The 57671-nt window shown below is 41.3% G+C and carries 47 protein-coding genes, 1 other RNA gene and 1 pseudogene (1 of these 49 running past the window's edge); 29 read left to right on the top strand and 20 right to left on the bottom strand.

Going from position 1 to position 57671, the window contains the following annotated elements:
- The 3 genes in view from EGN73_RS00245 to EGN73_RS00235 are tightly spaced (at most 3 nt apart) and all read left to right on the top strand, a layout consistent with a single transcriptional unit that may run on beyond the window.
- Positions 1 to 1268, top strand: partial view of a cryptochrome/photolyase family protein gene (locus EGN73_RS00245; protein WP_219286037.1) — the 3' portion only. It extends 31 nt beyond the left edge of the window; the window shows 1268 of its 1299 coding nt (coding positions 32-1299); its start codon lies off the left edge, out of view; its stop codon occupies positions 1266 to 1268.
- Positions 1268 to 2221, top strand: a complete 954-nt coding sequence (locus tag EGN73_RS00240) for a Smr/MutS family protein (RefSeq protein ID WP_219286036.1) — start codon at positions 1268 to 1270, stop codon at positions 2219 to 2221. The genes EGN73_RS00245 and EGN73_RS00240 overlap by 1 nt, the downstream gene beginning before the upstream one ends.
- A gap of 3 nt (positions 2222 to 2224) precedes the next feature.
- A complete protein-coding gene (locus tag EGN73_RS00235; RefSeq protein ID WP_219286035.1) occupies positions 2225 to 3058 on the top strand; it encodes a hypothetical protein in 834 nt (277 codons plus the stop codon).
- Between the two features lie 2 nt (positions 3059 to 3060).
- On the opposite strand, the gene EGN73_RS00230 is transcribed toward EGN73_RS00235, so the two are convergent.
- From EGN73_RS00230 to EGN73_RS00200, 7 genes are all read right to left on the bottom strand, one after another.
- Complete coding sequence (locus tag EGN73_RS00230) at positions 3061 to 4527, bottom strand: cellulose synthase family protein (protein WP_219286034.1); 1467 nt, start codon at positions 4525 to 4527, stop codon at positions 3061 to 3063.
- Complete coding sequence (locus EGN73_RS00225) at positions 4527 to 6071, bottom strand: 4Fe-4S binding protein (RefSeq protein WP_219286033.1); 1545 nt, start codon at positions 6069 to 6071, stop codon at positions 4527 to 4529. The genes EGN73_RS00230 and EGN73_RS00225 overlap by 1 nt, the downstream gene beginning before the upstream one ends.
- Positions 6068 to 7423 carry an NAD(P)/FAD-dependent oxidoreductase gene (locus EGN73_RS00220; RefSeq protein WP_219286032.1) on the bottom strand — a complete coding sequence of 452 codons (1356 nt, stop codon included), beginning with the start codon at positions 7421 to 7423 and terminating at the stop codon, positions 6068 to 6070. The genes EGN73_RS00225 and EGN73_RS00220 overlap by 4 nt, the downstream gene beginning before the upstream one ends.
- Entirely contained in the window at positions 7420 to 8178 is a 759-nt protein-coding gene (locus EGN73_RS00215; RefSeq protein WP_219286031.1) for a DUF547 domain-containing protein, read from the bottom strand. Before EGN73_RS00215 ends, EGN73_RS00220 begins: the two co-directional genes overlap by 4 nt.
- A gap of 151 nt (positions 8179 to 8329) precedes the next feature.
- Complete coding sequence (locus EGN73_RS00210; protein ID WP_246611397.1) at positions 8330 to 8815, bottom strand: rhodanese-like domain-containing protein; 486 nt, start codon at positions 8813 to 8815, stop codon at positions 8330 to 8332.
- 91 nt (positions 8816 to 8906) lie between these two features.
- The gene (locus EGN73_RS00205) at positions 8907 to 9620 is read right to left on the bottom strand and encodes a Crp/Fnr family transcriptional regulator (protein WP_219286030.1); all 714 of its coding nucleotides are present in this window, start codon (positions 9618 to 9620) and stop codon (positions 8907 to 8909) included.
- Between the two features lie 71 nt (positions 9621 to 9691).
- Positions 9692 to 10201 carry a type I restriction enzyme HsdR N-terminal domain-containing protein gene (locus tag EGN73_RS00200; RefSeq protein WP_425515005.1) on the bottom strand — a complete coding sequence of 170 codons (510 nt, stop codon included), beginning with the start codon at positions 10199 to 10201 and terminating at the stop codon, positions 9692 to 9694.
- A 17-nt stretch (positions 10202 to 10218) separates the two neighbouring features.
- On the opposite strand from EGN73_RS00200, the gene EGN73_RS00195 reads away from it, so the two are divergent.
- A complete protein-coding gene (locus EGN73_RS00195) occupies positions 10219 to 11868 on the top strand; it encodes an amidohydrolase (protein ID WP_219286029.1) in 1650 nt (549 codons plus the stop codon).
- A 9-nt stretch (positions 11869 to 11877) separates the two neighbouring features.
- Here EGN73_RS00195 and EGN73_RS00190 read toward each other — a convergent pair whose 3' ends face one another.
- Positions 11878 to 12576, bottom strand: a complete 699-nt coding sequence (locus tag EGN73_RS00190) for a ComEA family DNA-binding protein (RefSeq protein ID WP_219286028.1) — start codon at positions 12574 to 12576, stop codon at positions 11878 to 11880.
- Between the two features lie 224 nt (positions 12577 to 12800).
- On the opposite strand from EGN73_RS00190, the gene hemA reads away from it, so the two are divergent.
- The 3 genes from hemA (at position 12801) to EGN73_RS00175 (ending at position 16191) form a co-directional block, all read left to right on the top strand.
- The gene (gene hemA, locus EGN73_RS00185; protein WP_219286944.1) at positions 12801 to 14072 is read left to right on the top strand and encodes a glutamyl-tRNA reductase; all 1272 of its coding nucleotides are present in this window, start codon (positions 12801 to 12803) and stop codon (positions 14070 to 14072) included.
- A gap of 67 nt (positions 14073 to 14139) precedes the next feature.
- Positions 14140 to 15720, top strand: a complete 1581-nt coding sequence (locus tag EGN73_RS00180) for a WG repeat-containing protein (RefSeq protein ID WP_219286027.1) — start codon at positions 14140 to 14142, stop codon at positions 15718 to 15720.
- Between the two features lie 12 nt (positions 15721 to 15732).
- The gene (locus EGN73_RS00175) at positions 15733 to 16191 is read left to right on the top strand and encodes a YciI family protein (RefSeq protein WP_219286026.1); all 459 of its coding nucleotides are present in this window, start codon (positions 15733 to 15735) and stop codon (positions 16189 to 16191) included.
- A 557-nt stretch (positions 16192 to 16748) separates the two neighbouring features.
- On the opposite strand, the gene EGN73_RS00170 is transcribed toward EGN73_RS00175, so the two are convergent.
- From EGN73_RS00170 to EGN73_RS00160, 3 genes are all read right to left on the bottom strand, one after another.
- Positions 16749 to 19586, bottom strand: coding sequence for a PD-(D/E)XK nuclease family protein (locus EGN73_RS00170; RefSeq protein ID WP_219286025.1), 2838 nt, complete (start codon positions 19584 to 19586; stop codon positions 16749 to 16751).
- Positions 19579 to 22827 (bottom strand): UvrD-helicase domain-containing protein, encoded by a 3249-nt coding sequence (locus EGN73_RS00165; RefSeq protein ID WP_219286024.1) that lies wholly within the window; start codon positions 22825 to 22827, stop codon positions 19579 to 19581. The genes EGN73_RS00170 and EGN73_RS00165 overlap by 8 nt, the downstream gene beginning before the upstream one ends.
- A gap of 84 nt (positions 22828 to 22911) precedes the next feature.
- Positions 22912 to 23514 (bottom strand): DUF6992 family protein, encoded by a 603-nt coding sequence (locus tag EGN73_RS00160; RefSeq protein ID WP_219286023.1) that lies wholly within the window; start codon positions 23512 to 23514, stop codon positions 22912 to 22914.
- A gap of 390 nt (positions 23515 to 23904) precedes the next feature.
- On the opposite strand from EGN73_RS00160, the gene EGN73_RS00155 reads away from it, so the two are divergent.
- The 4 genes from EGN73_RS00155 (at position 23905) to EGN73_RS00140 (ending at position 27043) form a co-directional block, all read left to right on the top strand.
- Positions 23905 to 25005, top strand: coding sequence for a GmrSD restriction endonuclease domain-containing protein (locus tag EGN73_RS00155; RefSeq protein ID WP_219286022.1), 1101 nt, complete (start codon positions 23905 to 23907; stop codon positions 25003 to 25005).
- Positions 24995 to 25678, top strand: a complete 684-nt coding sequence (locus EGN73_RS00150; protein WP_219286021.1) for an MAE_28990/MAE_18760 family HEPN-like nuclease — start codon at positions 24995 to 24997, stop codon at positions 25676 to 25678. Before EGN73_RS00155 ends, EGN73_RS00150 begins: the two co-directional genes overlap by 11 nt.
- An 815-nt stretch (positions 25679 to 26493) precedes the next feature.
- The gene (locus tag EGN73_RS00145; protein WP_246611396.1) at positions 26494 to 26754 is read left to right on the top strand and encodes a type II toxin-antitoxin system RelE/ParE family toxin; all 261 of its coding nucleotides are present in this window, start codon (positions 26494 to 26496) and stop codon (positions 26752 to 26754) included.
- 4 nt (positions 26755 to 26758) lie between these two features.
- Positions 26759 to 27043: an addiction module antidote protein gene (locus EGN73_RS00140; protein WP_219286020.1), complete on the top strand. Its 285-nt coding sequence runs from the start codon at positions 26759 to 26761 to the stop codon at positions 27041 to 27043.
- A 274-nt stretch (positions 27044 to 27317) separates the two neighbouring features.
- On the opposite strand, the gene EGN73_RS00135 is transcribed toward EGN73_RS00140, so the two are convergent.
- Entirely contained in the window at positions 27318 to 27773 is a 456-nt protein-coding gene (locus EGN73_RS00135; protein WP_219286019.1) for a hypothetical protein, read from the bottom strand.
- Between the two features lie 118 nt (positions 27774 to 27891).
- Here EGN73_RS00135 and EGN73_RS00130 point away from each other — a divergent pair.
- The 12 genes and pseudogenes from EGN73_RS00130 to EGN73_RS00075 all read left to right on the top strand — a co-directional run bounded on the left by EGN73_RS00130 (position 27892) and on the right by EGN73_RS00075 (position 40399).
- A pseudogene (locus tag EGN73_RS00130) lies at positions 27892 to 28244 on the top strand (type II toxin-antitoxin system RelE/ParE family toxin).
- A complete protein-coding gene (locus EGN73_RS00125; protein WP_009033879.1) occupies positions 28231 to 28530 on the top strand; it encodes a helix-turn-helix domain-containing protein in 300 nt (99 codons plus the stop codon). The pseudogene EGN73_RS00130 and the gene EGN73_RS00125 overlap by 14 nt, the downstream one beginning before the upstream one ends.
- Before the next feature lie 352 nt (positions 28531 to 28882).
- The gene (locus EGN73_RS00120) at positions 28883 to 29455 is read left to right on the top strand and encodes a YceD family protein (protein WP_219286018.1); all 573 of its coding nucleotides are present in this window, start codon (positions 28883 to 28885) and stop codon (positions 29453 to 29455) included.
- A gap of 18 nt (positions 29456 to 29473) precedes the next feature.
- Entirely contained in the window at positions 29474 to 29665 is a 192-nt protein-coding gene (rpmF, locus tag EGN73_RS00115) for a 50S ribosomal protein L32 (protein WP_106133478.1), read from the top strand.
- Between the two features lie 273 nt (positions 29666 to 29938).
- Positions 29939 to 30937 carry a beta-ketoacyl-ACP synthase III gene (locus EGN73_RS00110; RefSeq protein ID WP_219286017.1) on the top strand — a complete coding sequence of 333 codons (999 nt, stop codon included), beginning with the start codon at positions 29939 to 29941 and terminating at the stop codon, positions 30935 to 30937.
- Positions 30938 to 30958: 21 nt separating this feature from the next.
- Positions 30959 to 31522, top strand: coding sequence for an elongation factor P (gene efp, locus EGN73_RS00105; protein WP_219286016.1), 564 nt, complete (start codon positions 30959 to 30961; stop codon positions 31520 to 31522).
- 104 nt (positions 31523 to 31626) lie between these two features.
- The gene (gene accB / locus EGN73_RS00100) at positions 31627 to 32106 is read left to right on the top strand and encodes an acetyl-CoA carboxylase biotin carboxyl carrier protein (RefSeq protein WP_219286015.1); all 480 of its coding nucleotides are present in this window, start codon (positions 31627 to 31629) and stop codon (positions 32104 to 32106) included.
- Between the two features lie 27 nt (positions 32107 to 32133).
- Positions 32134 to 33480, top strand: coding sequence for an acetyl-CoA carboxylase biotin carboxylase subunit (gene accC, locus EGN73_RS00095; protein ID WP_219286014.1), 1347 nt, complete (start codon positions 32134 to 32136; stop codon positions 33478 to 33480).
- A gap of 272 nt (positions 33481 to 33752) precedes the next feature.
- The gene (locus EGN73_RS00090; RefSeq protein ID WP_281422199.1) at positions 33753 to 36068 is read left to right on the top strand and encodes a PSD1 and planctomycete cytochrome C domain-containing protein; all 2316 of its coding nucleotides are present in this window, start codon (positions 33753 to 33755) and stop codon (positions 36066 to 36068) included.
- Between the two features lies 1 nt (position 36069).
- Complete coding sequence (locus tag EGN73_RS00085) at positions 36070 to 37521, top strand: DUF1501 domain-containing protein (protein ID WP_219286013.1); 1452 nt, start codon at positions 36070 to 36072, stop codon at positions 37519 to 37521.
- An 8-nt stretch (positions 37522 to 37529) separates the two neighbouring features.
- Positions 37530 to 39659 (top strand): c-type cytochrome domain-containing protein, encoded by a 2130-nt coding sequence (locus EGN73_RS00080; RefSeq protein ID WP_219286012.1) that lies wholly within the window; start codon positions 37530 to 37532, stop codon positions 39657 to 39659.
- Positions 39660 to 39661: 2 nt separating this feature from the next.
- Positions 39662 to 40399, top strand: a complete 738-nt coding sequence (locus tag EGN73_RS00075) for a sugar isomerase domain-containing protein (protein WP_219286011.1) — start codon at positions 39662 to 39664, stop codon at positions 40397 to 40399.
- 1 nt (position 40400) lies between these two features.
- On the opposite strand, the gene EGN73_RS00070 is transcribed toward EGN73_RS00075, so the two are convergent.
- Entirely contained in the window at positions 40401 to 41147 is a 747-nt protein-coding gene (locus EGN73_RS00070; protein ID WP_219286010.1) for a hypothetical protein, read from the bottom strand.
- 71 nt (positions 41148 to 41218) lie between these two features.
- On the opposite strand from EGN73_RS00070, the gene EGN73_RS00065 reads away from it, so the two are divergent.
- Entirely contained in the window at positions 41219 to 41776 is a 558-nt protein-coding gene (locus tag EGN73_RS00065; RefSeq protein ID WP_219286009.1) for a hypothetical protein, read from the top strand.
- On the opposite strand, the gene EGN73_RS00060 is transcribed toward EGN73_RS00065, so the two are convergent.
- Positions 41771 to 44362 (bottom strand): family 20 glycosylhydrolase, encoded by a 2592-nt coding sequence (locus EGN73_RS00060; protein WP_219286008.1) that lies wholly within the window; start codon positions 44360 to 44362, stop codon positions 41771 to 41773. The genes EGN73_RS00065 and EGN73_RS00060 overlap by 6 nt on opposite strands.
- A 244-nt stretch (positions 44363 to 44606) precedes the next feature.
- Between EGN73_RS00060 and EGN73_RS00055 the strand changes: the two genes are divergently transcribed.
- Positions 44607 to 46850, top strand: a complete 2244-nt coding sequence (locus EGN73_RS00055) for a tetratricopeptide repeat protein (RefSeq protein ID WP_219286007.1) — start codon at positions 44607 to 44609, stop codon at positions 46848 to 46850.
- A gap of 9 nt (positions 46851 to 46859) precedes the next feature.
- Here EGN73_RS00055 and EGN73_RS00050 read toward each other — a convergent pair whose 3' ends face one another.
- Complete coding sequence (locus EGN73_RS00050) at positions 46860 to 48197, bottom strand: S8 family peptidase (RefSeq protein WP_219286006.1); 1338 nt, start codon at positions 48195 to 48197, stop codon at positions 46860 to 46862.
- Between the two features lie 368 nt (positions 48198 to 48565).
- On the opposite strand from EGN73_RS00050, the gene EGN73_RS00045 reads away from it, so the two are divergent.
- Positions 48566 to 49711: an acyltransferase family protein gene (locus tag EGN73_RS00045; RefSeq protein ID WP_219286005.1), complete on the top strand. Its 1146-nt coding sequence runs from the start codon at positions 48566 to 48568 to the stop codon at positions 49709 to 49711.
- 202 nt (positions 49712 to 49913) lie between these two features.
- Here EGN73_RS00045 and EGN73_RS00040 read toward each other — a convergent pair whose 3' ends face one another.
- The 3 genes from EGN73_RS00040 to EGN73_RS00030 all read right to left on the bottom strand — a co-directional run bounded on the left by EGN73_RS00040 (position 49914) and on the right by EGN73_RS00030 (position 53590).
- Positions 49914 to 50477, bottom strand: coding sequence for a DUF3109 family protein (locus EGN73_RS00040; RefSeq protein WP_219286004.1), 564 nt, complete (start codon positions 50475 to 50477; stop codon positions 49914 to 49916).
- A gap of 55 nt (positions 50478 to 50532) precedes the next feature.
- Complete coding sequence (locus EGN73_RS00035) at positions 50533 to 51006, bottom strand: DUF4442 domain-containing protein (protein WP_219286003.1); 474 nt, start codon at positions 51004 to 51006, stop codon at positions 50533 to 50535.
- 154 nt (positions 51007 to 51160) lie between these two features.
- Complete coding sequence (locus EGN73_RS00030) at positions 51161 to 53590, bottom strand: TonB-dependent receptor (RefSeq protein WP_219286002.1); 2430 nt, start codon at positions 53588 to 53590, stop codon at positions 51161 to 51163.
- 219 nt (positions 53591 to 53809) lie between these two features.
- Here EGN73_RS00030 and rnpB point away from each other — a divergent pair.
- Both rnpB and EGN73_RS00020 read left to right on the top strand, forming a co-directional pair.
- Positions 53810 to 54220: RNase P RNA component class A (gene rnpB / locus EGN73_RS00025), an RNA gene on the top strand.
- Between the two features lie 20 nt (positions 54221 to 54240).
- Positions 54241 to 55398, top strand: coding sequence for a sigma-54-dependent transcriptional regulator (locus EGN73_RS00020; protein WP_219286001.1), 1158 nt, complete (start codon positions 54241 to 54243; stop codon positions 55396 to 55398).
- 314 nt (positions 55399 to 55712) lie between these two features.
- Here EGN73_RS00020 and EGN73_RS00015 read toward each other — a convergent pair whose 3' ends face one another.
- The gene (locus EGN73_RS00015) at positions 55713 to 56726 is read right to left on the bottom strand and encodes a LuxE/PaaK family acyltransferase (RefSeq protein WP_219286000.1); all 1014 of its coding nucleotides are present in this window, start codon (positions 56724 to 56726) and stop codon (positions 55713 to 55715) included.
- Positions 56727 to 56780: 54 nt separating this feature from the next.
- Between EGN73_RS00015 and EGN73_RS00010 the strand changes: the two genes are divergently transcribed.
- Complete coding sequence (locus EGN73_RS00010) at positions 56781 to 57461, top strand: hypothetical protein (protein ID WP_219285999.1); 681 nt, start codon at positions 56781 to 56783, stop codon at positions 57459 to 57461.
- Positions 57462 to 57488: 27 nt separating this feature from the next.
- Here the strand turns inward: EGN73_RS00010 and EGN73_RS00005 are convergent.
- Positions 57489 to 57671, bottom strand: a 183-nt coding sequence (locus EGN73_RS00005; RefSeq protein ID WP_219285998.1) for a hypothetical protein, incomplete at its 5' end; no start/stop codon positions are given.

The following is a 57671-nucleotide window of genomic DNA, read 5'->3' as shown; positions in this document are numbered from 1 at the left end:
GAGACCTGCGCCTAGAGGACAACACCGGACTTTACCATGCATTTGAAAACGAAAGCAATGTCCTTCCACTTTTTATTTTCGACAAAAACATCCTGGATGACCTTAAAGACAAAAAAGATGCAAGGGTGGAATTTATCCATGATCAGATCCAGAAAATCTCCAAAGGACTCAAGGATTTTGAAAGTAGTATTTTGGTCAAATACGGCAAGCCACTTGAAATATGGAAAGAGCTATTGGAGGAATATGATATCCAAAACGTATATACCAACAGGGATTACGAACCTTATGCCAAAGAAAGGGATGCAGAAGTCAAAAAACTGCTCAAAGAAAAAGATATTCAGTTTTTGGATTTCAAAGACCAAGTGATTTTTGAAAAAGATGAGATTGTGAACGGTTCAGGAGATTTTTATAAAGTATTTACCCCTTACAGCAAGGTTTGGTTGGAAAAATTCCACAAATCCAATATCGAAACAGTCTCACTGGATGGAAGGAAACGAAACTTTTTTAAAACCAAACCATTTGATATACCAAGTCTGGAGGATATGGGGTTTGAAAAAACGGATATCAAGATCCCTCCTTTGGAAATTGATAAACCTTTGATCAGAAAATACGACAAAACCCGTAATTTTCCGGCCATAAACGGCACAAGCAGACTAGGGATCCACTTGAGATTTGGGACCATTAGCATACGGAAACTGGCTTTGGAAGCGGACGAACTGAATAAAACTTACCTCAACGAACTGATATGGAGAGAGTTTTATATGATGATTTTATACCATAATCCCAAAGTGGTAGATAAAGCTTTCAAACCAAAATATGATCAGATTCCATGGCGAAATAAGAAAGATGAGTTTGAAAAATGGTGTGAAGGAAAAACAGGATATCCCATAGTAGATGCAGGGATGAGGGAACTCAATCAAACAGGGTACATGCATAATAGGGTAAGGATGATCGTGGCCAGTTTTCTTACCAAGCATTTATTAATTGACTGGAGATGGGGAGAAGCGTATTTTGCAAAGAAATTGCTGGATTTTGAGCTGTCTTCCAACAATGGGGGCTGGCAATGGGCAGCGGGAACAGGTACAGATGCACAGCCGTATTTCCGTGTTTTCAATCCCGAATCACAGACTGAAAAATTTGATAAAGAACTGAAATACATCAAAAAGTGGGTCCCTGAATATGGTACTGATAAGTACCCAAAACCCATGGTAGAACATAAATCAGCCCGCGAAAGGGCACTTGAAACATATAAAAAAGCATTGGATTGATGAACGTAGGAGACAGAGTAAGATTGCTGCACGGAAATGAAGAAGGAGTAATAACCAAAATTTCTTCCGGAGGCAGGGTGGAAATCGAGATAGAAGATGGGTTCAGAATTCCAGCCCTCAAGAATGAAGTCGTGCTGATTTCCCATACCGAAAAAACCTATTTCAATCCAGGTTCAGAAAGCAAGGAGTCTGTTTCAGAATTGAAGTCAGGAAAAAACACAGACACCAACCTGGAAGCCATTTATCTGGTTTACATCCCACTCAATGACAAGGACCACAGCATATACCTGTGCAACCATACTGCAAAGGATTTTGTAGGCATAGTAGCTGAACATCACGGAAGCAATTCCCAGACCCTTTTGGCAGAAAAAATCCCTTCGAACAGCACAAGAAAAATCACCGAAAAATCCATCCAAAACTTTGAAGAATGGCCTCCACTTTCGGTGCAGCTATTCCCCATCAACTCGAGAATAGAAAAAACCACTCAGCCATTTGAAAGAAAAATCAAATTCAAAGCCAATACTTTCTTTAAAAGTAAAGGCACTGCTCCTATTCTGGATAAAAAAGGTTACGTTTTTAGGCTTACGGAAAACAGCAGGGACATTGACATCAAAGCACTGAACAGCTCACTGAACGATGAAGCGGCCAAAGTAGCACCAAATTTCCCCCGTCCTCCAAAAGAAGTGGATTTACATATAGAAAAGTTGACCAAGGACCATGACTTGATGAGCAATTCAGAAATGCTACGCTTACAGATGGAGGTTTTCGAAAAAAATCTGAATTATGCTATTGCCTCCGGTATGGACGAAATCACCTTCATTCATGGTATCGGCAATGGAGTTTTGAAAAAAGAAATCCACAAGTATCTCAGTCAATTGGAAAATATTAAGTACTTTCAGGATACACAAAAAAGCCGGTTTGGATACGGTGCTACATTGGTAAGAATTTCCTAATCTATGCAAGGTAAGATTTCTCCTGTGTTCAGGCTGTTTGAGCAGCAATTTGAAGAAGCAAAAGCCGCCCATGCAGCTCTGAGCAAACAATTTAAGGGCAAAAAAGCCATCGAATTGGAAAGTAGATTGATTTTTTTGGAAATCTATATTGACCTCTTGGCCCATATCCACTTCGAAAAAACAGGACTAAAGTTCAAACTTTTCTCCCCTTTCAAAGACCTTTTCAGGGGACTGAAAAAAACCAAGCACCTCAAAATGGTCACCAACAAGGTCGAAGAAGTAAAGCTCCAGGACACAATTGATTTTAAGTCATACACCAAGTCTTTACTAAGTGAAAAAAACAGCCTTTATGCGGAAGTCTATGACCATGTTGTAAGAGCGCCTTTATTGATCTGGGATGAACTTTTTGAAGCTGCATACAAATACAGCAAAGGACTGAAACCTCTCATGATCAATACGGCTACCACTCAGATCATCAATGAGGAGTTGGAATATTTCAATCTGGACCACCAAAATAAGTTGGACAGCAAGGCCCTAAAAGATATCTATGAAGGGTTGAGGGTGATCATTGCTTTGGAGAATCTTCGTATAGAGTCTGGCTTCAATCCTGTTTTTATTGCAGAAGTCCATGAGAAAATGAGTCATCTACAAAAATCACTGCTCAACTGGTACGAAAACCACCTTTTCTTACAGCACCTCACTGGATTTTTGGCAGAAAAACAGCAGGTTTCAAAAAAATACCTGGACCTACTTCAAACCCTGAGAGAAAACAAAAAATGGCATAAAACCCATGTAGAAAAAGAGGTGAGAGACCTTTTTGATAAGATTCTGGCTTAGACTCAGGATTTTCGGTAACTAATAAAGGAGTGGTAACTCACCATAGAATATCCTAAAGCCAACATAATGTGAAACACCAGCATTTGGTAGCTTCCTGTAATAATTGACTTTACCACGATAATTGCAAATACAAACGCAAGTGCTCCCTCAATGTAAGTAGTTACAGGAACTTTAAAAGAATTGTAGATATTGCTGCTCCAAGAATTATTTTCTTTGGATAAGTTGTATTTGGGAGTTCTGATAAAAGCGGATTTTTTACCTGTCATCCCTTCCCATACCGCTTGGGCATTGTGAAGGGAAAGTCCCATGGAGACAGACAAAAACAAAGGGAGTTCCCATAAAAACTTACCCAAACTTCTCAGGGTATATTTTCCCAAACTCATATTGGCAGCTAAGTATACCAGAGCAATGATCAAGAAGCTGAGCAGAAATACACCTGCATAATTAAAATACTCGGAAGGTAGCAATCCGGACTGAAAACCCCACCACACGGGAATACTGCTGATACTGACAACCAAAACTGCCACAAAAATCAAGGCATTTAACAAGTGTGCAGTCGCATGGATTTTTACTTTTGTTGGAAAAGGGTTTTTCAGAACATTTTTCAGGTGCTTGACAGCACATTCGGCACCTCCCTTTGTCCAGCGAAATTGCTGGGACTTGATGGCAGACATTACGGGAGGAAGTTCTGCAGGAGACTCAATATCCGGCCTGTAAACGAATTCCCATCCCTTTTGCTGTGCCCTGTAGCTGAGGTCCAGATCTTCGGTCAGGGTATCAGACTCCCAATTGCCGGCATCCAGTATACAAGCCTTTCGCCATATTCCTCCAGTACCATTGAAATTGATAAATGCCTGCTGACTGTTTCGACCTATCTGCTCTACCATAAAATGCGCATCCAAAGCAAAAGCCTGAAGCCTGGTCAAAACAGAATAGCATTCATTGAGATGGGTCCAACGGGACTGGACCATACCTACTTTAGGGTTTACAAAATGTGGAACTGCATTTCTTAAAAAATCAGGATCCGGTAGAAAGTCCGCATCGAAAACAGCTATAAACTCTCCCTTGGCCATTTCAAGCCCCTCCTTTAAGGCTCCTGCTTTGAAACCTTGCCTGTCTTTTCTTTGAATGTGGCAAAAGTCAATTTCAGGAAATTTGCTGATCTGCTTTGCTATCAAAGCACTGGTTTCATCCGTACTGTCATCCAGCAATTGGATTTCCAATCGGTTTTTTGGATAATTGAATTTAGCGCAAGCCTCAACCAACCGCTCCACAACATATTTTTCATTGTAGACAGGCAATTGTACCGTAACAAATGGCAACTCTACGGCGTAAAATTCCTTTGTCGGAATATTTAAATCTCTGTTTTTGAAAAAATGATACAAAAGGTGCGCCTGCGCCAAGCTGTAAAACAATACAAAAACCATGGCCAGGATATAGACCGCCAAAAACACATAAATAATTTCCATCAGGATTTTACTGTAATCGATTTATTCCCGATCAAAATCGGATTTTCATTAATTCTTCCTTCTTCTTCCCCGTTTTCCAGTTTTAACACCCCTCTTGGGCAAACTGCAGCACATACTCCACAGCCCACACATGATGCTCGTACTATATTCTGTCCGCGCTGGGCATACCAACGCACATCTATGCCCATTTCACAATAAGTAGAGCAATTGCCGCAAGATATACACTGTCCGCCATTGGTCGTAATTCTGAACCTGGACTTGAAACGCTGTACGATACCGAGGTAAGCGGCCAAAGGGCAGCCAAACCTGCACCAAACCCGATTTCCCATAAAAGGGTAAAACCCGGTACCCACTACTCCAGCAAATGCCGCTCCTATGGCAAAACCATAAATACTATGCAGCTGATTGGTGGCTTCTCCTAGCAGACCGAACTCCATAAAGTAGTTCAGGATCGTGACCAAGGTCATAAGCACTGCAAAGACTAAGACACCATGAATCATGTACCTCTCCACTTTCCAAGCTTTCAGGGATTTGTCCGACAATTGTCGGTAAGGATCTCCCAAAGTCTCTGCCAACCCTCCGCATCCACATACCCAAGAGCAATACCAACGCTTGCCGTAGAAATAAGTGAACAATGGAACACCCACTATGATCAGAATAATTCCCCAGATCAACATAAACATTCCCAAAGCTCCGGAGCCGAGCATTCCATCTAACCTGTAGTCGTAGAAAAATGTATAGTCAAGGGGCCAGATATTTTTGAAATCATGCCAAGGTTTGTTTAGGAGCACCAGAATTTCCGGTATCAGAAAAGCAAAAGCCAGCTGAAAAAACATGACTGAAGCCGTACGGATGGTCTGATAGGTATTTCCCCTATATTTTCGAAACATCCTGATCCCCATCACCAAAATGGCCAGCGTATAGATCAATCCATACAAAAACCATTGGGAGGCCGGATTACCCGATAAAAGGTAACTCAAAGGGTCCACCATCAAGACCAAGTTGGTCATGTACTCCGGGAACCAATATAATATAACATAAAACAAAATCAGCCAAGTACCGGTAATGATGCCGAGCAAGCCACGGGACTTCATGGAAGAAAAGTAAATTCCGTCATTTTTTATCCCTTCAGGTTCTCCCCTATATAAAGGCAAGATATACATCAACCCACCAATTACCCCCAGTCCGACCGATATAGCCAAATACCAAAAAGGATTTTGATGCACTGGCCCCAAAGACGCTTCTTTGGTCAGCTCAAAAACATAATCGTCCCAAATAACCTTGTCCCATTCTTCCGCCTCTTTTAGGGCTTCATTGTATTCATCAAAGTATTTATTGAAATCGGAAATAAATGCAAAATTGGAGCTGTAAGTTTCTCCGTACATGGGCTCAAGCACAGGAATTAATGGCTCCAAGTGTTCTTCCTTTACTTTTCGCTCCACCATTTTCTGATCCAGCTGATAGCTCCCGATGAACGGTATCAAGCTAAAGGAAACTAAGCCAAGCAGAAAAACGATAAGACCGGTTATTTGTATTTTTCTCATGCTCTAGAACCTATTAATCTTTGTAAAAAGGAGCTTTTTTTAATTTTTAGGTTTCTGCCTTCTTGGGCATTGTATTGGGCCAGGACAGACTTATGAAACTTTTCGTAAAATTCAGTGTTGAAATCCGCTTTGTCAAGTTGAGTCAGAACCCTTTCCAGATTCCAGCCCTCATGAATGGCTTTGTCAAAAAACTCATGCCTCAGTCTCCATCCAAAGCTGTTGACACCTAGAATTTTTTCAGTTTGCTTTTCAAAAACCAGCCTGAGACAGCTCTCCCCACTATCGCTTTCCCAATAGAAAGAGTCAATACCCTCTTTCCTTTCATTTGGCACAAGCCCATAAGTTTGATACTCAATATCAAAAAACTTCGCTGAATTGAACCAAATCCCTGGTCGATAAGGGACAGCATCCTCAGAGGTGAGGTTATGAGCAAGCGTTTCTCCGTGCATTCTCCCTGTATACCAAACCTGTTCTATGTTTTTCCTGTCAGCTCCAGGCTTTTCTCTAAACTCAGCACAATCCCCAATGGCATAGACATCCTCTATATTGGTCCTAAAATATCTATCCACTAAAATACCCCTACCCATATCAAGCTCCAAGTTTTTTAAAAACTTGACATTAGGGCTTACACCAACTGCCAAGCCTACAAACTGACATTCAATTTTTTCACCCTTATTGGTCAAAACTGAATCCACTCTCCCTGAATCATCCCCACAAATTTCTTTCATCTCCGTTTCCAACCTCAGGTCTATATGATGTTCCAATATATGCCTATTGACCAACTGTGCTTCTTCCACAGGTAATACATTATCCCAAAAATTCTTTTCCCTGACCAAAAATGTCACCGAAATATCCCTGCTCGCCAGCATTTCGGCCATTTCAATTCCGATCAATCCTCCACCGACGATCACAGCATGTGATATCCCTGCCGTATTTTCCTCCATGATATCCAAATCCTGTTTGGAATAAAGTCCCTGAACTCCATTGAGACTTTGCCCTGGCCAGTCAAATTTGTTAGGGACAGAGCCAGTTGCCAAAACCAAAACATCGTATCCAACTTTTTTCCCAGAGTCTAAAAGCAAAGTTTTATTGTTGAAATCCACTAACTCCACCCAAGCCTGTAAAAGTTGAATATTATTTTTCTCCCAAAACCAATCCTCATAGGGTTTGGTATGTTCAAATTGCATGTGCCCCATATAAATATACATGAGTGCTGTGCGTGAAAAAAAGAATTCAGTCTCTCCCGAAATCACCAGGATTTCCGAATTTTCATCCTTTTTACGAATATTTCTGGCACAGGTGATTCCCGCTATACCATTGCCAATAATTATGATTTTTTTTCTTTTTATCATTCATTCAGAGACCAGTCGTATTTGATATTTGAGACTTTGGCGTTGGATTTAATCTTGACTTTAGAATATTTGTTAAGGTAATCAATTAAGCTTCCCTTTTTGGTAAAATCACCTTTGAACCATGAAAAAATCTGGGATATTTCAACCTTTTCGGCACTGATCTTATTGTACTTTGGATTGTTAATGAAGTCCTTAGCCGCCTTTTCTAATTGACTATCAAGCTTTTCAGCTGTAAAAGCTTCATTCAACAATGGAGGACAGGATTTTGAGGCACAATTGACTGCAAAATGTATCCTTGGTTCGTCAAATTCCTTTCTGATGATTTTGTGCTCAATATCATCCAGACTGGTATCTTCTCCACCTATTTTGAAGAATTTCTTGGTCCAAACGGTATTGACCATGGGCACATTTAAAGTAGGGTTAAGGTCCTTGATACTTTCCACTGGATAATTGTCCGCAATCAGCTTGATGGTAAATGCATTATAGGCATTGATCCAATAAGCCAGTTGCTCGTCTTTAGACCAGGCTTTTTTGTCGGGTGCATTATTGCTCAATAGATCCAAGTATTTCTGTAGTTTCTTTTCTTCCTTGATAAAACCCTTGTAATCTACTTTCCCGTCTTTGGACACGTATTTTTTAAGAAGTTCATCAAAAATCTCATGAGAAGGAGCTTTCTCGGCAGCATCTGAAATCTCGTATGCTCCACAGGAAAAGTTGAACAAAAAGAGTGAAATTAATATCAACAAGGTTTTCATAAATATCTTTCGTATTAGTTGAGTTAAGGTACGAAGTAAACAGGAGGATTGTATTTGAATCTAACTATTTTCCTTCTTATCCCTCCCATATCAGCTTAAAATTGACAGTTTTAAAATTCAGGAAATGTCATAAAAAAGACATTTACCACCTTCAATACACCTTATCCCCTTTATTCAGCCAAATCCCCCAAGTTTTGCTGTAGGCATGAACTCTATTGGTTTTACCATGCTCATCAAAAACCGGATGTCCCTCATTGACCCAATGAAAAATACCTCCATAGAGGTTGTAAACATTTTGATAACCGGCCTCCTTCAGCTTTTTGCCGATTTCCTGGCTCCTTGCACCAATGGAGCAATAGACTACAATATCCTTGTTTTTGGGAATTTCGCTAATAGCATTTAGTGAAAAAGTGTCGTAGCCTACCCATTTGGCATCCTTAATGTGGGAAACTTCAAACTCTGATATTTCTCTGGTATCGAGAAAAAGCACTTCTTCTGTGAGTATTTTGTCTTCTGGATAAACTAAAGGGAACTCTTTGTCATATACCCCTTTCAAAAGCGTTTTATACGCCAAACTTTGACCCCAAACCATCGCAGAACTGAACAGAATTAAAATTATCAGAAAAAACCTTTTCATATTCTTTCAACACTCATTGAGTCCAATTGGTTGCCACAAAAAAAGCAGTGATCCAAAGTATCACTGCCCATTGATATAAACTAATGTGATTTTATCCGTAGAAATCTGACAGCCTTGCAAGTCCCTTTTTGTCCAGGACAATGATCTTTTTCCCATCAAATTCTATCAGCTCATCCTTTTTGAATTCAGACAATAAACGGATAACCGTTTCAGTGGCAGTACCTACCAGTCCGGCAATTTCCTCTCTTGTAAGTACAATATCTATTTTCTGACCTTCCTGACCATCAATGCCATAATTTTCACAAAGTTTAAGCAGTGTAAATGCCAGCCGCTCTCTGATGGACTTTTGTGTCGCGTCTGTAAGTTTTTCTTCCATGACCCCGAGATCGTTGCAGATGGCCTTAGTAACCCTTTGATGAAAAGCAGTGTCATCAGAAAGAACTTTCAAAAATGACTCCCTTGGCACAAAACAGATTTTTGCATCTTCTACAATAGTAGCTGAGGAAGAATATGCTTCTTCTCCCAAGAGGGCTGTATATCCTAGAAAATCTCCCTTTTTGGCCAATCGGATGATCTGCTCCTTTCCGTTGGAAGCTGTTTTATAGACTTTTACGATTCCCTCATTGATACAAAACACCCCAAGTGGCTTAGTCCCTTCGTAAAACAAGGTCTGTCCCTTTTTGTGGCTGATAAAGTTTTTATTGTCTGAAATATGACAAAGATGTTGGTCAGACACTCCCGCAAAAAGAGAAAATTTCCTGCTGACACAGAGTTCACAAGGTATACTTTTGGGCTGGGTTTTCATTTTCCTTGATTTTGATTTTGTCTTTTTCTGATGGGTTAAATATAATTAAAAAGATGACAGATATCACCTTTTTAAACTTCAAATCGTGGAATTTGTGACAATTGGTCATAGGATTTTCCGGCACGATCAAAAGCCAAGAAAACATGCTGTAAACCATTGCTTATCCCCACAAATGGTGCCTGAATAGCTTGGTTATACACTGCTACCTGCTGTACAGTCTTTTGGGAAAGTTTGACCTCAGGCGCCTTACATTCAATCAGTAAAAACGCCCCTCCTTCTCTATCCAGCACCAAGATGTCAGATCTTTTTTGAAGCTGATTATATTTCAGCCCTTTTTCAAGGGCAATAAGATTTTTAGGGTACCCATGATAATGAATTAAATATGCTATCATGTGTTGTCTTACCCATTCTTCAGGAGTGAGAATAAGATTCTTTTTTCTAAGTGAATCGAAAATACTTATCTTACCTTCAGTTTCTTCAAGCTTGAAATCAAATTGGGGAAAATTCAATGGGGTATCCAAAAACCCATACTTCTGCGCATCCATTCCGCAAAAGTACCTGTTCTTTTGGAGAACTATCACCTGACGACACAGTAAAAATGAGAAAAATTGCTTTTTTGACCGGCTTGTTATTTTTGGGGATGTTGCTGCAATTTTGCAGCCCGGCCAAAGAGCAAGCAGACCTGATCATACACAATGCCACTGTTTACACAGTGGATGAGGGGTTTAGTATCGTCCAGGCATTTGCCATAAAAGACGGAAGATTTCTCGAAGCTGGAAGCAACAGTAGAATTTTATCCAAATACAGCAGTGAAAACACCCAAGATCTGAAGGGAAAAGCGGTTTTTCCAGGATTTATTGATGCACATGCGCATTTTTTTAGGTATGGAATGGGCTTGCAGACAGCAGATCTGCTAGGAGCAGAATCTGAAAAAGAGTTGATAGATCGCGTCATCACCCATCATGACAACAATCCCGATGTGACATGGATTCTAGGGAAAGGCTGGGACCAGAACCTTTGGGAAAGCAAAGAATTCCCAACCAAAACTGCTTTAGATTCACTTTTCCCTGATAAGCCGGTTTTACTCACCAGAATAGATGGACATGCAGCACTTGTCAACCAAAAAGCCCTGAACCTGGCCGGGATCAATGCCAACACAGAAATGATTGGTGGAAAAGTTATTGTGGAAGAAGGGAAACCTACCGGAGTTTTGATAGACAACGCCATCAAACTGGTAAGCGATAAAGTCCCTGAACCAAGTGAGGAAGAAGCCACAAATGCATTATTGGCAGCTCAGGAAAACTGTTTTGAAGTAGGGCTAACCTCTGTGGTGGATGCCGGACTGGAAAGAAAAACAATTGAATTGATCCGCAGCCTGCAAGAGGGGAACCGTCTTAAAATGAGAATTTACGCCATGGTCAACCCAAGTCCGGAGAATATGGCATTTTATTTTGAAAACGGCACATATGAAGATGACAAATTAAGCATCAAAAGCTTTAAAATTTACGGAGACGGAGCATTGGGTTCCAGAGGGGCAGCACTTTTGAAGCCGTATCATGACCACACCGATAATTACGGTTTTTTGCTTAAGACCGCAGAAGAATTTGATCACTTGGCCAGCCAAATGTACGAACACGGCTTTCAGATGAATACCCATTGCATTGGAGATTCTGCCAACCGCACCTTATTGGACATCTATGCAAAGTACCTAAAAGGCAAAAACGACCTGAGATGGAGAATAGAGCACGCACAGATTGTGAGTAAAGAAGACATGCCCAAATTCGCCCAATACAGCATCATTCCCTCGGTGCAGCCTACCCATGCAACCTCTGATATGTATTGGGCAGATCAGCGATTGGGACCTTTCCGAATCAAAACCGCGTACGCATACAAAGACCTTCTGGACCAAAATGGCATGATCGCACTGGGCAGCGATTTTCCTGTAGAGCATATCAACCCGCTCTATGGATTTCATTCGGCAGTAGTGAGAAAAGACGCTGAAAACTGGCCAGAAGGTGGATTCCAGACTGAAAACAGGATAAGCCGGCAACAAGCCCTAAAAGGCATGACAATCTGGGCTGCTTTTGCCAACTTTGAAGAGCATCTCAAAGGAAGTATAGAAAGTGGGAAATTGGCGGACTTTGTCATCTTGGAAGAGGATATCATGATAGCTGACCGTAAAGACCTGCGCAACATCAAGGTAAATAGCACCTTTCTGGGAGGTGAAAAGGTGTTTGAGAAAAATTAACAGAAACTTTCAATCAAAAGCCAGATAGGGTGCTATCCTATCCACCCAATCTTGATTGAAAATCTTGATCTGAAGAAGGTCTGAGGGCTGCCTGTATTTCCCGTGCTGCTGCCGGTAAGCTACGATCACTTTAGCAGCTCCGTAATTGATATAGGGATGCTTGGCAATCTCAGCAGCATCCCATTGATTGACCTGCAGCTTTTTATAAATCCCAGGGCTGAATTCAAAATACTCAAAAACCCTTTCTGCTACTTCATCACTCATCCCATATACTTCCAATAACTGATCTTTGTGCAACATCCCACCCAAGCCTTCTCTGAATTTCACGATCCTACCTGCCATGGTCTGACCAATCCCCGGTACCACCTGCAAAACAACAGAATCTGCTTCAAAAAAATCCAGCTTATTTAATCTTGGCTGTTCCCTTCTTAAAGTCCCAGAAGTTTTTTTTGTGGTATCAGCAGAGTTAGAAGAATCAAAATTGCTGAAATTTGGTTGTACTATATGGAAGCCAGCCAGCACCATGCTATCAATCACCCTTTGGTATTCCAACTCTTGACTTTGATGTGTTCTCTCCGACAATTTATGGTAAAGCTCAGGGAGAAAATACAACAACAAAAACACAGGGACAACCAGAACAAAGCCCTTGGACTCCCTTCTGGTAAATCCCAAATAGGTTTTGAGAAAAAAATAAATCTTAGCCTTCATAAAAATGTGATTTTGCAAACAATCCAATTGACAAAACAATGTCGTATTTGAAAGAGAAAATTATTGTAATCGGATCAATTTTCCAAAAACAGAAGCCAATAAATTAGTTTGAATCATAATCCATTCCGATTATTATTTAGACAGATTTTAAATTAAGCCGACAGAAAGCAAAATTTTCTTTTGAAAAGAAACTGAATTAAATTTGTATGCGAAAAGTATCAGAAATGCAGCACAACTTCAGAGCAATAAGTTTATCACATAAAAGCGCACCTGTAGAGATCCGTGAGGTAATTTCCTTAGATGAGGGCTCCATACACGCTTTGTTGATCAAACTTAAAGAGTTTTTTAGCCTGACAGATACCTTGATTCTTTCTACTTGCAACAGGACTGAAGTTTACTATTCCCACGAACTGGACCTTAGTACTGAAATTATCAAATTGATCGGCCTTGAAAAAGGATTGACCAACGTGGTGGATTACCTGGAATATTTCAAGGTTCTAAACAACGACAAAGAAGCCATACAGCATCTTTTCAAAGTTTCAATGGGTCTTGAAGCTCAGGTGGTAGGAGACATGCAGATTTCCAATCAGGTTAAAAGGGCCTATCAAATGTCTGCTGACCTGGATCTGGCAGGACCTTTTCTGCACCGTTTGATGCATACTGTGTTTTTTTCCAGCAAAAGAGTAGTACAGGAAACAGCTTTCAGAGATGGGGCCGCTTCAGTTTCTTATGCTGCTGTAGAACTTATCGAAGAACTTACTTCCAATACCTACCAACCTAGAGTTTTGCTCATTGGTGTTGGGGAAATAGGTGAAGATGTAGCCAAAAACATGGTTCATGTTCCTGATGCAAAAGTTACCATTACCAACAGAACTTTTGAGAAAGCGCAGGCTTTGGCCAGTGAATTGGGATATGAAGCCATTCCATTTGAGGAATGTATGCAAGCCATGAATCAGGCTGACGTGGTGGTCTCTTCTATCATGAAATCAGAACCTTTCATCACCAAAGAGTTGGTGAAGGCAATGGATATTCCTAGCTACAAGCTTTTTGTGGATCTATCTGTTCCAAGAAGTATAGAAACCACCATAGAGGATGTTCCCGGTGTGATGCTATATAATGTAGACAACATCAGGAGCAAAGCTACAGAAACATTGGAAAGAAGACTGGCGTCTATCCCTCAGGTAGAGAAAATCATTGAAGAAGCCATAGATGAATTTTTTAACTGGAAAAAGGGAATGATGGTATCACCTACCATCAATAAACTGAAAAATGCCCTTGAACAGATCCGTCAGGAAGAAATGGGGCGTTTTCTAAAGAATATCGATGAAGATCAAGCAGCAGTGATCGACAAAATCACCAAAAGCATGATGCAAAAAATCCTCAAAGTACCGGTAGTACAGCTTAGGGCTGCCTGTATGAGGGATGATGCGGACCAAATGATCAATATTATCTCGGATTTGTTTGACTTGGAGAAAGTCAGCGAAAAAAAGGATTAATATATTCTGTAAAGGATATTGAAATCCATTGCGAATCCCTTTAATTTACCTCCTCAATTGACTTGCAATGAATCACAAACTTACCTGGGGAGGTTTACTTACCGCCTGTTTTCTTCTTATTTCCTATTCTACGGCATTTTCCCAAACCTATGAGGTATATGACCAAAACCTGAAACTCAAATCCAGGGTAGAATACGATCATATCAAAATCTTAGGCGAATCTGTCAGGATAAGCAACGCCAACAACCAGGTTAAGCTTCTCAGCAGAGAATATAAGCCTTTTATCAACCTTGATGCAGAGTCTGTCTACGCTTATGATCAGCCTTGGATCATTACAGAAGGTAAAAATGGAAAAGGTGTTTTTCACGAGTATGGAGAAAAGATATTGCCAGCAGACTATGACAGGATACAGACTTTTTTCACCCGACTGCTTGCCAATAAAGGAAACCAATATTGGCTTTATGACCACTCCACCAGAGAAACCAGGCACCTTGGGTCATTCGACGATGCAAGCTTGGCACTCAATGGACAAGTGATTGCCAAAACTGCACAAGGCTATTTTTTACCACTATCCGAAGACCCTGACCATCTTTATGAAGAACTTAAGGAGGTCAACCAAAACTATCTTTTTGCAAAAGAAGCCACAGGATACGGTCTCATCAACAGGGAAGGGAACTACGTACTCCGGCCTGTAATTGACCTTTTGGTACACCTAGAGGATGATTACTTCTATGCCCATGATGGCAACCAATACATGCTGATAAAAGGTAGGGAAGGAAAAGCAGACATTAGCTACTCCTCTTACCATAAAATCACCAATGAAGACGGTGTATTGTTGGAATACATACATGGCAAATTGAGAAGGGTCATGAAAAATGACGGAATCCTCTTGGATCAGGTAGGGATGGTCAAAGTTACCGACGCAGGCGAAAAGCACTACAATGTATTCCTAAGAGACAACACAGTAGGTCTTTTGGGACCAAAAGGCTGGGAAGTAAAACCAATACCGGGTGTAGATAGAATTCTCCCTGGCAAAGAAGGCCTTTATCCCGCCTATAAGGATGGCAAATTGGGCTACATTGACGCTTTGGGGAAATGGGCCATCAAGCAGCAGTTTGAAGAAGGAAAGAAATTCAATGAAGGATTTGCCGCAGTAAAATCAGGTGGACAGTGGGGATACATCAACAGGTCGGGAGAATGGGTGAGTAGCCCCAAATTTGACCAGGCAGGGGATTTCAAAAGAGGCTTGGCATTGGTAAAATCCTCCGGCAAGAACAACCTAATAGACCGCAGCGGTAATTTGTTGCTTAATGAAGGATATAGCCGGATTTCTCTGGGTGCGGACAATTACTTCATCACCGAAGAAAATGGCAAATTTGGACTTTTGGCTCCGGACGGAAAAGAAATTGTAGAGCCCAAATTCCAGGAATTGCGCAGGGAAGAACTGAACAAGGTCCTTGTGAGGATCGGTGATAAATACGGCATCATGGATGAAAATGGGGATTATGTACTTCCTTTATATTACAAAAGCATAGTATTTGATCAAGGCACCAAGCAGATATTAGCGGAAGACTTCTATCAATTTGAGCCGGAAAATCTTGCCGATACCAAGGCAGAGTCCAATAGAAGAAAAAAACGGGGGAGTTAATAAAATAACACAATGAAACCCAAAATCTACTTCATCCTTGCCTGCATCATTTTTCTACAACACCATTCCTATGCGCAGCAAGTGGACTTTGATGCTACTCTTGCAGAAGAACTTGGAGCAGATGATTACGGAATGAAAACTTATGTCATGGCATTTTTGCTGGGTGGAGACAAGTCAGGAAATTACAGTGCAGAGGAAAGAGCTGAGATCCAAAAGGGACACATGGCCCATATCAATTTACTCAGTGAAAAGGGGAAGCTGATTCTGGCAGGTCCATTTGTAGATGGCGGCGAAAAAAGGGGAATTTTTCTCTTTAATGTAGACAGCATCGAAGAAGCCGAAAAACTGACCCAAGAAGATCCAGCTGTTGCGTCCGGAGTCTTAAAAATGGAATTGGTAAAATGGTACGGTTCAGCAGCCCTACTCCTCACACCCGAACAACATAAAAGGGTACAGAAAAAGGGGTTTTAGGCTGACTCCTCCTGACTTTGACAACGGGATCCCAGATCCAAACTTTATAAACAGAAAAGCGGATAACCGATAGCAATTAATATAAATAGGGGCTAATAAGGGCTGACAATTTTCACAATCAGGAAGTAAATAATAAACCACAAAAGGAAACAAAAGTCACAAAAGTTGACTGAAAGGAATCTTTTGTTTTCTTTTGTCACTTTTGTGGTTTCAAATAAATCTGTCAGAAGATTAGGCTGTTTAAATCAATTAAAAACTGAACATTAATTTCTGGAACTAACTCTGGAACAAACAAATCCAAAATCACCACACTAATAATTACCAAATACTTATATAGATACGGGACATAAAGCGGTCATCGTCATGAAGGGGAATTTTCCTCTTTAATGTAGACACCATTGAAGAAGCCGAAAAACTGACCCAAGAAGACCCAGCTGTAGCTGCTGGAGTCTTAAAAATGGAACTGGTAAATTGGTACGGTTCAGCAGCCCTACTCCTCACACCCGACCAACATAAAAGGGTACAGAAAAAGGGGTTTTAAGCCGATCTTTTTTTTCCTACCTCCCACAAATATCCTTATACGGACAATACCTGCACTTCTCTTCGTCATCTGTTTGTTCAAATGGCACTTCAGGATCAAAAATCTCCGCCAAAAGACGGCTTAGCCCCTCTTCAAACTCTTCCCTGAAATCGGAATAATCCTCCAGATCGCTTTTATCTACTTTCATAAATGGATTGAAATCCTTTTTGAAAATTTCTTTGACATTAAAAAGCCCAGGCTTGATCGGCTTTTGATTTGCAGGGTTGGCAAACTGGTACAAGTAGGCGTACAGCATGGTCTGAAGTCCCGCCTTGTTCCGCTTTTTATGCTCCCTATCAAACAATGAAGATATGGATTCGATGCTCCTGTTGTCCTTCCCTGTTTTGTAATCCAACAGCCTTACCGTTCCGTTCTGAATATCCATTCTGTCAATCAACCCAAAAAGGCCTATGGGCTTCACCTCTCCATCCACAGCCACCGGAATACTGGCATGATGCTCTTTTTCCAATCCTATTACCTTAAAGTCGCCCGTTTTGTAATCATAGTCCACCACTGCCTGTATATAATCCACAAAAATCTCTCTGACAATTTGCATCTGACCAGTGAGGTTGATCTTGTCTTCCTTTTTCTTGCCATAAAAATCTTTGATGGCCTCATCCACATACTCCGGGATCTGTTCTTTTATCCTCTTGATATTGTGTACAGTGATGAGTCTTTCTGTAGTGCTTTCAGGAATTCCGTACAACAGCTCAATGGCCTTGTGTAAAATGCTTCCGAAAACACCCGCATCCACATCAGAGGCTACTTCCTCACTTTCCTTTAATCCTGCCACATACCTGAAGTAAAACCTGAGCGAGCAATCCAGGTAACTGTTGATCGCAGAAGCAGAAAGTTTCTTCTTATGGTTACTGGGATCTCCCTGCACTACATATCCATTCAGGGACTGTAAAATATCAGGGGTTTTGGCCATACTGATTTCCCTGCCCGGGGTCAGGTGTGCTTCCAACAAAACAGTATTGGGTTTGGAAATTCCCATCTCAACCTGCATCTGTTGAATAAACCTTGACATTTCTCCGGCTTTGCCCTGATTGGCTGCCGTGCTATAAAGCAGATGTACTTCCTCAGCCCTGTGCAAAAGCCTGTAAAAAGTATAGGCATAAATAGCGTCATTCTGTTCCTGCACCGGCAATCCAAAAGCCCTTCGAAGATTGAAGGGTATCATGGAATTGATCCCACCTCCGGGAGGAAAACTCCCCTCATTCACATCGCAGATAATCACTCTCTTGAAGTCCAGGTTTCTCGACTCCAAGACTCCCATGACCTGTAAGCCTTCCAAAGGTTCCCCTTCAAAGGGCAACTTCACCTCCCTGAACAATTGTCTGAATAACTTGATGAAAAAATCGGTCTGAATGCCTTCCAGACTACTTTTTGCAAAATTTTCTTTCATTCTATTGAGAAGCTTGTAGGCCTGAAAAAGGTAGCTGCTCTGAATGACATCCTCTTTAAGCTGCATTGCCAAAGCTGTCATCAAGCTGGACAGATAATCAAAAATTTCTGTTGACCCCGTTTTCCTGAAAATCATTCCGAACAGTTCTCCCCCCTTAGCCAACTCTACTGCTGATATTTCCAATGCATTGGTAGAAGTAATCTGTGCTTTCATTTCCTTTACAAAAACCCTGTTGGCGTCCTGCAGGTATGGCAATGCAAGTAAGTCCAATACCTGCTTGTGGTAAAAGAAAACCTCGCCTTCCCGGACTTTTAAGTATCGCTGAAGATCCAAAATGGCATCCAAAAAAGCATAAACTGAGGCATTGCGAATGGGATACCCCATGGTAACATTCAGCTTGGTCATCTGACCGGGAAGGGTATGCAGCACCGGAAACAGCAATTGCTCATCCGGCAATATCACCACAGTCTCCTCAAGAGCTTCATCTGGCCCCAATCCTTCCAAAATCCCTCCTACAAGATTGGCCTGATTGACTTTCAATGGCAAGGCATGTGTCTGAATGACACCTGCTTTATCTTTGATTCTATCCGGTATGATTTCTGGAAAAGTCTTTCCAAACACCGGATCTTTGCGGTAATCCCTGAAGAACAAACCGGACTCCTGCCTTCTGTCTTCCAGATAATACCTATCAATATCCCAAAAAATATCTGCGCCGAACTCTTTGATATAATGCTTGATCAGTACTTCTTCGGTCTTGGTAAAGGCATTGAATCCCACAAAAACATGATGCTTGGCCGGTGGATTTAGCTCCTTGATCTTTGAAGCCACCTTTCGGTATATCCTACCGCTATAAGTGAGACCCAACACATCAAGATGGGCATTGAATTTCTGATACAAGTCCCCCAATATCTGCCAGAAGCGGAGGAATTTTTCCTTTTCCTCAGGCTTCTGCTCCCTGAATGAGCTCCAAAACTGGGAAATCAAAGCCACTTGCTCCTCCGTGAGATAGCTCAGGTCTGATTCTATGGTCTTGATTTCAGAAAGATTCCTGTACAAAGAGGCGGCATCTGCCATAAACTGGTCAATGTCATTGAAATCTTTAAGGATCAATTCTCCCCAAAAATAAAACCTGTCAAAGCTTTCCGCTTCCTCCTGCAATTGCCTGTACACTTCATACATTTCAAAAACCAGTGAAAGGTCATCTGAAGGGGTCTCCCCTGCCAATCCTGAAAAAAGCTGCTCAACCGTCCTGACTTCCGGCATCCAGGTCGGCTCCTCTATCAACTCTCCCATATAGCGAAGAAAAAACAGGCCCGCTCTCCTATTTGGCAGTACCACCACCAAATCCTTCAGCTCCCGACCTGACCCGAGGAGACTTTTTGCCGTGTCTTTCAAAAAACTATCCATAAACTTCCACTATTTCTGTAGGTTCCAAATAACAAACAAAGCCTTTTACCGGCTTTTGGGTGATCAGTCCGACCAATCTGATATATTCCCTGACCTGTATGATGTGCTCATCTTTTTTTCGGCCTGTTTTAAAATCCAGTACAATGCTCTCATTTTCACCCATCAGTATCCTGTCCGGTCTTTTCATTTCCCCTCCGGGCAAGAGAATTCCCTGCTCAGCAAATGATGAAAATACCCCGGAATACCAGTTTTGAAATTCCGGCAGATGGAAAAGCGCTTTAAGCTGCTCCTCCACTTCCCTTGCAGTCTCTTGGTCAAACCTGCCTTCAAACTCAAACTGCCTCAATACCTGCAGGGCATCCGATAAGGAATTGGACTGCTCTAAAATTTCATGGACCAATACCCCTAAACGCCTTTTTGATCGGTCCTCCAGCCCTTCTTCTCCAAAATCCCAAGCATAGTCCCTGGTCTGAAGTTTGGTTTTCCAGTCTGAGAAAAGCCACCTCAATTTACTTGGAGGCTTTGACATTCCCTGCTCCCGCTTCACCGCAAGAGGCCAGCTTCCATACTCAAAAATACTGCTCTCCTCATCCCATCTTCCCCTATCTCCAAAAGCTGAGGAGGTCATATCTCCGGAGAAAACTTCAAACAATGCCCCTCCGGTAAACTTGGTATTGGTTACCCCTTCCTTGTTGTATTTGTATTCTGCATGTGCCCAAAGAAAGTCCTCCGCCCGGGTAAAGGCGACATAGAGCATGTTCAAAGTGTCCAAAAAAGCCAGCCTGACCTCATTGGAGTAAAGCTCCGAAAAAGCTGTATTGATCAGCCCAGTAGTATGCGTTAGGGGCATGACAGTGCGAAAATCACTTTCTTCCCAAGGCGACCAAATTACAGGTGCCTGATTTCCTGTGGGCAATATACTCCAATTGAGAAATGGCATCAAAACCACCTTGAACTGAAGCCCTTTGGACTTGTGAATGGTAAGGATCCTCATGGCATTGTGGTCTTCAGGAATCTTTACGGTCAGCTTATTTTTATTCAGCTCCCACCAGTCGAGAAAACCAGCCAGGTCAGCCCGGTTATTTTTTACAAAATCAAAAACAGCCTCCTTAAAACCGGAAATATATGCCAGATCCGAATCCAGATCCGAAAGTTCCATAAAACGGACAAGTGCTTCCACCAGCTCCAAAAGTGGTTCCTTAAGCCATAAGGCCACCTCCTGCTCCAAAACCCGATGCTTCTCCTTCAGCTCATCCGGTAGGCTGTAAAGCTCAAACAAATCATGGGTATAGGGCAAGGATTTCAACAGTGAGTAGTAGTAATAAGTGGTTTTAAGCGCTACTTTATCCTCCTGATTGCGCAGGTACTTCAGTAGGGAAATCAATGCTTTTACAGCCACTGATTTTTCCAGAAAAAGTGATTCCTCAGAGATTACATCGTAGGAATACCCATTGCCCTGATTGGCTCTGGCATGATCCATCAATCTATCGGCGATAAGAGCGCCTTCGCTGTTTTTTCTGACCAAAAATGCAATGTCCCTCAAGGCATATCCCTTATCCTGAAGCTTTTCCACAAGCTCGGGAATGTATTCCAACACACCTTCGTCTTCCTCTTCTTCCTCCTCTAAGTTTTGACTGGGTCTGTTTTCCTTCCCTACAAATTCAATCTGGGCAAAGCCCTGAAAGGGCAAACTTCTTTTCTTTTCCGGAACTTTCTGTCCCACACCTTCAAAAGCACTCTCCAGAAGGTCCTCTGCTTCCACCTGATGATTTTCCATCATCAAATCCTGTAGGTATCCTGGCAAAACCGAGAAAAAACCATTGTTGAAGTCTATGATATTGGGCAAGCTTCTGTAATTGACATCGAGGTTTTTGATATCAATGTATTTTTCACCGATCTGATCCTCCACTTCCTTAAGCAATAGCTCAAGCTTACCCCCTCTCCACCTATAAATGGACTGCTTCACATCCCCTACGAGCAGGTTGGTATGTCCCGATGCGAGGGAATTGACCAAAAGCGGCTTAAAGCTGCTCCATTGAAAATCCGAGGTATCCTGAAACTCATCTATCAAAAAGTGCTTGTACTGATTGCCAATTTTCTCGAAAATAAAAGGAGCCTCGTTGTCTTTGGTTATTTCTCTAAGAAAATCATTGACATCAGAAATCAACAAAATCCCTTCTTCATCCTTTAACTCCCTGAGTTCAAGAATCAGGTTGCGGAATATGCCGTACACATTGAGGTTCTTCAACAAAGCCTGCAAAGTATCCCAACGCCTCTTGTACACAATGCTTTCCAAAATCAGGTCCCTCAATCCACCATCTGCGGCAGCTACTATTTCCGATTTTTTGCGGGATGTCTTGGTATGCCATTCTTCCGTTCCGCTGATTTTTGGCAACTGCTTATCCGTAAACTCCGGAAATGGCCTGTCCCTGTCCCCTAACCTGTCCAGCTTGGCTACAAAGTTTCCATGCCCTTTACCCCCAGAAAATTCATCCCAATACAATCCCTGACTTTCTCTGATGGAGTTGGCTTTTTCCCTCATGGATAAAGCAAGCTCGATCAATTTGTTTTTTTCCTGATAGATATAACTTTTCAGGTTTTTGATCAAATCCTCCTGATCCAGCGCCGACTGAAAAGCTTCTCTATGGGCTTTGAATTTCTCCTGAAAAATTTCCGACCCCAATCCTCTGATCCCGATCCTCACATCCCATGAATTGCCATTTTGAATCTGCTCTTTGGCATATTCCACCAGCCAGTTTTTCAACTCTGTATCCTCCGACACCTTCTCTATCACTCGGTCTGTCAGCCTGTCCAACACGGCATTCTGATCCAGCTCCACATCAAATTTGGCCTGAAGATCCATCTCCCTGGCAAATGCCCTGACCACTTTTTGAAAAAAGGAATCAATCGTACTGACAGCAAAATCCCCATAAGCATGCAGGATATTCAAGAGGCTGTCTTTTGCTCTTTTTTGCAATTCCTCCTCATCCACTTTCAGGTGCTGCATCAATTGCTCATCCAAAAACTCTTCCGCTCTCACTTCCTCACTCAGGCGCTGCAGGTATTCCAGGATTCTTGCTTTCATTTCCTGTGTGGCCTTGTTGGTAAAAGTCACCGCCAGGATCTGCTTGAAAGCGCCTGGATAAGCAAGGGCAAGCTTGAGGTATTCCAGCGTGAGGGTATAGGTCTTGCCGGATCCAGCTGAGGATTTGTAGATGATAAAAGGCTTGGGATTTTCCATAGGACAAAAATGATCTGTAACAAATCAAAGCTATTTGCCCTTCAATAAAAAATCATTGACGGAAATTGTCAGAGGAAATTTTCTTTAGAAAGTCATCCTAAAAGAAAGTCCATTTCCATGTAAGTGTACCTGCTCAAAAATTTTGGGCAATTGCTTGGCGTGCCGGTTATGGATCAGGAATTTTACCAGGTCGAAAGTCATCAGGAAGGCACCTTGGAGCATCACTGATTGCCCAAAACCTCTGAGGACCTCATCGTCCAGACGTCTCCCTCTTTCCAGCATCCAAAGTCCTCCACCGATGTAAGCCAGGTCCAGACCTGTATTGAGGAGCAAGACTTTTTCTATTTGCTGCTGGGCCCGCTGTGTTTCCCAAAAGTCCGATGAAGCCTCTTCTCTGATAGCACTGTAATAGCCAAACCCAGCTATGATGAGGTTGACCGAATTCCAGTATATGTTCATCTGATGAAAAGCACGTTCTTGTCCGGTGCTGTTTCCGGCCATTATTCCGCCCCAGGCCATATTACCTACTGCCCAGGATCCAAGAATAAGCATACCCCTTTTATTGAAATCAATTCTTTCTTCATTGAATTTTTTAAAACTCTCACTTTCAAATTGGGCAAAAGTATGTAAAGGGTTGAGCATAAAAAGCAGCAAAAAGAAAAAAAGTATAGAAGAGGTATTTTTCATATCGGTGAGTTTATCCAAACAACTTTGAAATAAGAGGGATTGTTGGGTGTTACTATTTCAATCTATGTATTTCCTCAATGGCATCAGAGATAAATTGACAGTCAAAAGTAGGTTAATTTTACTACTCACTTAATAGCGCAAGGGGCAGATCTCCGATTTACCCAGTCATTGTTAGGTCAGGAAAGCCCCAAAACCACTCAAGTATACACCAATGCAACCACTAAGGGCTTTGATCAAATTAAAAGTCCATTAGACGGTTTAGATTTATAATAATTCTTTTAGTTTTATAGTATATATTTCCCCAATATAGTAGAAAGCATACTAAAATGGAATGCTTTCCGCTATACAGAGGAAAGCAAGACGTTGGGCACAATATAATAATGATATCACATGAGTTTAGAAAAGGAAATAATTGAAAGGCGGAGCGAGATCAGAACGGATGATCTTTCAATGTCAATAGGAGAATGGCAAAGTCTCTATGAAAATAAAGAGATTGATATTCATCCAGAATTCCAAAGATTTTATAGATGGTCTCCAAATCAAAAAAGCAATTTAATAGAATCAATTTTACTAGGGATACCTATTCCGCCAATTTTTGTGAGCCAACGAAAAGATGGAATATGGGATGTAGTAGATGGCCTGCAGAGACTTTCAACGCTTTACGAGTTCTTTGGAATATTAAAGGATGAAAATGGAAGTATTAAACCTCCATTAATCTTAGAAAAAACCAAATACTTACCTTCACTTGAAGGGAAAAAATGGAATGATCCTGAAGATCTTCAAAATTCTTTTGGCCAAGAACAACGTCTACTCATTAAAAGATCAAAGCTAAGCGTCAGTATAATACTTAGAGAAAGTGATGATAAGGCAAAGTTTGAATTGTTTCAGCGGCTCAATACGGGAGGTTCAGATTTAACACCTCAAGAAGTTCGGAATTGCATTTTAGTAATGATTAATAAAGAATCATTCTTATGGCTCAAGTCTCTGGCTGATTACCAAAACTTTCAAGAAGCAATTTCCTTAAGTGATAAAAATAACAATGAACAATATGATATAGAATTAGCCCTTAGATTTTTAATCTTTTCGACTTTAGAAATGGCAGACTTTGACCGTTCAAAAGACGTTGGACAATTCATAACTGAAAGAATGATTAATTTATTTTCAGAAGGATTTGATCAACAAGCAGCAGAGAACAGATTTAAATCTACGTTCGATCACATAATTGAATCTGTAGGAGAAAACTCGTTTAGAAGATACACAAATAGTACATATAAAGGAGGGTTCTTACTTACACCGTATGAGGTTATTTCTTATGGACTTGGTTTTAATTATCCAAACTTCCCGTCTGCAGAAGAAACACGACAAAGAGCCCAAAATCTATTTACCAATGCTACTTATCAACAATGGTCTGGTTCGGGGATTAGAGCGAATTCTCGATTGCCTCATTTATTACCATTAGGAAGAGAATTGTTCGCAGGAAATGAGAATTAGAACTTTAGACGATTTAAGCAGCAGTCTTTCTGACCAATTGGCTTGGAGGAAAAAGGAACTTTCCGAAATAAAATATCTTATTGAATCAGAATCAATTCCCAAGCATAAAAAAAATGTTTTAATGCGATCCGCAATAGCAATGATTTATGCTCATTGGGAAGGCTTTTTGAAATTGGCAGGAAGGTATTACCTAGAATATATTGCTTCCCAAAGGTTGAAGAATTCAGAATTATCAAAGAGTTTCTTAACAATATCTCTTGGTTCATATTCCAAAATATTCGAGAATTCAAAAAAATATTCAACCTATGGGTCTATAATAGATTTTTTCGATAGCAATATGGAAACTAGAGCTAATATTCCGTTTAAATCTGTTATTGATACTGAATCAAACCTCTCTTCATCAGTGCTTAGAGAAATCATTTGGTGTTTAGACTTATCGTATGATGCGTTTGAAATAAAAGAGAAGCTGATTGACGAAAAAATGTTAGCAAAAAGAAATCATATTGCACATGGAGAATATTTGGAGATCGATTCTCAAGATGTAATTGACTTAAGAAATGAAATATTAGCTTTAATGATTGAATTCAAGAACCAAATTGAAAATTCAGCCTTGACAAAAAAATTCATTAAAGGAAATACTGTGCCCAATCGAGTGGATGGCCGCAGGCCATAAGCCTGCGGAGCACCCCTCACACAACCGTACGTACGGGTCTCGTATACGGCGGTTCATCAAGCATAGGATAGCCGCTCTTTTCACCGATTATCCCTTTCCGCTACTTTTAAGATAAGGCTACACGATGGCTCCTTATCGAATTTTCACTTCACCCGATGTTCAGTCCTTCACTACCTTGTAAGGCTTCCCTGTATTTCAGGGCTTGTTTCCAGTAGCTACTATGACCTCGGCTGACTTCTTGGCACATAGAAACCGAGTCTATTCCAAGATCTCCCCAGGTAAGGACATATTCCTTCCTCCGATTCCTGCGGCATCTACCAAAAAGGGGTTGTTGGCTACGGGCTTTGCAAAGATGTGCTTGCTTACCCTCCCTTTCTGGCCTCCGTATGCCGTTCCTGTTCGTCAGTACCGGATTTTGCAGTCTCGCTTCCTTTACTGTATGCCTCACGGCAACCAGCTTGCGACTTGCTAACAGGCTTCACCAACTTGGCTGTAAGGGACTTTCACCCTCTGGAATAATTTGGTATCTTCGATACCAGATGCCCATGCTGGGCACACACATCACCTTGGATACAGCGGGCGGTCCAGAGTAAATAGAAAGTTTAGTATCTTTAAAAAGTCAGGAGTAGGCTGGAAGCGAACGGCTCCGAAGGCCCGCCGTCTCCAAGCTGAATCCCGTTATGGCACATTTTAAAAGACCCTAAGTATATTCGAAGTAACTTTTTAAACCTAGAAAAAACATGTAATTTTGTATCCGAATGAAGACAGATAATTAAATGTATTTTATTGAAAAGACTGTTGAATTTGACTAATGGTTGAGAAAATTGAAGGATCTAAGAGCAAAAGCGAAAATTTTGTTCAGGATCCAGAAACTTGAAATTGACGAACATTTCGGAGATTGTAAACCGGTTGGTGAAGGTATTCATGAATTGAGAATAGATTATGCCAAAGGATATAGAATCTACTTCAAGGAAAGAGAAGGCAAAATCATTATTCTTCTTTTAGGGGGAGAAAAATCAACTCAAAAAAAGGATATTGAAAAAGCAAAGGAAATTTGGAATAGGATAAAAAAGTAGAAATATGGAAACATCAAAATTTGATATTGCAGATTATTTGGACAGTAAAGAAATGATTGCAGAATATTTGAATTCTGTTTTGGAGGAAGGGAATAATGATGATGTAGTTGTTGCGCTTGGGCACATCGCAAAAGCAATTGGTATGTCCAAAATAGCGGAAGAAACAGGGATGAGTAGGCCAAGTTTGTATAAAGCCCTATCAACAGGATCAAAGCCCCAATTTGAAACAATAATGAAAGTATTAAAAGCTGTAGGTGGTCAATTAAGAATTAATCCTTTATCCACGTGAAAAGAAAAACGATCCCATAATCGAGTGGATGGCCGCAGGCCATAAGCCTGCGGAGCACCCCTCACACCACCGTATCCCGATACGGGACAGGCAGTACGGGTCTTCCCGCACGTGCGGGAGCGGTTCCTAAAGCATAGAAATGCCGCTCTTTACACCAACACTCCCTTTCCGCTACTTTTAAGATTAGGCTACACAGTGGCTCCTTATCGAATTTTCACTTCACAATACGTTCGGCCCTTCATCAACTCGTGAGAACTCTTCGGTTTTCCGAAGCTCAAGTCCTATTGACTACTATGGCCTCTGCTGACTTCTCGGATTCCATCTCGTGGATTCTGAGATCTCCCCAGAGCCTGTCCCGCATGGCGGGATAAGGACATATTCCTTCCTGCTGCACGCAAACCTGGCCCAAAGCTCCTGCTTTGTCCTCTGCGGCATCTACCAAAAAGGGGTTGTTGGCTACGGGCTTTGCAAAGATCCCGCTGAGCGGGACAAGTTGTGCTTGCTTACCCTCCCTTTCTGGCCTCCGTATGCCGTTTCCCGATGTTCGGGACAGGCTCTGTTCGTCAGTACCGGATTTTGCAGTCTCGCTTCCTTTACTGTATGCCTCACGGCAACCAGCTTGCGACTTGCTAACAGGCTTCACCAACTCGTCCGCCAGCTGGCGGAGACTTTTATCCTCTGGAATAATTTGGTTTCTTCGATACCAGATGCCCATGCTGGGCACACACATCCGGTTAACCACATACAATGAGGTCTCTGACCGTATAGGGATTAACCTGGCTGTTAGAGTGCATTAAAAGAACGTCCCACTTTTGGGAAATGTTATCTTTTGAGATAACTTTGTAGATATGGTAAGAAAGATAATTTTTTATAAAAACCACTTTATTGAATTTTATCAAACCAGAATGAAAAGGTCAAGAGTAAGATTCAGTATGTTTTTGAACTGATCAAGCAAGTGGAAAGGGTACCAGAAAAGTTTCTCAAGCATCTTGAAGGAACAGAGGGGTTATATGAAATAAGAGTTGAGTTTCAATCAAATATTTTCAGGATCTTTTGCTGCTTTGATGAAGGAAGGCTTGTGGTTCTGTTCAACGGTTTTCAAAAAAATACCCAAAAGACTCCGAAGAATGAATTGGAGAAAGCAGAAAGGTTAATGAAGGAATATTATCAAACAAAGAAATATGATCATGAAGGATTATAGCAAAGTCAAGACATTCGATGAACTGATTGAACTTGAGCACGGAAAAATTGGAAGTGAAAGCAGAAATAAGTATGAAGAAAATGCTCAGATGTTCATCATCAGCGAAATGCTAAAAGAAGCGAGGAAGGAAGCAAATCTGACTCAAGAACAATTGGCAGAAAAAGCAGGAACAAAGAAAAGCTATATCTCAAAGCTTGAAAATGGTAAAGGAAATATTCAGTTGTCAACTTTGATCCGGATTTTCGAGCAAGGATTGAATAAGAGAATTGGGCTAACATTCCTGTAAGCACTCGAAAGGAAATACGCACTCAAAAATCACCTTTGATCCAGCAGGCAGTTTCGTTTAAAGAAGTAGATTTGTATCTTATTAACGATTGGAGTAGGCTGAAAGGAAGGTGCTCCGAAATGTCCGAAGTCTCCAAACTGAATCCGTTGACCTCAAAATAGAAATAAAGGTTTGGACATGGTATTTGCTTATTCAGAATTTGCTGAATTTTAACACTTCATCTAAAGCAGTTTGCAAAACATTGCATAAATCAATCCCTTGACGCTAACCTTTTTCAAAATAAATCTCAGCCAAATTTTATTTTTCTGAAGCATTTGCCTAAATTTGCGGTCTTGAATTAGAGGGAGGAGTCATGAAATTCTTGAGAACGTATGATATCGACATCATCAAACTGAAAGAAGGAAAACACACTTTTGAGTTTAATGTAGGTGATGAGTTCTTCAGATTTTATGAAGCCGACGATTGGGTCAACGGAGCCGATCTTACAGTAAATGTACATCTGAACAAGACCGCCTCTCTTATGGAGGCAAGTTTTGAAATCAATGGTACCATAGGCCTGACCTGTGACAGAAGTTTGGAGGAATTTGATTATACATTGACCCATGAGGAGTTGATGATATACAAATACGGACCTATGGAACAGGAAATCAGTGAAGATGTCCAGATGATTACCAGAGACACGTCGAGCATCAATGTAGCTCAATTGATTTACGAATTCATCCTTTTGGCCATTCCGGCCAAAAAAATCCATCCAGATTATATGGATGATGAAGACGAAGATGAATTTGGAGAAGAGGAAGGTACAGTGGTATACGTTTCTGATGAAAATCAGGACAAAGACAGTGATTCATCAGAGCAGGCCGGAGATTCAAAACCTGCGGACCCTAGATGGGAAATATTAAATAAATTAAAGCATAAAGATTAATCTAAACATAGCATAGAGATGGCACATCCTAAACGCAAAATTTCGAAAACCAGAAGAGACAAAAGAAGAACTCACTATAAGTTGACAGCTCCAGGTTTGGCACAATGCCCTACTACAGGAGAATTCCACCTACCACACAGAGCATATTGGTTGGACGGTAAGCTGTACTACAAAGGACAGGTTATCATGGAAAAAGAAGTTCTTGCATAATCCATTTACAAAAGGCCTTTTGATCAAATCCATCCCGATAGTTGCCGGGATGGATTTTTTGTTTGTACACTGAAAAACAAGCTTTGCCCCGAAATCAGAATTCCACCGCTAATGTCTTAAATACCAAAAAGCTTTGGTGAAAAAGGACATTTTAGATAATTTTGATCCCTTGGTTTGAAAGGAAAAGTACATTCTCCAGACCAACCAAACCTAAAACACTAATTGCCAAACCTTTATAAGAAAACATTAAAGTTGGCAACAAACCATTGATTAATGAAAAAAACCAGAGCAGTAATTACAGGTGTTCAAGGCTGGGTACCTGAATACGTCTTGACCAACAGGGAATTGGAAACCATGGTAGATACCAACGATGAATGGATCACCACCCGGACAGGAATCAAAGAGAGAAGGATACTCAAAGGAGAAAACCAAGGCACCTCGGTCATAGGCATCAATGCTGTCAAAGGCCTACTCGAAAAAACCAATACCAAAGCAGAAGAAATAGATCTCATTATTTGCGCCACTGTCACCCCTGACATGCCTTTTCCAGCCACTGCAAATATTATCGCAGATGGTGTGGGCGCCAAAAACAGTTACAGTTTTGATATTTCAGCCGCCTGTTCAGGATTTCTCTATGCCCTTACCATGGGGAGTCAGTTTATAGAAACAGGCATGCACAAAAAAGTAATCATAGTGGGCGCGGACAAGATGTCCTCTATCATTGATTACACAGACAGAACTACCTGCATCATCTTCGGAGATGGTGGGGGTGCAGTTTTGTTGGAGCCAACTCAGGAAGAGGTAGGCGTGATGGATTCACTCCTTCATGCAGATGGTTCTGGTGCACCCTTTTTGCACATGAAAGCAGGAGGCAGCAGAAAGCCCGCTTCACCTGAAACCCTTGCTGCCAGAGAGCATTTTGCCTTCCAGGAAGGGTCTACTGTATTTAAGTTTGCCGTCACCAACATGGCGGAAGTTTCTGCCAGAATCATGGAGAAAAATAACCTCAAAGCGGAAGATGTAGCTTGGCTGGTTCCGCATCAGGCCAATAAAAGGATCATTGACGCCACGGCCAACAGAATGGGTGTGGGCCCAGATAAAGTAATGCTCAACATAGAAAAATACGGCAATACTACAGCCGGAACTTTGCCCCTTTGCCTCTGGGATTACGAGCCCCAATTGAAAAAGGGCGATAACATCATCCTTGCCGCCTTTGGAGGAGGATTTACATGGGGTTCGATTTATCTCAAATGGGGCTACGATCCAAAATAAGAATAACCTAAATCAATATATATGGCAAGTACAGCAGATTTCAAAAATGGCTTATGTCTGGAAATGAACCATGACATATTTACCATAGTAGAATTTCAGCACGTAAAACCCGGAAAAGGCGCTGCCTTCGTCAGGACCAAACTTAAAAGCCTCACCACAGGTAAGGTATTGGACAAAACCTTCAATGCCGGGGAAAAAGTGACTACTGCAAGGGTAGAAAAAAGACCTCACCAATTTATTTATGCTGATGATCTGGGTTACCACTTCATGGATATGGATACTTTTGAACAAATTCCAATTCAGGAGAAACTCATCGAAAGGGCCAACCTACTCAAAGAAGGGCAGGCTGTAGATATTCTGGTGCATGCAGAAACTGAGACTCCTCTTACAGTCGAGCTTCCTCCTTTTGTAGAACTGATGATCACCTACACCGAGCCTGGCATCAAGGGAGACACTGCGACAAATGCATTAAAGCCCGCGACCCTTGAAACCGGAGCCACGGTAATGGTACCCCTTTTCGTGGATCAGGACATCATGATCAAAGTGGATACCAGAGATGGTTCATACTCCGAAAGAGTAAAATAATTTCTATACCTAAGGTGATTTTGCTAAATTACATGGTATTCCAATTTCGTATCTAACCCAAACTACATCCCGTAAAAGGGGAAGTTTTTAACTTATCTAAACTTATGAAAGCAAAAGAAATACAAGAATTGATAGATTTTATTTCTAACTCCGGGTTGGCGGAGGTGAAAATTGAAACCGACGAGTTTAAACTCTCTATCAAAAAGCATTCAGATGCCCCTGCCAGAGTTGAAAGTGTCGCAGCTCCTGCACCTGCCCAAGCAGCAGCGCCTGCACCAAGTTCAGCACCTGCTCCTCAGGCTGCAGCTGCTGCTGCTGAGTCCAAGGAAGACACTTCCAAGTATTTGGAAATCAAATCTCCTATGATCGGAACCTTCTACAGGACTCCTAATCCTGATGCAGATGCTTTTGTCAATATTGGTGACTCTGTCAGCAAAGGACAAACAGTATGTATCATCGAGGCCATGAAATTATTTAATGAAATAGAATCTGAAGTTTCAGGTAAAATTGTAAAGGTATTGGTTGAAAACGCCCAGCCGGTAGAATACGATCAGCCATTATTTTTGGTGGATCCAGCAGGATAATTTTTGTTTCAACAAATCCAAATTACCGTGTTCAATAAAATACTAATCGCCAATCGTGGAGAAATTGCCCTCAGAGTAATCCGTACCTGTAAAGAGATGGGGATTAAAACTGTGGCAGTTTATTCCGTTGCAGATAAGGACAGTCTTCATGTACGCTTTGCCGATGAGGCTGTGTGTATTGGTGCTGCTCCCAGTAGAGAGTCTTATCTGAATATCCCAAGAATCATAGCGGCAGCTGAGATTACCAACGCAGATGCCATTCACCCTGGGTACGGATTTTTATCCGAAAATGCCGAGTTTTCCAAAATATGTGAAGAATACGGCATCAAATTCATCGGAGCCAGCCCGGACATGATCAATAGAATGGGTGACAAGGCTACCGCCAAAGCAACCATGAAAGAAGCTGGTGTCCCTACTATTCCAGGGTCTGAAGGATTACTTGCTTCTATGGAACAGGGAATCAAAATAGCCGACGAAATGGGCTACCCCGTCATCCTAAAGGCCACAGCCGGAGGAGGTGGCCGCGGAATGAGAATAGTAAGACAGGAAAGTGAATTCAAAAAAGCCTGGGATGATGCCCGTCAGGAATCCGGGGCAGCCTTTGGAAATGATGGTCTATACCTCGAAAAGTTTGTGGAAGAGCCTAGACACATCGAAATCCAGATTGTAGGAGACAGCCGCGGAAGGGCCTGTCACCTTTCAGAAAGAGATTGCTCCATCCAAAGAAGGCATCAAAAACTGGTAGAGGAAACTCCCTCTCCATTTATGACCGACGAACTCCGGGAAGAAATGGGTAAAGCAGCCATTAAAGGTGCTGAGGCTATCGGATACGAAGGTGCTGGAACCATAGAATTTCTGGTAGACAAAAACCGCAACTTTTACTTCATGGAAATGAATACCAGAATCCAGGTGGAACATCCCATTACGGAAGAAGTTACGGACTTTGACCTTATAAAAGAACAAATCAAAGTCGCTGCCGGAGAGCACATCTCAGGCAAAAACTACTACCCTAAGCTTTATGCTATGGAATGTAGGATCAATGCGGAAGATCCAGCCAATGGATTCCGCCCTAGCCCTGGAAAAATCCACAACCTCCACATGCCAGGAGGAAGGGGAGTAAGGGTAGACAGTCATGTTTATGCAGGATATGTGATCCCTCCAAACTACGACTCCATGATTGCCAAGCTGATTGTCAGCGGCCAATCCAGAGAAGAAGTTATTGTCCGTATGAAAAGGGCATTGGAGGAATTTGTGATAGACGGAATCAAGACGACTATACCATTCCATATTGCGCTTCTGGATAATGAAGATTTCAAAGCTGGCAATTTTACTACCAAATTTTTGGAATCCTTCGACTTCTCAGTCATTAAATAGAAATGCAGATAGAAGGCATTAAATATCAAAGTCTCTATTGATGTGGTTTATTAATTACCAAAATGCTGATCACAAACTGATCTGCAAATAATAAAAGTCTTTAATAACCCTTTCAGTAATTCTTATTCACTTCTATAAAGCCGGCCAATTTGGTCGGCTTTTCTTTTTACCATACTTTCTTTGCTCTTTGACAGATTTATTTGGAAGGTTTTGCCAACTGTTTAATTTTTCACGAAATTACTTTCACGAATCAGTAAAAAACCCAAATACCCTTGAATCTCCTTCGGATCATATTGACAGTATGTTTAATTGGCTTTTTCCTATCCTGTCAGGAAAAGGAAAGTGGTGTTGCCCTGAATTTCCAAGAAAGGAATGAAATTAGTTATAACTTTCATGTAAGGCCGATCCTATCTGACAAGTGTTTTGCCTGTCATGGTCCCGATGCCAACAAACGCGAGGCTGGTTTAAGACTGGACATCGCATCATCAGCTTACGAAGCCTTAAGAGTCAACCCGGAGAAGCATGCCATAGTCCCCAAAGATCCCGGCTCCTCCGAGGTATACCGCAGACTTGTCTCTGATGATCCCGGAGAACGTATGCCTCCTCCGGAATCCAATCTTCATCTATCTCAAGAAGAAATTGATCTAATAAAAAAGTGGATCTCCCAAGGAGCCAAATACGAACCCCATTGGGCCTTTGTAAAACCCCAAAAGGCAGACTTACCCAAAATATCAAAACCTACTTGGCCTAATCAGGACCTTGATTTTTTCATTCTGGAAAAAATGGAAAAAGCAGGTCTTTCTCCAAATGAACCGGCCGGTAAAGCCACTTTATTAAAAAGAATCAATCTTGATATCACAGGCTTGCCTCCCAGTCCAGAGCAAATATCAGCATTTGAAAACAACAAGGACAAAGAGGCCTATGAAAAGGAAATAGACAGGTTGCTTGCCCTGCCATCTTTCGGGGAAAAATGGGCTGCACTTTGGATGGATATTTCCAGGTATGCAGATTCTTATGGCTATCAGGACGATAATATCCGTACACAATGGCCATACAGAGACTGGGTGATCCATGCCTTCAACAAAAATCTTCCCTATGACCAATTTATTACCTGGCAGCTGGCCGGGGACCTGTTACCAGACACCGACAAAGAAAAGATCCTGGCCACTGCTTTCAACAGAAATCACAAATACACCGAAGAAGGAGGAGTCATAGAAGAGGAATATCGGGTAGAATATGTGCTTGACAAAACCAATACTTTCAGCAAAGGGATCATAGGACTCACCATGGAATGCGCCCAATGCCACGACCATAAGTATGACCCGGTTTCCCAGAAAGAATATTTTGAACTGTATGCCTTTTTTAACAATACTCCGGAAAAGGGCTATGAAGGTGATGTCATGCAGTCCAAGCCCGCAAAGACACCTATACTTTGGATAGAGAAAGAGGATACGGAGAAAATCCTTGATTTCATCAACCACAGGGACAGCTCCCGACTGATGGTATCTGTCATGGAAGAGTTGAAAGTCCTTCGGCCAACCTACATTCTAGACAGGGGACTTTACGATGCACCTTCTACCCAAGTGTCCCCTTCCACACCGAGTGCTGTGTTGGATTTTGACCCCAAAAAATACCCAAAAAACCGACTGGGGCTTGCCCAATGGACAGTATCTCCCGACAACCCTCTTACCTCAAGGGTATTTGTCAACTTAGTGTGGCAAGAAATATTCGGACAAGGGATAGTAAAATCAACCGGCGACTTAGGTATGCAGGGGGATCTCCCCTCCCATCCTGAGCTTTTGGACTGGCTTGCAGTAGATTTTATGGAAAACAGGTGGGATGTAAAGAGGCTTATCAAGCAGCTTCTGACCTCCGCTACCTACAGGCAATCTTCCAAAGTAGATCAAAAATCTCTGGAGAAAGACCCTGAAAACATTTATCTATCCAGATATCCAAGACTGAGACTGCCAGCCGAAAATATCCGTGACCACATTTTGGCGAGTTCAGGCCTGCTGGTGAAAGAAATAGGCGGCCCAAGCGTCAAGCCTTACCAGCCAAAAGGGCTTTGGGAAGCTGCTACTTCAGGACGGGGAGAACTCAAAACCTACAAACAGGACACCGGAGCTATGCTTTACAGAAGAGGTCTTTATACTTTTATAAAACTCACCTCTCCACCACCCATGCCTATCATTTTTGATGGCTCAAATAGAGACCTCTGCGAGGTAAACAGAGGTAGGACCAACACTCCTCTCCAAGCTTTGGTCATGCTCAATGATCCATTGGTATTGGAAGCTTCAGCTTTTCTAGCCACCGCACTTTTGAAAGAGGAGAAATCACCTGAAATCTACCTAGAAACTGCCTTTGAGAAAATCCTTTGCAGAAAACCGACTTCCGAAGAGCGAAAAATCATACTCACCTATTTCAAAGAGGAAAAAACAAAATTTGAAACCGATAAAGAAACTGCCTTTGAATTGGTCAAGTCGGGAAATCGACCTTTGAACGAAAAGGAAATCAACGGGGAAACTGCGGCCTTGATGCAGGTAATTACCATGCTTTATAATTTGGAAGAAGCCATAACAAAAATTTAAAATGGAAAAAGAGCAACTTGAACATGGTCTTCAGCACAACAGGAGAAAATTCCTTTCCAAACTTAGTCTGGGAATTGGCAGCTTGGCATTGGGAAGTCTTTTGATTCCTGACTTATTTGATCGGAAAAAAGCCGAAGAGGAAATGTTTGCAGCCTTGCCTCACTTTGCACCAAAAGCCAAAAGAGTCATCTACCTGTTTCAAAACGGAGCTCCTTCCCAATTGGAAACGTTTGATTACAAGCCCCTACTCAAAAAGCAAATGGGACAGGAGCTTCCTGAATCCATTAGAATGGGACAAAGGCTTACCGGTATGACATCTGGTCAAAGTTCATTCCCTCTAGTGGGTTCTTACTTTGGATTCCAACAGTATGGAGAAGCCAGAGCTTGGATATCTGAGCTATTCCCACACACGGCTGGCATTGTAGATGATATCTGCATCATCAAGTCCATGCACACCGAAGCCATCAATCATGACCCTGCCCTGACTTTTTTTCAAACAGGAGCACAGGTCGGCAACCGGCCAAGTATGGGTGCCTGGCTAAGTTATGGATTGGGATCCGAAAACAGCAACCTGCCTGCCTTTTGTGTATTGCTCAGTAGAGGAAAAGGGAACGGGCAGGGAGTCTATTCCAAGTTATGGACAAATGGTTTTTTGGACTCTATCCACCAGGGTGTACAGTTTTCAGCCAGTGAAGATCCGGTTTTGTATTTGGGAGACCCACTTGGCATGTCCAGATCCGACAGGCGAAAGATGCTAGATAAGCTGGCAGAGTTAAACCATTTGAGTTTTGAAGCCAATGGAGATCCGGAAATTCAGGCCAAAATACAACAATATGAAATGGCTTTTCGCATGCAGACGGCAGTCCCGGAAGTCACGGACATTTCCAACGAGCCCGACAGCATCATCAAAATGTACGGACCTGACTGCCTGATACCCGGCACTTATGCTGCCAATTGTCTTTTGGCACGTAAGCTTTCCGAAAGCGGGGTGAGGTTTGTACAATTGTACCATCAGGGCTGGGACCAACATGACAACCTTCCCAAAGAAATTGTAGGACAAGCCAATGATGTGGACCAAGCTTCTGCCGCCTTGATCAAAGACCTCAAGCAAAGGGGGCTATTGGATGAGACACTTGTAATCTGGGGTGGGGAATTTGGCAGAACCAATTACTGTCAGGGCAAAATTGAGGCAAACAACTATGGACGTGATCATCACCCTAGGGCTTTTTCCATTTGGATGGCAGGAGGAGGAGTCAAATCCGGAATGGTGTACGGAGAGACGGATGAATTTGGCTACAATATCACCGAGAATCCGGTACATGTACACGACTTTCAGGCAACGGTGCTACACCTTATGGGCATAGATCACGAAAGGCTTACTTTTAAGCATCTCGGCCGGAGATACCGCCTGACAGATGTACATGGAGAAATTGTAAAAGACATACTTGTTTAAGCAATTCCATGAAGCATCGGTTTTTCATTTTGTTGGAATATACTTTGATCATTTTGCATAGCCTGGTGATTGTACTTATCATAGGCCAGGAAAGGTTGATTCTCCCTCCTATCTTGGAAGTGACCGGCAGAATGCATCCACTTTTGTTACACTTTCCTATTGTACTCCTTATCATGGCGGTGGCGATGGAAAGCTTGATTTCCGATCATATTCCCAGACAGATCCGGAGTCACTTTCTATTAATCACAGTACTACTGACAGGCCTGACAGTAGCAGCAGGGCTGATATTGAGTTTCGAACCGGGATATGAATATGACAATATCAAATGGCATCAATGGACCGCAATTGCCTTGTTTTGGCTGGGTTCAATTTGGTATTGGACAATAGATCAGAAGCATCTTCTGCTCAAAAAAGCAACCCCTCTACTTCTTGTGGTTTTGGTCATTGTAACCGGGCATCTTGGGGCAAACATCACCCATGGAGAAAACTTCCTTTTGGAACCCCTTAAGACAAAATCCGTCGACAACTTAAGCTTCGAAGAGGCTCTCGCCTTTGACCATGTGATCAAGCCTATTTTTGAACAGAAATGTATCAGCTGCCATAAAGCTTCCAAGCAAAAGGGAGAGCTTAGACTGGATGAAATCCGCTTCATCCAAGCAGGTGGGAAATCAGGGAAAAGCATTTCTACAGAAAATCCCGAAGAAAGTCTGATTTACAAAAGAATCCATCTATCCAAAGAGGACGAAGAGCACATGCCTCCAAAAGAGAAAGCACAGCTTACTGAGGAAGAAAAGCATTTGATCTCGGCTTGGATTGGAGAATCACCCGAAATCAATCAAAAAATAACTGCTTATCCCGAGGAAAGCCAATTCGCCCAATTGGTTAAAAATAAAATAGAACAGGCAAAGGCCACTTCCTATCCATTTTCATCTGCTTCGGCACAGACCATAAAAAACCTGAACAATGAGTATCGCTTGGTAAAAGCCCTTACTCCTCAGTCACCTGCTTTGGAAGTAAGGTTTTTCGGAAGAAAAGAATTTCAGTCCACCAAGCTCCAAGAGCTTAAAAAAGTCCAGGAACAGGTTGTTTCTCTCAATTTAAGCTACATGGACTTGCGGGAAGGTGATGTGAAAACCCTTGCAAATTTCAAAAATCTGGAGTCCCTTCATCTTAATTTTACAGGTATCCAGGGACCGTGGCTTAAAGAACTGAAAAGCTTAAAGAATCTCAAACAGCTTTCCCTTAGCGGCAATCCACTTCAAGATGAAGACCTGAAAATACTTGCTGATTTTGAAAAGCTCGAAAAGCTTTTTCTTTGGCAAACCGAAATTTCTGAAGAGAGCTTAAAGGCATTTCAACGGTCAAATCAAAAAACTTCAGTTATTACAGGCTTTCAGGGAGATGGTACTGCTATCCAGTTGAATCCCCCTATTTTGGAATACCAGAATGTCATTTTCAAAGAAGAAGAAACAATCAGAATGAAGCATCCCATATCCTCTGTAACTATTTTTTACACTTTGGATGGAAGTGAACCCGACAGCCTCCACTCCGAACGCTACACAGACCCGATCAAAATTGGAAAAAGCAGCGAAATCAAAGCCAGGGCTTTTGCCAAAGGCTGGATAGGCAGCTCAGATATCTCTACACACCTTTTTAAAGCCAGAGTCAAACCTGAAAATGCCAGCCTTAGCTTTCCACCTGACCCAAAATACTCAGGAAATGGTGCTGCTACCTTATTTGATCTGGAAAAAGGAGATGATGATTTTGCCTCCGGAAAATGGCTGGGATTTCAATCCAGTCCAATGGAGGCTATCCTTGAGCTTGATTCTTCCACAGAACCTAGGCAGATCACACTTAGCCTTTTTTCTGATGAAGGATCCCATATTTTCCTTCCCGAAAGCATTGAAGTCTGGCAAGAATCGCAAGGAGGTAACTGGCAAAGAATTCATCTGGACAAGCCCAAACTAGCCGAGGATTACATGGGGAAAAGATACCATTCAAAAACCATCGACCTGGACACAAGTGTACCTGTAAAAAATGTAAAAATCAGACTGAATCCATTGTCCACATTGCCCAAATGGCACAATGCCAGCGGAAGTAAGGGATGGGTTTTTATTGATGAAATTTTGATTGACTAAATATGAAAAAGGCCTACCAAAAATACCTGGATCACTTACAGACCAAACTGGGAATCGTGTACGAACAGGAAGAAAAAATAGAGCTTGCCGCTATTTGGGTAAGCAATTGCCTGCAACAGGGCGGTTATATTTATACCAGTGGTACAGGACATTCCCACATGTTTGCCGAAGAGATATTTTACCGCGCAGGAGGCTTTGCGAGGGTTGTTCCCATCTTGGATGAAGCACTGATGCTGCATAAAGATGCCTCTTACAGCACAGAGGTTGAAAGAAGAGAAGGATATGCCGCACAGATCCTGAAAGATTATGCGATTGGCGAAAAAGACATTTTCATCATTTCCTCTAACTCAGGCCGGAATACCGTCAGCATTGAGATGGCCATGATCGCTAAGAAAAAGGGGGCAAAGGTAATTGTGATCACCAACCTCAAACATACTTCATCGGTAGATTCACGGCATGAATCCGGGAAAAAGCTTTATGAAATTTCTGACCTATATTTCGATAATGGCGGAGAAATAGGTGATGCTGCTGTAGAGATAAAAGGGCTGGAGTTTAAAGTCGGTGCCACCTCCACAGTCATCGGGGTAAGTATCTTACAATCCATCATGGTACAGGCTACAGAAAACCTCATTCATGCAGGAGTGATGCCTGAGGTTTTCAGCAGTTCCAATTCAGATGAAGGTGAAGAGCACAATGAAGCCCTAATCCATAAATACAAAGGAATCATAAAAGGCCTCTAGACTACTTCAAGCCCCAAACAATCCCTACAGATGCAAAATTGAACAAAGCGAAATTATAGACTTCTGCAACATCTGCACCGCCTTCTAGAATCCTATAACCTGCTTTGACATCAAAATAATTGGATATAGGGACTCTGACTCCTCCAAAAAAGTCAAAAGCCCGTCCTGGTCCACCGGCCAATCCATCTCCTTCAATCATGGCTGTAAAAGGACCGGCATTGTAGCTAGCGAATAAATGTAGTAAGGGCACAAAGCCAAGATCGTCTTTAAAATCCCTTTGGTCACCATCCTCCAACAATACCCTGGCGTCTCGGATTTTGGCAGTGAAACCAACACCTAAGATCCATTTATTATCTTGGATCAAATCCCTTCTATAGGTCAATCTGTAACTGTTGAATTTATATAAACCATCAAGGGCCCTGCTTCCATCAAAATTGGTATCCTGCAAACGGATATCAAAGCCGGGCGTGCCTGAGTAATTGGCAGTTAATGGTGCATACAATGCAAAAATGTGGTTTTTCCCAAATGAATAGCCAGGTCTGATCCTTAATGGCACAACCAGCCCCTGAATATCAAAATCCCTGCTGAAATCAAAGGTAGTCCCCGTTTCACTAGGTATCCGGACTTCATTGTATCCAGGAAAAATGAGTCCGGTTTCTATGTCCAGGCTAAACTGAGATTTGACCTGAAAAACTATTCCAAAAAAAAGGAAAAATATAAGGCTGAATTTTATAAATAAGTTGCTCATAAATGTCAAACAAAAAAAGAACATGATTGTTAGAAAAAACTTACTTTTGACGAATTAAAAACCAAAAACTTATGAAAATTTATATTTTTACTTTGCTTAGTTTTATTTTTTTAACAAAACAGGCTCTTGCTCAAGACTTTGCAAGCGTAGAAAAATCAATCTGGCAAATACAAAGCCTTTTTGTCACCAAATACCTGAGCAATGAATCCAAGATCAAACGTGATCTGGCACTAAGAAGTGAATTGGGTTTCGATTTTTTTTACCGTGATGGATTTCTCTATGATGGCCCAGTAGTAGCGTGGAGTCCGTTTCTAAGGCTGGAGCCGAGACACTATTACAACTTGAACAAAAGAGCTGATAAAGGAAAAAAGACAGCAAAAAATTCAGGAAACTTCGTGGCATTGACCACTACGTATAAACCAAACTGGTTTTTGATCACCAACGAGTCCAGTTTGCTGGTCACGCCTGCGCTCAGCCTGATCCCCACCTGGGGTATCCGGCGAAGTCCTTGGCAACATTTCAACTTTGAAGCTGGAATCGGTATTGGTTATGGCTGGGAATATTATGGACACTATTCTTATGGGGAGGTTTTGGTTAACCTTCATTTGAGATTCGGATTTCACTTATGAGCCATCCCATTTGTCACAAGTAGTCATTCCCCCACCTTTTCCTGAAGGTGTAAATACCCTTAGGGTGACCTTTCCATCGATCGAGAAGGGAGCTGTATATTGGGGAGAATCAGAAGTAACCTCAGAACCATCACGCGTATACCGGATGATCAAGCCTGGATGTTCCACATTGGCATGCATAAGCCCATCTTTTACCATAGTGCCTGGCTTTGGCAAACGGGTATTGAATCCTCCGAAAATAAAATCCAGACGTGGCAGCTCCCTTTGACCAATTGCATTTGAAAACTTATTCCAATCCTCTTCTCTTGCTGCCTTTCTGCTTTCATGATCTAAAATTTCTGCCCACCACGGATCCCCGTTCCATGCCCTTTCGACCAGTCCAAACATCTTCGGAATCAAATAATATTCCATCATATCCTGCCCCTTCACAGTTTCCGTCCAGAGTTGACCGGAAAGCCCTTTGATGTTCTTTTTACCTTCTGATGTCAATTTTTCTTTTGATAGCAGCAGACCTTCTATGTCTATCGGCCTTCCATACATATCGGTATCATTTGAAATAAAATGATTGAAAGGGACAGTTTGCCAAGATGTTTTCAGATTGACATATCCTGACCATTCATGGCCCGGTTCATCAGGATGCATGTCATAAGCCAGGTCAAAATAAAGATTGGAAGAATTGCACATCACTACCTCGTAACCTTTATTGGCCAATTGATAAGCCATGTCTTCACCTCCCCAGCCTGCTACAGCATTCCAGGCATGAAGTCTGAAACCGGCATTAAGGAATTCTGGATTTGGCTTTGCGTGGCTATTGCCGTCTTCCTCTATTTCCTCTTGGCCTATTTCTTCCCATCCAGCCACTTGTAGCCCTTTTTCATCAAACATTTGCCTGATTCTTTTATAAAAATAATTTTTTAGCCCATCAATTGATGAAACTTCGCCAGAAGAGGAAACAAATGCCTTACAAACTGGAGAACCTTTCCAAGCACCGGATGGAACTTCATCACCTCCTGTATGAAAAGTATTTAGAGGCACCCCTGCATCAGCATACATCTGTATCATTTCATCTATCACTTTCTCATAAAATGTAAATGCAGACTCTTGACAGATACAAATGGTATTGCCTCTGAAATTTTGGGCTGAAAGGTACTCCGAAGTATCATCCATATCTTCCAACAGGTACTTTTTAGCTCCAGATTCATCACCCTCTTCCATTTTTTTGTGATAGCGCTTTCTCATGGCAATAATGGCCGCCCTAGAATGGGCGGGCACACCGATTTCAGGTATGACCTCAATGTGCCGCTTCTGAGCATACTTCAGAATTTCCTGAAAGTCACTTACAGTATAATAACCACTTCCTTGAGGGGAATCATTCTTATCCGGCCCTGAGCCGTAATAGGGCCAAAGGAAATCTTTCTCCTCCTTACTATGCCCTCGCTTGCTTCCGATCTCGGTCAGTTCCGGAAGTCCGGGAATCTCCAGCCTCCAGCCTTCATCATTGGCCAGATTGAAATGAAAAACATTGAGCTTATAAAAAGCCATGAGATCTAAAAGCTTCAAAACTGCCTCTTTAGATTGGAAATTCCTTGCCACATCGAGAAAAAGACCCCGATATCCAAACTGGGGTTCATCTTCAATTTTTATCTGAGGTATTTCGATGGAGGACTGCTTTTGTTCAAAAACTTCTACAGGCATCATCGCCAATAAGCTTTGGATTCCATAAAAAGCACCTTTGGAAGAATTACCTTTGAGAAGGACCTGATCCTCATTTAATTCCAGCTTATAGCTTTCATCCTTCTGGGAAGAATCATCCTTCAAAATTAAAATTGTTGCTGTGCTCTTATCTCCCTTCGATACCTTTCCAGAAAAAAATTTTTCAAGCCATGTTTTCAGGTATTCACCTTCATTTTCAAAATCACTATCCGTATAAAGGATTATTTCTTCTCCACTATTCCAGCTACCTGATCTGTACTCATACGACTTTGGCGTGGGTATTACCGGTGAAAATTGGGTGTATGGAAGCATCTTGAGGTTTTGATTCTGCCCATATAGCAAATTACCTGTTGGGATCGGTACTTCAATACCCTCAGTAGACTTGAGCAATGAAGGAATGGTAAGCCCTTTTTGGGAATAATTGCTTAAGGTGTGACCTTCTTCACTTTCTCCGAAAACGATATACAAGGCCTCTGGCAGGTGGCTGTTTTTGGTCAAAAAATTAGCAGACCTATATTCTATGGTGTATTGCGCTCCTGGTTCCAAAACAGGAAATTCTTCTGTAGGAGAGATTTTGAAAAAGTCCCCTGACAAGTGGCTGATCACAGCATTTCCAGAAAGCACCTCAGGGTTCACAGAAAGAAATATTGTATTGAAATAGATTTGCCAGTCTACTTGAAGCTTGACTTTACTTTTATTGGTAATGGTAAATGAAGCCCTGTGTCCAGCATTTGGAGGTGTCTGGTTTTCCAGCAATTCCCAATGTATGTGTATGTCCTCAGGATTTGGATGGGAATATTTGGTGGTACATTGAGCCAACAAAGCAATTACCACCGCTAGGGTCATGAAGGGGTAAGTTTTGTTCCATGTCATGCTTGAAGATAATAAATTAGTGTGCAGTTAAAAAAGCCTTCCATATTTTTTAGATACTAAATCCAAAATCAAACAATAATTCCTTGGAATTATTCTGAAATTTAAAAATTAACATAATTGTAAATAGTCATGGCAAAATCTTTTGAAATGCTTAAATTTTAGCGGTCAAAGTTTTTAAACCGGATGAATGAGCAGTTAATCGCCACAAATTTGTTGCTTCATTTTTCCGGTGGGTTTCAGTAATATGTCAAAATACACCAAGCCAAGTCGTCAGACCGCTGCGATCATGTTTTCGGATATGGTTGGCTATACGTCCATAATGGGTGAGAATGAGGATTTGGCTTATGATCTGGTCAAAAGCAACACCCAACTTCATAAAGAAATTATATCTCAGTACGATGGAAGGCTTGTAAAGGAGATGGGAGATGGGTTACTTTGCATTTTTTCCAGACCTGACAATGCAGTCCAAGCCGCCTATGAAGTTCAAAAACACTATAGGAATTCCCAGGATATCACTTTGAGGATTGGAATCCATTTGGGAGAAATCATTGAGGAAAATGGGGATGTATTCGGTGATGCTGTCAATATTGCCTCAAGAATTGAAAGCCTCGGAAGCCCCAACTCGATACTTTTTTCCGACAAAGTCTACGCCCAACTCTCTGAAAAATCCAACCTTCAATCCGTAAATCTCGGCATCTTCAATCTAAAAAATGTTGGGAAACCAATTGAAATCCACGCCCTTTCCAACCCAGGACTCACAGTTCCTAAAAGAGGCGAGATGCTCAAACTCCTGGAAAGTAGGATAAGGAAAGTTATGGTGGCTGCGGTAATCGCCTTAACCCTTCTCAGCATTGGGCTGTGGTTCAATTACAATTCCATCCTGACCCAAAACCGCAATGCGGAAGAAAAAACCCTTGCAGTACTTCCCTTTACTTCCCTTAATCAACAGGAAGAGGATTTCCTAACTGATGGACTGACGGAGGACATTATCATGCAATTGTCCAAAATCTCCGAGCTGTCTGTCATCTCAAAAACCGGTGTAGACAATTATAAAAATACCAGTGAGGACCTAAAATCCATCGCCCAGTCCCTTTCTGTGAATTACATACTCGAAGGGAAAATCCAAAGGATAAATAACCGCATCAAAGTCAATGCATCACTTATTGAAGTGGCCAAAAACAAGAATATCTGGGCAGATTCTTATGAAAGAGACCTTTCTGACATATTTGAACTCCAAAGCGATATTGCTCAGGCGATTGCAATTTCTCTGAGTGCCAAGCTCACGGATGAAGAAAAAGTCCTTTTGGACAAGAAGCCAACAGAAAGCTTTACGGCTTACGAGTATTACATGAGAGGGAGGAATTATTATTATAAGTACAATGTGACAGACAATTTAAGGGCCATAGAAGAGTTTAGAAAAGCGGTTTGGACAGACCCAGGTTTTGCCTTGGCTTATGCTGGATTAGGAGATGCCTTCAGTCAAAATTATGGGAGATTTAAAATGGAGCGGTTCTGGATAGACTCTGCTAAATCCGTCAGTCGAAAGGCCATAGCGCTTGACAGTAACCTATCTGAAGCCTACAAATCACTGGCTACTGCCCATTATTACAACGGGGAATATGAGGAGAATTTTAAGTTGCTTCAAAAAGCCGTTGACATCAACCCTAACAATGTACAGGCAGTTGGAAATCTTGCTACTGTCTATTTCATTAATGGAGAATTAGATGAAGCCATCAGAAGACAAAAAAAAGCTGCCGGTCTAAACCCTAAGAATTATATTCCTTTTCAGATCATCGGTTGGACTTACAGGCTGCTCAAGGATTATGAAAATGCAGGTCTCTGGTTAAAGAAGTCTTTGGAAATTCAGCCTGAAATTGATACTTACGAGCAATTGGCAATGTCATACATAGGCTTAGGAGATCAAGATGCTGCCCGGAAATTAGTGCCGGAATTGTTAAAATTATTACAAAATATCACCGATGAAAACGGTCAACCCAAACCAACACTTCAAGGAACAGTAGCCAGAATTTACGAAGCTGCTGGCATTATTTCTTTTTATTGTGGTGATTTTGATATAGCCTTAGAAAACCTTGAATACTTCTTTAAATTCAATGAATTAGCAGGAAGAGATCCATTATCTAATGGACCAATTTACCTGGCTTACCTTTATGAGAATTTTGAAAAATCATTAGATGCAGAAGTAATGCTTGAATGGGCCCTGCATGTCAATACTACAGAAGTAGAAAATGACACGGAGGATCCGGATTATTATTTTAATCTAGCGATGATTTATGCCATAAAGGGTGATACCGTCAAATCCATGAAGTTCTTGACTCTAGCAGAAGAAAAAAAATGGGTAGACATCATATTGGCTACACATAACCCTGTCTTTCAAAGATGGAACAATGATCCCGATTTTTTAATCTTAATCAGGAAAATTGATAATAAGATCTCCCTCATGAAGATAGATGACAAAATTTTGCGATAAGATGCTATATCATTTAAGCCTTACAACATTGTATCTATTGTTATCAGAACAAGTCATTGTCTGATTTTGACCTGGCGGGATTGCTCTACCACTTGCTGCAAGTGCTCCTGCGGTCATGGCTGCGGCCATTGAAGTACCGGACATGATACCGTAACTATTGCCGGGCAGGGTAGAAAAGACCATTCTTCCAGGAGCTATATACCAAGAGTTTTCTCCCAAATATGCTCCTTCATAGCAGCCAGTGATCCTTTCCATATCAAAACCTGATGCCGTGACAGTATAAATATTAGAAAAGCCATGGTTGCTTTGCCTTCTTCCCAAGCATCCTGGAAAGTTTCTCATGGAAGCATTTAATACATCAGGACATCCAATGCAGTTTCCTGCGGACATGACTATAGAGTTTTTGTTTGTTCCATTTGATCTTTGGGCCAAACGGTAGATTACATCCCGCAGGGTAGGAAGGTATGATTCACAACTGCCATTGACTACTTCAGCCCCAAAACTCATTAAAATTATATCATGAATATTCCTTCGTGGCTTTAATAAGTATCCTGCTGCGTGTTCGAGGGCCGATAATACATCAATCCAATTTCCACTTCCAGATGAATCTAGCACTTGTAATGAAACAATAGGAATACCAGGAGCAAGACCGTTCATACCGGTACTGCCAGCATTAGCCATTCCCCCTACTATACCTGCAAGATGTGTCCCATGGCCTGTCAAATCATTGAACGGATCATTTTGAATGAAGCTTTTAGACATTCCAATAGAGTTACCAAGCGCTAGTCCAAGATCAGCATGCCCTCTATCGATTCCCGAATCCAAAATCCAAACCATAGTTCTGGGGTGTTTGGTTTGCGGTCCTCCAATCAAAGAAACTCCCTTGCTGGTTTTTTTGATTGCATCATAAAGGACTGTATCCGGATCAAAATTTTCTCCTTGCTGGATGGGTCTTCCTTGCTGAATAGGCCTACCCTGCATTTTGAAATCTTTCTTGACAACAAATTTTCCGTCAGATTCCAATACTCTCACTTCTTCATCGCTTAGATCCATGATAGCTCCTGCCACAATATTGGTGAGAATATTTCGGTCCGGGATATTTGCATTTGGCAACTTCGTCCTGATTTCTCTACGGATCTGCCTCCTGTTGTACTGCTTTCTTTCTTCCTGTTTTTGTTCCTCTTGTGCATCATCTGAAAATTCAATTTCAGGAATAAGGGTATCACTTTTAATTTCCACAAAATACCTTTCAGAAACGCCATAATCAGGTTTTTGAGATTGGCAATTCAGACCGCAAACAATCGCAATTAATAGCAAAACCAAAGGGTCAACAAACATCTTTTTCATAAAAATCATCGTAAAGTAGAACAAATTAAACCCGTAAACTCATCTGATGGGTTGAAACTAGATGAGGCAATTAATTCTAAAATCCTTCTAAAACCGCAGCTAAAATCTCTGCGATACCAAAAAACACCTAAAACGTCATAAAATATAATAATAATATTTTTCAAAAAACACTTAAATACATTTTTTTGATTTTTATACGTAAGTTTTACCAAACTAATCATTACAAATAACCCAATAAAGCAAATTTCCCATTCCCAAATCAAAGAATAAATACACCTTTATAAAAAAGGTTTTTAAATCCCTCCTTTATTTATATTTTACAAGAAGTTTAAACCCGAAACTAAAAAAATAACCTAACCCTATCACTTATGTCGACTCTCCAACCGTCTGGAGTCCCTTTCCAGGAACGCTATCTTGCACTGGATGTACTCAGAGGCCTGACCATTGCCCTTATGGTGGTAGTAAATACCCCTGGAAGCTGGTCGCACATGTATGGACCGTTCATGCATGCTGAGTGGCATGGCTTCACCATCACAGACTTGGTATTTCCTACCTTTCTTTTTGTAGTTGGCAATGCAATGAGTTTTAGCATGAAAAAACTCGAACAAATGTCCCAAGCCAAGTTTCTTAAAAAAGTCTTCAAACGTGCCACCCTGATTTTTTTGATCGGATGGGGACTCAATGCCTTTCCTTTTTTTGCAGAGACAGAGTCTGGAATAGCTATGATCAACTGGTCTGAGGTACGCTTATTGGGAGTATTGCAGAGAATTGCATTATGTTATTTGTTTGCGGCTTTAATCCTATATTACTTTAATAAAACCGGGGCGATAATTGTCAGCCTACTTCTGCTGATTGGCTATTGGCCGGTTATGTTCTTTTTCGGAGAACAAGGAGACCCCTATTCTCTTACCGGAAATGCCGCCCTCAAGCTGGACCTTTGGCTTATCGGCCCTAAAAACCTTTACAAAGGCGAGGGAATGCCCTTTGATCCGGAAGGCATCCTCAGTACGTTTCCAGCTATCGTCAATGTAATAGCAGGTTATTTTGCCGGAAAATTTATTCAAAAAAACGGCAATATCTCAAGCACCGTCAAATACCTGCTTATAGCAGGACTAATTCTTGTGGCACTTTGCCTGATTTGGGATCCTTTTTTCCCAATCAACAAAAAGATATGGACTAGCCCTTATGTGCTCTTAACCGTTGGCCTTGACTTAGTACTGATAGCTGTCCTAATAATGGTAATTGAGGTATGGAGAAAAAGAAACTGGACCTATCCTTTGGAAGTATTTGGAAGAAACCCCCTCATTCTATACGTCCTGTCCGGCATTGTAATCAGCTTGATGTACATTATCTCCTTTGGTGGAGAAAGTCTAAAAAGCATCATTTATCAAAATATCTTCACCAATTGGCTTTCCCCAAAGAATGCCTCCCTTCTTTTCTCTATTGCCTATATGCTTTTGATCTGGCTGATAGGATACTGGATGGATAAGAAAAAAATCTACATCAAAGTGTAAAAAAATGAGGCTGTATCATAATTTGATCTTAAGCTTTATTAGCCAAACAAAATTCTGTTCAAGAGTCAATTCCTTTGTAACTTAGTGGCTTTGTGGCTAAAAATGCCACGAAGACTCTAAGACACAAAGTTTCACTGATTTCAAACCAAATAAAATTTTGGTGATTTTTTAAAGCATTGACTTATAAGACAGCCTCATTTTTTTAACCTTCAATTTCATTGCAGAGCTCCTGATACCAAGCTTCTCCGTATCTTCTGATCAATGCATCTTTCAAAAACTTATAAACCGGCACTCCTAAGGTCTGCCCCAGGCTACAAGCAGGACTGCAAATGTGCCACCTGTCATAGTTCAAGGCTTCAAACTGATCATATTTGGTAATTCGGATGGGATACATGTGGCAAGAAATAGGTTTTTTCCACTGAATCTTTCCGTCCAGATAAGCTTCTTCAATACCACATTTCAAAATCCCTTTTTCATCATAGAGAGCATAAGCGCACTCCCTATTGTCCCCAATAGTCGGTGTACCTTTATCCCCATCCTTGTCGATTACCCATGTTCCCTGCTGCTCGATCACTTTGCGGCCTTCCTCAGTAATGTAATCTTTGACAATGGGATATAATTCCTCTATGATTTTGGTTTCCTCATCCTCGAGAGGAGCACCTGCATCTCCTTCTACACAACATGCCCCTTTACATTTTTCCAGGTCACAGACGAAAAACTGTTCCTTTATATCATCACTTATAACTGCATTGCCTACTAAAATCATAGCTATTTTCTTATTCCTAAAACTCGTCTTCACAAAGGTAAAGCTATTTTTTCACTTAGCTTGACAAGCTATTTTTTCTCCTGACATACACTCCCTTTGTCAATCGGGCAATTACTTCTCCTCTTTTGTCCCTTACCACACAAGGAAATTCAAACACTTTTTTCCCAAGCAAATCGACTTCTTTTTTGATATTTTCAATTTCATCAGTATTGATTGAAAATTCGGCAAAAACGGTCCCTTTTCCAGGTTTTACAAAATCAATCGAAGCGGTCTTGTCCCAAACAATGTAATTTTCACCCAAATTGATCATTAGAATAAACATATAAAATGGATCACACATGGAATAGAGAGAACCTCCAAAAGCAGTCCCAACCAAATTGCGGTTGTACCATGTCAGCTTAAGCTTTACTTTGAAATAGGTGAATGCATCATTGTAATCTACCACCCTGATTCCTGCAAAAAGATAAGGTGGATAAATATTGAGGAGTCTGATCAAGCGCTTGTACTTTTTATATCTTTTATTTTTCATTTGGGACCGAATCTTTTTTCATGAATATAAAAAAAAGAACCGTTCCGATTACTCGGAACGGCTCAACCCAGCACTATGAAGAAAAGCTTATTAAAGCCTTCCTATACATAACATGGGGTGTTGTTTTTTGTTTATAAAATATTTTATTTTTTTTTTAAAATCTGAATTCGTAACCAGCAGTAATAAATCTTGGTATTCCTACTCTGATTCCCTGAGGCCTTCTAGTGGCAATATACCTTTCATCTGTTAGGTTTTTGATGCTAAGATTGAAACGGGAATTCCATTTTTCCACCTCATAACTGAATACAGCATCAAACAACCTATAACCAGGAACCAAACCGATTCTTCCGTCTGCACTTGGCTCCACAGTATTAAGCTCATCACCAAACTGCTCCCCTACAAAATTACCCACCAATCTCAATCCAAAACCTGCTTCGGTCCTTAAAGTCAAAGCGGAATTTATAAACCAGTTAGGCGCGTATGGAGTCCTATTGCCATTGATATTGACACCATTGATAAACCTGTCTTCTGAATAAGTGGCACGAAGGAAAGTAGCATTTACATCATAGGTAAGACTCACCCTACTCATTCCCATCAAATTACTTAAATCCATGACGACCGCAGTTTCAACACCTCTATTTAAAGTGGCCCCACCATTGACCAAGCCAAATCCTATCCCACCGGCTGACTCAGCTACCGGAATTACTTGATTGCTAAAGTTCATTACAAATCCTGTAGCTTCTACAAAAAGCCATTTGGTAGGCTCTGTCCTAAATCCAAGTTCGTAATTCACACTTGATTCAGCTTCCAGGTCCAACACATCCCCTAAAGCTGTAATAGCATCTTTGGTTCTAGGCGGAGCATATCCCTTATGCACACCTCCAAATATATTGAGGACATTGACTGGTCTATAGTTGAACCCTGCACCAGGGATAATTTCATTTATGACATTATCAGCTATTAAAGTAGTATCTCTTACACCAACTCCTGGAAAATTTCTTCTTCGAATGTCTCTCTCATAATCAAAACTTTCAAATCTTACTCCAGCATTGAAGTCGAACTTTGAGGTTATCATCATTTTGTTTTGAACGTAAGCAGCCAAAGCATGACCTGTTCTGACCTCATCTTCTACCAGGTTACCGCTTTTTACTCCTGCTTTGGTCCCGTTCACTCTTTGTTCAAATGCCCGCTCGTACAACAACCTAGTACCTACGATCAATTCATTTCGTGTATTAAAAAGCTTATGATCAATCTCCAATCTGGGTTCTACACCAGCCACTTCAAACTGCCTGTTTCTATTACCGGTACCATCTCTCATGAAAATGGCTCCACCTGGCACTTCTCTGTCACCCCAGACCACTCCTGTCCAATTGGCGGGAGGCGTATTTTCATTGTTAATCTGAAAATCTTGTCGGCTCCAATTTCTGGTAGTGGTGTACCCATAAGCAATTGTTCTCAATCTCACATTTTTATTGAATCTATACTTATGGCTAAAGCTCAATGAATATCTACGCACATCAAGCTGATCATCAGGGGCAAGTCTTGTAAAATCCTCCCCTCCTCTATCAAACATTACCTGATTGATACCGATGTAAGTTGAGTTTGATACCTCATTGTATACTCCAAGTTTCACACCTAACTCGGATTTGTCATTCAGGTTAAATAAAAATTTGGTGTTGAAGTCGGTGATGTCAAATTCCGTTGGTCCGACATTATTGGCCGTTTTCCTAAGAAGGTTTGCCTGAATACCGGTATTTCCAAAGGTATTCCCATAGTTGACCAATCCAGAAAAGAATCCCCCCTGACCTCCTTGTACATAAATAGATCCTTCTTCTTCCTGGGGCGGGTTAGCTGTGATGTAATTGACCACACCACCAATGGTCTGGGGTCCAAACAAAATCTGCCCGGAGCCCTTTAGTATCTCTACTCCGGCCATCCTGTCCATTGCTGGAGTATAATACATTTCAGGCTCTCCATAAGGAGAAAGTGCTACAGGGACCCCATCTTCCATCACCAACACACTTCGGCTTCTATCTGGGTCCAAACCTCTTATACCAATATTGACCCTCATACCTAGTCCTTCTTCATCTACTACATGTACCCCTGGAGACCGCCTTAAGACTTCATTACCACTTAAAGGATTGACAGTCTGTATTTCTCTTTTATCAATAAATGTAACAGAACCCGGTACACGGCTAAAAACCCTATCCTTATTGGCAATGATATCGATCTGAGGCATTTCCACTCCTGTCTCTTCAAAAACCAGATTGACTTCACTCATTTGCCCTCCTCGGACGACAACTTCTCTTGTAAATGTTTTGTAACCTACCGCAGAAACTTTTAATGTATAATTCCCATCAGGTAAATCATAAATTTCAAAAGATCCATCAATATTAGTGTAGGTTCCCTTAACTGTACCAAGCACCAATATATTGGCAAAAGGGATAATTTCACCTTCAGTCGTTGTGACTTTCCCGGTTATAACCAAGGCTTTTTCATCAGAATATTCATTTGAAAATACGGGTGATACGGTAGCGAATAAAAAGAGAATTACGAAAATCCTCAGTAAACCTTTGTTTAACATCTAAGCTAAGTTCTATTTAGATTTAATATAAATTAACATTGCAAATGTATTTGTTATTTAAACTTAATCCAAATAAGGCAAAAAAGTTTTCATGCTTAATTTTAATAGGAAAATTGAAGCGATAGATAACCCCTATGATAATATGGTTCGATTATGGTAAATGAACTATTAGGAAATAAAAAATCGTAAAGGATTGTTTGAATTTCCTTTAATTTGCAAAGTGCAAGCTGACTTGTCGCTGTCCCGTCCCGATACCAATCGGGACGGGAGGGAGGAAAGTCCGGGCAACATAGAGCGCCATACTTCCTAACGGGAAGGAGCCGGATTGGAGACGGTCCGGTTACAGATAGTGCCACAGAAAATATACCGCCCCGATCTGATCGGGGTAAGGGTGAAAAGGTGGGGTAAGAGCCCACCGGTCAGCTGGTGACAGCGGACGCATGGCAAACCTTATGGGTTGAAAGACCAAATAGGTCCCGCATCGGATTCAGTTTCGAAAAAGGCTGCTCGTCTTTCTGCGGGATGGGTAGGTCGATGGATCCCGGTTGTGAAACCGGGACTAGATAAATGACAAGTGAATCTTCCGATTGGGAAGAGGAACAGAACCCGGCTTATAGGCTTGCACCTTTTAATAAAATCAAAATACAACTATGTCAAAGATCCTCATTATTGACGACGAAAAAGTCATAAGAGCAACGCTCAAAGAAATTCTGGAATATGAAAACTATAAAATTTCCGAGGCCCAAGACGGAGAGGAAGGTTTGAAAATGCTTCAGGAGGAAGATTTTGACTTGGTTCTTTGCGACATCAAGATGCCCAAAATGGACGGGCTGGAAGTTTTGGAACAAGCGTCCCAACTGGATAAGCAGCCCCAATTCATTATGATTTCTGCACATGGTTCTATAGAAACCGCGGTGGAGGCTACCAAAAAGGGTGCTTTTGATTTTGTTCCCAAGCCACCGGATCTCAACAGACTTCTCCTTACGGTCCGCAATGCGCTGGACAAAAAAAACCTGGTATCCGAGACCAAAGTCCTCAAAAAGAAACTATCCAAAAAATTGGATATGGTAGGTGAATCCCCCGCCATACTTCATGTGAAAGACACCATAGAAAAGGTAGCACCCACTGATGCACGCGTCTTGATCACAGGGCCAAACGGGACAGGGAAAGAGCTCGTGGCCCATTGGCTGCATAAAAAAAGTAACCGTTCCAATGAGCCATTCATCGCAGTCAATTGTGCGGCCATTCCTGCCGAACTGATAGAAAGTGAACTTTTCGGGCATGAAAAAGGGTCTTTTACCTCTGCTGTAAAGCAGAGGGTCGGTAAATTTGAACAGGCCAACAGCGGAACCCTCTTTTTGGATGAAATCGGGGACATGAGTCTTTCTGCTCAATCAAAAGTACTCCGGGCTCTTCAGGAACACAAGATCACCCGTGTAGGTGGTGACAAAGATATCAAAGTGGATGTAAGGGTTTTGGCAGCAACCAATAAAGACCTGAAAAAGGAAATTGAAGAGGGCAATTTCAGGGAAGACCTTTATCACAGGTTGAGCGTAATTCTAATCCAAGTTCCAGCACTAAAAGACAGAAGTGAAGACATACCTCTATTGGTAGAGAAGTTTTTGGATGATATTGCCAAGGAATATGGCACCGCGAAAAAGGACATCTCAAAAGAAGCCATCAAAGAACTTCAGAAGTTTCCATGGACCGGAAATATCAGGGAATTGAGAAATGTTGTGGAGCGTTTGGTGATTTTAGGCGAAAAAACGATCAGCCTGGAAGACATAAAAAAATATGCTGACTATTGATGGTCAGCATATTTTTTAACCTTTGATTTCTTTGCTATCTACAGCTTTTGCATAAGCCGGACATGGTCTGCTAGCTGCACAGGAACTCAGGGCCAATATCCCCAAAGCCATCACTACAATTGCTATTCTTTTCATCAGTATATCATTTAATTTATCACCTTTTTAACTCAACTTTTGGTTCCTTACTTTTTTCTATCTGAAGGATTATTGGTCTAAATAAAACAACTTAAACCTTACCAAATTTATTCACCTGTTTGACAACAGTTTTTAAAACGTAGAGTCAAATATGTTTATTTCCTTAAGGATTACCAAATTTAATTCACCATTAAATTACAGCCTCTCAATTCCGAATTATCCATTCTTCCAAGGATTTCAAGGTATCCATTTTCATCAAACCTCCCAAGATCCTTAGTTTCTATAAATGCACAACTGTGAAAATTGGCCAGGTCGATGACATTGATGCCACCTTGTTTGCGTTTTGTATAAACAAAAGGGTCATTGACCTCTCTAAGTAGAACTTTCATGGTTGGAGGCAGTAGATATTTCCCATCCCCCTTGGAGTAAGCTTGGGACATCAACTCTGTCATACCGTATTCTGAATGGATTTTTTCTTTTTGAAAAAATTTCTTCAGAATCTCATGTACTTCCTCTCTGACCATCTCCTTTCTCCTCCCTTTCATCCCTCCTGTTTCCATCACAATAAGTTGAGGGATATCAGGCAGGTCGTGAGTACTTTCTGCCAAATCCAGTAGAGCAAAAGTGACTCCAAGAAGAAGGATTTTACCCTTTTTACCCTTCAATAATTTTAAAGTTTCCACCAAATCCTTTTGGTTGTACAAATAAAATCCGGAGTATGGAGACTTGGATTGCTCAATAAAATATTGGGCCATACTGACCAATGAACTTCCTTTTCTTTCCAAATACGCAGGTAAAAGAGCAAGGATATGAAAATCCCTGATATCCCCATATTCCTTTTGAAACAAGGTGAGAGAATGCTGAAGGTAAAACTCCTCCGACCAGAAATAGTGCCTACTCGTAATCATTCCAGTAGTACCACTGCTGGAATAATAATTACTGAAATCTTGATGATCACCACAGACCACTTTATGATCTTTAAAAAATCGTATCGGAAGAAATGGAATTTCTTCTATTTTTCCCACTAGAGACACATCAAGGCCTCTTGCCTGAATGTAGGCTCTGTACACTTTATTATGCTCAGCTTGGAACCTAAATAGCTCCAAGGCCTTATTTTCAAAAATAATTTGATCAATGTCAGGTATATCCTGCTCAAAACTTTTGAAATATTTCGTCGTTTTATAATTTGTCATTGTAAAATTCCCCAATTTTACTCCATAGCCGAGAGGCAGTAAATTTATGCCAGCATGAGCAGTGTAAAAAACTTTCTTTACTTAATCTTTATTGCTTCATTTATAGCTTCCTGTGTACAACCACCGGAAAACTTCCCATCCGTACCTGAAATCTCGTTTGAAGATATGGCTTTTTCCACTTCCTCAGGATCTGATTCACTTATCATTAAAATCGGTTTCAGAGATGCGGAGGGTGACCTTGGTTTAAATCCTACAGATGTGGATCCACCATTTCAGCCGGTTGATTTCAGAAGAAACAGCAGTGGTGAACTTATCACCTTTGCCAACAGACCTCCAACAGCCCCCCCATATAACCCATTAGATTGGGTAATCAATCCCATAGTCAATAACATGGTTGTGAGAGATACCATCTGGGTAGACCAAAATGATAATCACAACAATATTTTTGTAAAGTTTTTTATTAAGAGAAATGGTAACTTCACTGAATTCCGCTGGCAAGATCCACCGTATTTTACCACATTCAATGGTAGATTCCCAAGGATTTTCAACGGAAATCAAGGTCAGCCAGTAGAAGGTTCCCTTCAATATGCTATGCTTTCTTTTGGCTGGCAGTCTATTTTCAGGAATGACACCATCAGAATTGATGTACAGATCCAGGATAGGGCATTGAATAGAAGTAATATTGTTTCCAGCCCGGAAGTTACCCTCAACCAAATCCGAAGAGCTCCGAGATAAAAAAGGCTCCCTATTTTAGGAGCCTATTTATCTTGAATTCAATCTATTTTTATTAGGGCTTCTTGTTAAAAGCACAACCAACTGATATTCAATTAAATAATTAACAAAAACATAACACAAAAACCCCGAAATCGGCTGTTTTAAGCTTTTTTCGGGGTTTTCTTTTTTGTATTTTAAGGTTGCAGAATAAAATACATCTGAAGATATGGC

The sequence above is a fragment of the Arthrospiribacter ruber genome, from assembly GCF_019343195.1.
GTDB classification, from domain to species: Bacteria; Bacteroidota; Bacteroidia; order Cytophagales; family Cyclobacteriaceae; genus Arthrospiribacter; species Arthrospiribacter ruber.
The sequence above is the reverse complement of the archived record's forward strand: the minus strand, read 5'-3'. Positions and strand labels throughout refer to the sequence as shown.

What these genes read in the sequence shown, in the direction of transcription:
- EGN73_RS00170 (WP_219286025.1), bottom strand. Translation starts at nt 19,586, where the DNA reads ATGGATAGTTTTTTGAAAGACACGGCAAAAAGTCTCCTCGGGTCAGGT.
- EGN73_RS00220 (WP_219286032.1), bottom strand. Translation starts at nt 7,423, where the DNA reads ATGATAAAAAGAAAAAAAATCATAATTATTGGCAATGGTATAGCGGGA.
- EGN73_RS00110 (WP_219286017.1), top strand. Translation starts at nt 29,939, where the DNA reads ATGAAAAAAACCAGAGCAGTAATTACAGGTGTTCAAGGCTGGGTACCT.
- EGN73_RS00175 (WP_219286026.1), top strand. Translation starts at nt 15,733, where the DNA reads ATGAAACCCAAAATCTACTTCATCCTTGCCTGCATCATTTTTCTACAA.
- EGN73_RS00045 (WP_219286005.1), top strand. Translation starts at nt 48,566, where the DNA reads ATGTCGACTCTCCAACCGTCTGGAGTCCCTTTCCAGGAACGCTATCTT.
- EGN73_RS00085 (WP_219286013.1), top strand. Translation starts at nt 36,070, where the DNA reads ATGGAAAAAGAGCAACTTGAACATGGTCTTCAGCACAACAGGAGAAAA.
- EGN73_RS00195 (WP_219286029.1), top strand. Translation starts at nt 10,219, where the DNA reads ATGAGAAAAATTGCTTTTTTGACCGGCTTGTTATTTTTGGGGATGTTG.
- EGN73_RS00190 (WP_219286028.1), bottom strand. Translation starts at nt 12,576, where the DNA reads ATGAAGGCTAAGATTTATTTTTTTCTCAAAACCTATTTGGGATTTACC.
- EGN73_RS00150 (WP_219286021.1), top strand. Translation starts at nt 24,995, where the DNA reads ATGAGAATTAGAACTTTAGACGATTTAAGCAGCAGTCTTTCTGACCAA.
- EGN73_RS00180 (WP_219286027.1), top strand. Translation starts at nt 14,140, where the DNA reads ATGAATCACAAACTTACCTGGGGAGGTTTACTTACCGCCTGTTTTCTT.
- EGN73_RS00120 (WP_219286018.1), top strand. Translation starts at nt 28,883, where the DNA reads ATGAAATTCTTGAGAACGTATGATATCGACATCATCAAACTGAAAGAA.
- EGN73_RS00015 (WP_219286000.1), bottom strand. Translation starts at nt 56,726, where the DNA reads ATGACAAATTATAAAACGACGAAATATTTCAAAAGTTTTGAGCAGGAT.
- EGN73_RS00050 (WP_219286006.1), bottom strand. Translation starts at nt 48,197, where the DNA reads ATGAAAAAGATGTTTGTTGACCCTTTGGTTTTGCTATTAATTGCGATT.
- EGN73_RS00020 (WP_219286001.1), top strand. Translation starts at nt 54,241, where the DNA reads ATGTCAAAGATCCTCATTATTGACGACGAAAAAGTCATAAGAGCAACG.
- EGN73_RS00060 (WP_219286008.1), bottom strand. Translation starts at nt 44,362, where the DNA reads ATGACATGGAACAAAACTTACCCCTTCATGACCCTAGCGGTGGTAATT.
- EGN73_RS00125 (WP_009033879.1), top strand. Translation starts at nt 28,231, where the DNA reads ATGAAGGATTATAGCAAAGTCAAGACATTCGATGAACTGATTGAACTT.
- EGN73_RS00135 (WP_219286019.1), bottom strand. Translation starts at nt 27,773, where the DNA reads ATGTGTGTGCCCAGCATGGGCATCTGGTATCGAAGAAACCAAATTATT.
- EGN73_RS00165 (WP_219286024.1), bottom strand. Translation starts at nt 22,827, where the DNA reads ATGGAAAATCCCAAGCCTTTTATCATCTACAAATCCTCAGCTGGATCC.
- EGN73_RS00010 (WP_219285999.1), top strand. Translation starts at nt 56,781, where the DNA reads ATGAGCAGTGTAAAAAACTTTCTTTACTTAATCTTTATTGCTTCATTT.
- EGN73_RS00030 (WP_219286002.1), bottom strand. Translation starts at nt 53,590, where the DNA reads ATGTTAAACAAAGGTTTACTGAGGATTTTCGTAATTCTCTTTTTATTC.
- EGN73_RS00040 (WP_219286004.1), bottom strand. Translation starts at nt 50,477, where the DNA reads ATGATTTTAGTAGGCAATGCAGTTATAAGTGATGATATAAAGGAACAG.
- EGN73_RS00070 (WP_219286010.1), bottom strand. Translation starts at nt 41,147, where the DNA reads ATGAGCAACTTATTTATAAAATTCAGCCTTATATTTTTCCTTTTTTTT.
- EGN73_RS00240 (WP_219286036.1), top strand. Translation starts at nt 1,268, where the DNA reads ATGAACGTAGGAGACAGAGTAAGATTGCTGCACGGAAATGAAGAAGGA.
- EGN73_RS00230 (WP_219286034.1), bottom strand. Translation starts at nt 4,527, where the DNA reads ATGGAAATTATTTATGTGTTTTTGGCGGTCTATATCCTGGCCATGGTT.
- hemA (WP_219286944.1), top strand. Translation starts at nt 12,801, where the DNA reads ATGCAGCACAACTTCAGAGCAATAAGTTTATCACATAAAAGCGCACCT.
- efp (WP_219286016.1), top strand. Translation starts at nt 30,959, where the DNA reads ATGGCAAGTACAGCAGATTTCAAAAATGGCTTATGTCTGGAAATGAAC.
- EGN73_RS00075 (WP_219286011.1), top strand. Translation starts at nt 39,662, where the DNA reads ATGAAAAAGGCCTACCAAAAATACCTGGATCACTTACAGACCAAACTG.
- EGN73_RS00210 (WP_246611397.1), bottom strand. Translation starts at nt 8,815, where the DNA reads ATGAAAAGGTTTTTTCTGATAATTTTAATTCTGTTCAGTTCTGCGATG.
- EGN73_RS00215 (WP_219286031.1), bottom strand. Translation starts at nt 8,178, where the DNA reads ATGAAAACCTTGTTGATATTAATTTCACTCTTTTTGTTCAACTTTTCC.
- EGN73_RS00065 (WP_219286009.1), top strand. Translation starts at nt 41,219, where the DNA reads ATGAAAATTTATATTTTTACTTTGCTTAGTTTTATTTTTTTAACAAAA.
- EGN73_RS00055 (WP_219286007.1), top strand. Translation starts at nt 44,607, where the DNA reads ATGTCAAAATACACCAAGCCAAGTCGTCAGACCGCTGCGATCATGTTT.
- EGN73_RS00155 (WP_219286022.1), top strand. Translation starts at nt 23,905, where the DNA reads ATGAGTTTAGAAAAGGAAATAATTGAAAGGCGGAGCGAGATCAGAACG.
- EGN73_RS00225 (WP_219286033.1), bottom strand. Translation starts at nt 6,071, where the DNA reads ATGAGAAAAATACAAATAACCGGTCTTATCGTTTTTCTGCTTGGCTTA.
- EGN73_RS00035 (WP_219286003.1), bottom strand. Translation starts at nt 51,006, where the DNA reads ATGAAAAATAAAAGATATAAAAAGTACAAGCGCTTGATCAGACTCCTC.
- EGN73_RS00140 (WP_219286020.1), top strand. Translation starts at nt 26,759, where the DNA reads ATGGAAACATCAAAATTTGATATTGCAGATTATTTGGACAGTAAAGAA.
- EGN73_RS00205 (WP_219286030.1), bottom strand. Translation starts at nt 9,620, where the DNA reads ATGAAAACCCAGCCCAAAAGTATACCTTGTGAACTCTGTGTCAGCAGG.
- rpmF (WP_106133478.1), top strand. Translation starts at nt 29,474, where the DNA reads ATGGCACATCCTAAACGCAAAATTTCGAAAACCAGAAGAGACAAAAGA.
- accB (WP_219286015.1), top strand. Translation starts at nt 31,627, where the DNA reads ATGAAAGCAAAAGAAATACAAGAATTGATAGATTTTATTTCTAACTCC.
- EGN73_RS00235 (WP_219286035.1), top strand. Translation starts at nt 2,225, where the DNA reads ATGCAAGGTAAGATTTCTCCTGTGTTCAGGCTGTTTGAGCAGCAATTT.
- EGN73_RS00080 (WP_219286012.1), top strand. Translation starts at nt 37,530, where the DNA reads ATGAAGCATCGGTTTTTCATTTTGTTGGAATATACTTTGATCATTTTG.
- EGN73_RS00160 (WP_219286023.1), bottom strand. Translation starts at nt 23,514, where the DNA reads ATGAAAAATACCTCTTCTATACTTTTTTTCTTTTTGCTGCTTTTTATG.